Annotated in this window: 48 protein-coding genes (1 of these 48 only partly in view); 22 read left to right on the forward strand and 26 right to left on the reverse strand. The window is 60.7% G+C overall.

The features are described 5' to 3' along the window. The 6 genes from PY649_RS15115 to PY649_RS15140 form a co-directional block, all read left to right on the forward strand. On the forward strand, positions 1 to 660 hold the 3' portion of the coding sequence (locus PY649_RS15115) for a polyamine ABC transporter substrate-binding protein (protein ID WP_285869309.1). Its footprint begins 363 nt before the window's first position; only the last 660 of its 1023 coding nucleotides appear in the window; the start codon falls outside the window, past its left edge; it ends in the stop codon at positions 658 to 660. Between the two features lie 87 nt (positions 661 to 747). Further along, positions 748 to 1578, forward strand: coding sequence for an ABC transporter permease (locus tag PY649_RS15120; protein WP_285869310.1), 831 nt, complete (start codon positions 748 to 750; stop codon positions 1576 to 1578). After that, entirely contained in the window at positions 1575 to 2354 is a 780-nt protein-coding gene (locus PY649_RS15125; RefSeq protein ID WP_285869311.1) for an ABC transporter permease, read from the forward strand. Before PY649_RS15120 ends, PY649_RS15125 begins: the two co-directional genes overlap by 4 nt. Continuing rightward, complete coding sequence (locus PY649_RS15130) at positions 2347 to 3375, forward strand: ABC transporter ATP-binding protein (protein ID WP_285869312.1); 1029 nt, start codon at positions 2347 to 2349, stop codon at positions 3373 to 3375. Before PY649_RS15125 ends, PY649_RS15130 begins: the two co-directional genes overlap by 8 nt. Before the next feature lie 4 nt (positions 3376 to 3379). Then, positions 3380 to 4303 carry a nucleoside hydrolase gene (locus tag PY649_RS15135; protein ID WP_285869313.1) on the forward strand — a complete coding sequence of 308 codons (924 nt, stop codon included), beginning with the start codon at positions 3380 to 3382 and terminating at the stop codon, positions 4301 to 4303. Next, on the forward strand, positions 4300 to 6087 hold the full coding sequence (locus tag PY649_RS15140) for an adenine deaminase (protein WP_285869314.1): 1788 nt from the start codon (positions 4300 to 4302) through the stop codon (positions 6085 to 6087). The genes PY649_RS15135 and PY649_RS15140 overlap by 4 nt, the downstream gene beginning before the upstream one ends. A gap of 30 nt (positions 6088 to 6117) precedes the next feature. Here the strand turns inward: PY649_RS15140 and PY649_RS15145 are convergent, their stop codons facing one another. The 7 genes from PY649_RS15145 to PY649_RS15175 all read right to left on the reverse strand — a co-directional run bounded on the left by PY649_RS15145 (position 6118) and on the right by PY649_RS15175 (position 14281). Next, on the reverse strand, positions 6118 to 7119 hold the full coding sequence (locus PY649_RS15145) for an alpha/beta hydrolase (RefSeq protein ID WP_285869315.1): 1002 nt from the start codon (positions 7117 to 7119) through the stop codon (positions 6118 to 6120). 51 nt (positions 7120 to 7170) lie between these two features. Continuing rightward, the gene (locus PY649_RS15150; RefSeq protein ID WP_285869317.1) at positions 7171 to 7746 is read right to left on the reverse strand and encodes a TetR/AcrR family transcriptional regulator; all 576 of its coding nucleotides are present in this window, start codon (positions 7744 to 7746) and stop codon (positions 7171 to 7173) included. 456 nt (positions 7747 to 8202) lie between these two features. After that, positions 8203 to 9375, reverse strand: coding sequence for a M20 aminoacylase family protein (locus tag PY649_RS15155; RefSeq protein ID WP_285869318.1), 1173 nt, complete (start codon positions 9373 to 9375; stop codon positions 8203 to 8205). A gap of 104 nt (positions 9376 to 9479) precedes the next feature. Beyond that, positions 9480 to 10532, reverse strand: coding sequence for an ABC transporter ATP-binding protein (locus tag PY649_RS15160; protein ID WP_285869319.1), 1053 nt, complete (start codon positions 10530 to 10532; stop codon positions 9480 to 9482). Beyond that, a complete protein-coding gene (locus PY649_RS15165; protein ID WP_285869320.1) occupies positions 10529 to 12130 on the reverse strand; it encodes an ABC transporter permease in 1602 nt (533 codons plus the stop codon). The genes PY649_RS15160 and PY649_RS15165 overlap by 4 nt, the downstream gene beginning before the upstream one ends. Positions 12131 to 12257: 127 nt before the next feature. Beyond that, a complete protein-coding gene (locus PY649_RS15170; protein ID WP_285869321.1) occupies positions 12258 to 13274 on the reverse strand; it encodes an iron ABC transporter substrate-binding protein in 1017 nt (338 codons plus the stop codon). Positions 13275 to 13393: 119 nt separating this feature from the next. Next, a complete protein-coding gene (locus tag PY649_RS15175; RefSeq protein ID WP_285869322.1) occupies positions 13394 to 14281 on the reverse strand; it encodes a LysR family transcriptional regulator in 888 nt (295 codons plus the stop codon). A gap of 101 nt (positions 14282 to 14382) precedes the next feature. Between PY649_RS15175 and PY649_RS15180 the strand changes: the two genes are divergently transcribed. After that, complete coding sequence (locus PY649_RS15180; protein WP_285869323.1) at positions 14383 to 14790, forward strand: CidA/LrgA family protein; 408 nt, start codon at positions 14383 to 14385, stop codon at positions 14788 to 14790. After that, positions 14777 to 15481, forward strand: a complete 705-nt coding sequence (locus PY649_RS15185; protein WP_285869324.1) for an LrgB family protein — start codon at positions 14777 to 14779, stop codon at positions 15479 to 15481. Before PY649_RS15180 ends, PY649_RS15185 begins: the two co-directional genes overlap by 14 nt. 60 nt (positions 15482 to 15541) lie before the next feature. Here PY649_RS15185 and PY649_RS15190 read toward each other — a convergent pair whose 3' ends face one another. Further along, entirely contained in the window at positions 15542 to 16879 is a 1338-nt protein-coding gene (locus tag PY649_RS15190) for an MFS transporter (protein WP_285869325.1), read from the reverse strand. A 392-nt stretch (positions 16880 to 17271) separates the two neighbouring features. Between PY649_RS15190 and cyoA the strand changes: the two genes are divergently transcribed. From cyoA to PY649_RS15215, 5 genes are all read left to right on the forward strand, one after another. After that, positions 17272 to 18357, forward strand: coding sequence for a ubiquinol oxidase subunit II (gene cyoA, locus PY649_RS15195; RefSeq protein WP_285869326.1), 1086 nt, complete (start codon positions 17272 to 17274; stop codon positions 18355 to 18357). A 147-nt stretch (positions 18358 to 18504) separates the two neighbouring features. Next, positions 18505 to 20508: a cytochrome o ubiquinol oxidase subunit I gene (gene cyoB, locus PY649_RS15200; RefSeq protein WP_285869327.1), complete on the forward strand. Its 2004-nt coding sequence runs from the start codon at positions 18505 to 18507 to the stop codon at positions 20506 to 20508. A gap of 5 nt (positions 20509 to 20513) precedes the next feature. After that, positions 20514 to 21140 (forward strand): cytochrome o ubiquinol oxidase subunit III, encoded by a 627-nt coding sequence (gene cyoC, locus PY649_RS15205; RefSeq protein WP_285869328.1) that lies wholly within the window; start codon positions 20514 to 20516, stop codon positions 21138 to 21140. Continuing rightward, positions 21137 to 21538, forward strand: coding sequence for a cytochrome o ubiquinol oxidase subunit IV (gene cyoD / locus PY649_RS15210; RefSeq protein WP_285869330.1), 402 nt, complete (start codon positions 21137 to 21139; stop codon positions 21536 to 21538). The genes cyoC and cyoD overlap by 4 nt, the downstream gene beginning before the upstream one ends. A 191-nt stretch (positions 21539 to 21729) precedes the next feature. Beyond that, positions 21730 to 22494 carry an SURF1 family protein gene (locus PY649_RS15215; protein WP_432761360.1) on the forward strand — a complete coding sequence of 255 codons (765 nt, stop codon included), beginning with the start codon at positions 21730 to 21732 and terminating at the stop codon, positions 22492 to 22494. 4 nt (positions 22495 to 22498) lie between these two features. On the opposite strand, the gene PY649_RS15220 is transcribed toward PY649_RS15215, so the two are convergent. Beyond that, positions 22499 to 23065, reverse strand: coding sequence for a histidine phosphatase family protein (locus tag PY649_RS15220; RefSeq protein ID WP_285869331.1), 567 nt, complete (start codon positions 23063 to 23065; stop codon positions 22499 to 22501). A 237-nt stretch (positions 23066 to 23302) separates the two neighbouring features. Between PY649_RS15220 and PY649_RS15225 the strand changes: the two genes are divergently transcribed. The 3 genes from PY649_RS15225 to PY649_RS15235 are packed head-to-tail and all read left to right on the forward strand — an operon-like array spanning position 23303 to position 24935. Then, the gene (locus PY649_RS15225) at positions 23303 to 23512 is read left to right on the forward strand and encodes a CbtB domain-containing protein (RefSeq protein WP_285869333.1); all 210 of its coding nucleotides are present in this window, start codon (positions 23303 to 23305) and stop codon (positions 23510 to 23512) included. Positions 23513 to 23524: 12 nt separating this feature from the next. Then, positions 23525 to 24265, forward strand: a complete 741-nt coding sequence (locus PY649_RS15230; protein ID WP_285869335.1) for a CbtA family protein — start codon at positions 23525 to 23527, stop codon at positions 24263 to 24265. 34 nt (positions 24266 to 24299) lie between these two features. After that, complete coding sequence (locus tag PY649_RS15235) at positions 24300 to 24935, forward strand: hypothetical protein (protein ID WP_432761361.1); 636 nt, start codon at positions 24300 to 24302, stop codon at positions 24933 to 24935. A 39-nt stretch (positions 24936 to 24974) separates the two neighbouring features. On the opposite strand, the gene PY649_RS15240 is transcribed toward PY649_RS15235, so the two are convergent. Further along, positions 24975 to 25286, reverse strand: a complete 312-nt coding sequence (locus tag PY649_RS15240; protein WP_285869336.1) for a GCG_CRPN prefix-to-repeats domain-containing protein — start codon at positions 25284 to 25286, stop codon at positions 24975 to 24977. A gap of 276 nt (positions 25287 to 25562) precedes the next feature. Here PY649_RS15240 and PY649_RS15245 point away from each other — a divergent pair, with 276 nt between their 5' ends. After that, entirely contained in the window at positions 25563 to 27170 is a 1608-nt protein-coding gene (locus tag PY649_RS15245; protein ID WP_285869337.1) for an inorganic phosphate transporter, read from the forward strand. A gap of 93 nt (positions 27171 to 27263) precedes the next feature. Here PY649_RS15245 and PY649_RS15250 read toward each other — a convergent pair whose 3' ends face one another. The 4 genes from PY649_RS15250 to PY649_RS15265 all read right to left on the reverse strand — a co-directional run bounded on the left by PY649_RS15250 (position 27264) and on the right by PY649_RS15265 (position 30616). Beyond that, positions 27264 to 27713 carry a Ros/MucR family transcriptional regulator gene (locus tag PY649_RS15250; RefSeq protein WP_432761363.1) on the reverse strand — a complete coding sequence of 150 codons (450 nt, stop codon included), beginning with the start codon at positions 27711 to 27713 and terminating at the stop codon, positions 27264 to 27266. A gap of 146 nt (positions 27714 to 27859) precedes the next feature. Next, complete coding sequence (locus tag PY649_RS35165) at positions 27860 to 28480, reverse strand: helix-turn-helix domain-containing protein (protein WP_285869338.1); 621 nt, start codon at positions 28478 to 28480, stop codon at positions 27860 to 27862. Between the two features lie 118 nt (positions 28481 to 28598). Continuing rightward, a complete protein-coding gene (locus PY649_RS15260; protein WP_285869437.1) occupies positions 28599 to 29537 on the reverse strand; it encodes an EAL domain-containing protein in 939 nt (312 codons plus the stop codon). Between the two features lie 221 nt (positions 29538 to 29758). Further along, the gene (locus tag PY649_RS15265) at positions 29759 to 30616 is read right to left on the reverse strand and encodes a sugar phosphate isomerase/epimerase family protein (protein ID WP_285869339.1); all 858 of its coding nucleotides are present in this window, start codon (positions 30614 to 30616) and stop codon (positions 29759 to 29761) included. Positions 30617 to 31048: 432 nt separating this feature from the next. On the opposite strand from PY649_RS15265, the gene PY649_RS15270 reads away from it, so the two are divergent. From PY649_RS15270 to galE, 4 genes are all read left to right on the forward strand, one after another. Then, the gene (locus tag PY649_RS15270) at positions 31049 to 31261 is read left to right on the forward strand and encodes a DUF2934 domain-containing protein (protein WP_285869340.1); all 213 of its coding nucleotides are present in this window, start codon (positions 31049 to 31051) and stop codon (positions 31259 to 31261) included. Between the two features lie 400 nt (positions 31262 to 31661). Next, a complete protein-coding gene (locus PY649_RS15275) occupies positions 31662 to 39278 on the forward strand; it encodes a beta strand repeat-containing protein (protein ID WP_285869341.1) in 7617 nt (2538 codons plus the stop codon). A 441-nt stretch (positions 39279 to 39719) separates the two neighbouring features. After that, on the forward strand, positions 39720 to 40694 hold the full coding sequence (locus PY649_RS15280; protein WP_285869342.1) for a UDP-glucuronic acid decarboxylase family protein: 975 nt from the start codon (positions 39720 to 39722) through the stop codon (positions 40692 to 40694). Beyond that, complete coding sequence (gene galE, locus PY649_RS15285; protein ID WP_285869343.1) at positions 40691 to 41665, forward strand: UDP-glucose 4-epimerase GalE; 975 nt, start codon at positions 40691 to 40693, stop codon at positions 41663 to 41665. The genes PY649_RS15280 and galE overlap by 4 nt, the downstream gene beginning before the upstream one ends. A gap of 3 nt (positions 41666 to 41668) precedes the next feature. Here galE and PY649_RS15290 read toward each other — a convergent pair whose 3' ends face one another. Genes PY649_RS15290 through PY649_RS15315 form a run of 6 tightly spaced genes read right to left on the reverse strand, consistent with a single transcriptional unit; the run spans position 41669 to position 48962 of the window. Then, positions 41669 to 42898, reverse strand: coding sequence for a glycosyltransferase family 4 protein (locus PY649_RS15290; RefSeq protein ID WP_285869344.1), 1230 nt, complete (start codon positions 42896 to 42898; stop codon positions 41669 to 41671). After that, positions 42895 to 43635 carry a class I SAM-dependent methyltransferase gene (locus PY649_RS15295; RefSeq protein ID WP_285869345.1) on the reverse strand — a complete coding sequence of 247 codons (741 nt, stop codon included), beginning with the start codon at positions 43633 to 43635 and terminating at the stop codon, positions 42895 to 42897. Before PY649_RS15295 ends, PY649_RS15290 begins: the two co-directional genes overlap by 4 nt. Next, positions 43632 to 44942: a glycosyltransferase family 2 protein gene (locus tag PY649_RS15300; protein WP_285869346.1), complete on the reverse strand. Its 1311-nt coding sequence runs from the start codon at positions 44940 to 44942 to the stop codon at positions 43632 to 43634. Before PY649_RS15300 ends, PY649_RS15295 begins: the two co-directional genes overlap by 4 nt. Beyond that, positions 44939 to 46162: a glycosyltransferase family 2 protein gene (locus PY649_RS15305; protein ID WP_285869347.1), complete on the reverse strand. Its 1224-nt coding sequence runs from the start codon at positions 46160 to 46162 to the stop codon at positions 44939 to 44941. Before PY649_RS15305 ends, PY649_RS15300 begins: the two co-directional genes overlap by 4 nt. Continuing rightward, positions 46159 to 47964 carry an ABC transporter ATP-binding protein gene (locus PY649_RS15310; RefSeq protein WP_285869348.1) on the reverse strand — a complete coding sequence of 602 codons (1806 nt, stop codon included), beginning with the start codon at positions 47962 to 47964 and terminating at the stop codon, positions 46159 to 46161. Before PY649_RS15310 ends, PY649_RS15305 begins: the two co-directional genes overlap by 4 nt. Next, a complete protein-coding gene (locus PY649_RS15315; protein ID WP_285869349.1) occupies positions 47964 to 48962 on the reverse strand; it encodes a glycosyltransferase family 2 protein in 999 nt (332 codons plus the stop codon). Before PY649_RS15315 ends, PY649_RS15310 begins: the two co-directional genes overlap by 1 nt. Before the next feature lie 1005 nt (positions 48963 to 49967). On the opposite strand from PY649_RS15315, the gene PY649_RS15320 reads away from it, so the two are divergent. After that, complete coding sequence (locus tag PY649_RS15320; RefSeq protein WP_285869350.1) at positions 49968 to 50429, forward strand: NUDIX hydrolase; 462 nt, start codon at positions 49968 to 49970, stop codon at positions 50427 to 50429. Positions 50430 to 50857: 428 nt separating this feature from the next. Here PY649_RS15320 and hemA read toward each other — a convergent pair whose 3' ends face one another. From hemA to PY649_RS15350, 6 genes are all read right to left on the reverse strand, one after another. Beyond that, positions 50858 to 52087 carry a 5-aminolevulinate synthase gene (gene hemA, locus PY649_RS15325; protein WP_285869351.1) on the reverse strand — a complete coding sequence of 410 codons (1230 nt, stop codon included), beginning with the start codon at positions 52085 to 52087 and terminating at the stop codon, positions 50858 to 50860. Between the two features lie 389 nt (positions 52088 to 52476). Continuing rightward, entirely contained in the window at positions 52477 to 53451 is a 975-nt protein-coding gene (locus tag PY649_RS15330) for an HlyD family secretion protein (protein ID WP_285869352.1), read from the reverse strand. A gap of 219 nt (positions 53452 to 53670) precedes the next feature. Next, positions 53671 to 53874, reverse strand: coding sequence for a DUF1656 domain-containing protein (locus PY649_RS15335; protein ID WP_285869353.1), 204 nt, complete (start codon positions 53872 to 53874; stop codon positions 53671 to 53673). Further along, positions 53871 to 55763 carry an FUSC family protein gene (locus tag PY649_RS15340; protein WP_285869354.1) on the reverse strand — a complete coding sequence of 631 codons (1893 nt, stop codon included), beginning with the start codon at positions 55761 to 55763 and terminating at the stop codon, positions 53871 to 53873. Before PY649_RS15340 ends, PY649_RS15335 begins: the two co-directional genes overlap by 4 nt. Before the next feature lie 32 nt (positions 55764 to 55795). Beyond that, positions 55796 to 56083, reverse strand: coding sequence for a winged helix-turn-helix domain-containing protein (locus PY649_RS15345; RefSeq protein WP_285869355.1), 288 nt, complete (start codon positions 56081 to 56083; stop codon positions 55796 to 55798). 421 nt (positions 56084 to 56504) lie between these two features. Beyond that, the gene (locus PY649_RS15350; RefSeq protein ID WP_285869356.1) at positions 56505 to 57140 is read right to left on the reverse strand and encodes a response regulator transcription factor; all 636 of its coding nucleotides are present in this window, start codon (positions 57138 to 57140) and stop codon (positions 56505 to 56507) included. Positions 57141 to 57671 lie beyond the last annotated feature (531 nt).

Below are 57671 nucleotides of genomic sequence, written 5' to 3' on the forward strand. Positions count from 1 at the left end.
ATGAGCGTCGGCTACACGTTCTACGCCACCTCGATCGCCTATCGTCCAGACAAGATGAAGATCGATTCCTGGACCGATCTCCTGAAGCCGGAATATGTCGGCCACATCGCGTGGCCGAACGTCACCACCAATCAGGGCCCGCCGGCGCTCTATATGCTGGGCCTCGCGCTCGGCAAGAATACGCCCGACCTCGCCGCCCCGATCGCTGCTATCGGCGAGCACAAGGGCGATATCGTTACCTTCTACGAGAAATCCTCGCAGCTCGTGCAACTGATGCAGCAGGAAGAAATCTGGGCCGCCCCGATCGGCCGCTTCTCCTGGGCCGGCTTCACCAAGCTCGATGTGCCCGTCGCCTGGGCGGCACCGAAGGAAGGCCAGACCGGCGGCATGAACGTCATGGTCGTCACCAAGGGTTCGAAGAACCAGGATCTCGCCATGCAGTTCATGGACTTCTGGCTCTCAACCGAGGTCCAGACGGCGCTCGCCATGAAGCTGGTCGACAGCCCCGCCAACAAGGAAGTGAAGCTGCCCGACGATGTCGCCAACAACCTGACTTACGGAGAAGATACGGCAAAAAGCCTGAAGCTCATTCCGTCCGCCGTCGCCCTCGATCAGCGCGATGGCTGGGTCAAAGAATGGAACGACAAGGTCGGCCAATAACCCCGCCTCGAAACGATATCCCGGCCGTGACGTCGGCATATCGCCCGCCGTTTTTTATCCACTTCCCTTTCGTGAAGGTTAGTCTCGATGTTCCAGAATAGGGCCGAAGCTCTGGCGCTTGCCCTGCCCGCGGCGGTGTTCGTCACGGTGGTCTTCCTTGCGCCGGTGCTGATCCTGCTGTCGGAGGGCTTTCATATCGCCCCCGGCGGCTGGACGCTTTCGGCCTATACCGCCTTCTTCTCGGAGTCTCTGAACCAGACGGTCTTCCTGCGTACGCTGAGACTCGGTGTCGAAGTTACCGCCGTTTCCGCTGTCATCGGCTACGCTGCCGCCTTCAGCATCGTCAACCTGCCGCCGAAGGGCAAGGGGCGCATGGTCGGCCTGGTGATACTGCCGCTCATGATTTCGCCGGTGGCGCGCACCTATGCCTGGATCGTCATCCTCGGCCGTACCGGCATCGTCAATAAGGTGGTTCAAGGCCTTGGTTTGAGCAGCGAGCCGCTGCGCATGCTGTTCAGCGAAACCGCCGTCTTCATCGGGCTCCTTCAGCTCTTCCTGCCGTTGATGATCCTGTCCTTGATCAGCGCGCTCGAGAACATGCCGAAGGACGCCATTCCCGCGGCACGAGTCCTTGGCGCCAACTGGTTCCAGGTATTCTGGAAAGTGGTGCTGCCGCTGACGCGCGAAGGCCTGGTGATCGGCGGGACGCTGGTCTTCACCGGCTCGCTGACGGCCTATATCACACCGGCGATTCTCGGCGGTTCCAAGGTGTTGATGCTGGAAACGCTGCTTTATCAGCGAATCGCGGTTTCCAACGACTATGTTTCCGCAAGTGTGATCGCTTTCATCCTCATCGTCATGAGTTTCGGCGCCAATCTGGTGCTGAAGCGGCTTGCCACGGCGAGGACCCGGACATGATGCGCCGCCTGTTCTCTCCGCTCGTCCTCTTCCTGCTGCTGGTCTTCCTGATCGGCCCCTTCATCATCATCGTCGCAGCCTCATTGTCGGGCGGCGAGACGTTGGCCTTTCCGCCGCAGGGCCTTTCGCTGCGCTGGGTCGCGAAGGTCTTCACCGTCGACAGCTTTCGCGCAAGCTTCGCCATGTCGATGTTTCTAGCGATCGGCGGCACGTTGCTTGCGCTGATCCTCGGCATTCCGGCCGCCTACGCGCTGTCGCGCTATAAGCTGCCGGGTGGCGAGACGATCCGCACGATGGTTTCCATACCGATCATCGTGCCAGGCATCATCGTCGGTCTGGCGATCCTGCGCTACCTCGTCGTGCCCTTCTCCTTCGACATCACGCTGGCGCTGTTCTTTGCGCATACGGCGCTGGTGCTGCCTTATGCCGTGCGCGTGGTCTCGGCCAGCCTCAACAACCTGCGCTCCGATATGGAAGAGGCTGCCGTGCTGCTCGGTTCGTCGCGGCTCGGCGCTTTTTTCCGCGTGGTGCTGCCGAATATTCGCAGCGGCGTGCTCGCGGCCTTCATCCTGGGCTTCGTCACCAGTTTCAATCAGGTGCCGGTGTCGCTGTTTCTCGCCAAGCCGGGCGTGCAGACGCTGCCGATCGACATGCTCGGCTATATGGAAACGACCTACGATCCTTCCGTCGCCGCGCTGTCGGCGCTGCTTGCCTTCCTCTCCATCGGCATCGTCTTCCTTGCCGAGCGCTTCCTAGGATTTTCCCGCTATGTCTGATCCCTCCTACCTCAAGCTGGACAGGCTGACGCTCGGCTATGGCGACACGGTCGCGGTCAAGGACCTCAATCTGTCGATCGGCAAAGGCGAGCTCGTGGCCCTGCTCGGCCCCTCCGGCTGCGGCAAGACGACGACGATGCGGGCGATCGCCGGGCTGCTCGCGCCAGCCTCAGGCAAAATCAGCCTCGACGGCGCCGACATCACCCGCGTCTCTGCTAACAAGCGCGCTGTCGGCCTGGTCTTCCAATCCTACGCGCTGTTTCCGCATCTGACCGTCTATGAAAACGTCGCCTTCGGCCTGCGTCTCAAGGGTATGCGCGGCAACGATCTGGACGCCCGCGTCGGTGCCGGCCTGAAATCCGTGGGGCTCGCCAACTTTTCCGGTCGCAAGCCCGGCGAATTGTCCGGCGGCCAGCAGCAGCGCGTGGCGCTGGCGCGATCCATGGTGATGGAGCCGAAGGTATTGCTGCTCGACGAGCCGCTGTCGAACCTCGACGCGCGCCTGCGCCTGGAAATGCGAACTGAGCTGCAACGGGTTCAGAAGGAAACCGGCGTGACGATGATCTTCGTCACCCATGACCAGGTGGAGGCCTTAGCGCTCGCCGACCGCATCATCGTCATGCTCAACGGCGGCATCGAGCAGATCGGCACGCCGGAGGATATCTACAACCGGCCAATTTCGGCCTTCGTTGCCGATTTCGTCGGCTTCGAAAATGTCTTCGCGCTAGAGAACGGCAAGCTGAAGACGGCGAGCGGCGCCGTCACGCTTTCCGCCCCCTCGCCATCGTCTGCGGCGGGACTGGCCTGGCGGCCGCGCACGGTGACCCTAGGTTCTGGTCCTTTCCAGGGCACCGTGCGCGGCACGTCTTTCGCCGGCAACAGCCGCGAATATTTGCTCGACACGCCGCTCGGGCCAATCAAGGCCGAGGTGGATGCGGCGGCAGCCGTGCACGCCATGGGCAGCGAGCTTGCCTTCGACCTGCCAGTCGCGGCCGCGGCATCACTCGCGAAATACAGGTAAGGCCATGGGGATCTGGATCGATACCGACATGGGGTTCGACGATATCGGCGCCATTCTGGTGGTGGCGCATTCGGGCCTCGCGATCGACGGCGTTTCGCTGGTGAGCGGCAATGCGCCGCTGGCGCAGGTGCGCGCCAATGCGGCCAATGCCGCCGCCGCCTTCGACTGGGAATTTCCGATCCATACCGGCCGCGAATTGCCGGTGCTTTCCAAGCTGGAAACGGCGCAGCGCATTCTTGGACAAAGCGGCATACCGACCACGGGCAAGAGCCTGCCGCCGGCGGGTGAGCTGCCGGCAAGCGATGCCTTCACCGCCCTCTGCAATTGGCTGGAGGACGGCACGGAGCCGAAGCGCATCCTCGCGCTCGGGCCGCTTACCAATATCGCCGCGCTGGCGCTGGCCCGGCCCGATCTTGCCGCGCGCATCGACGAGCTCACCTGGATGGGCGGCGGCGTGACGTCAGGCAATCATACCGCGTCGGCCGAATTCAACGCTTATGCCGATCCGGAAGCGCTTGCGATCGTGCTCGCCCACGGCCTGCCGCTGCGGATGGTCGACCTCGACATCTGCCGAAAGGTGCTGGCGCGGCCTGACGATGTCGACCGCGTGCGCCAGGCTGGCGGCAAAAACGCCGAACTCCTCGGTGATCTCCTCGGCGGCTACGTCAACATCGCCATCAGCCGCGGCCGTCCTGCCATGGCAATCTACGATCCGACCGCCGCCGCCATTTTCATCGCCCCGGAGATCGCGAGACTCCAGCGTGGCCGGATCGATGTCGAACTGCACGGACAGCACACCCGCGGGCGCACCGTCGTCGAGACGCGCGCCTCCCATGCCGAATTCAACGCACATTTTGCCGCCGAGATCGACGCTGACCAAGCGCGCGTCATTATTTTCGAGGCGATGATCAACGAGGCACGCCGATGACCCAACATACCCTAAGCGAGCCCGCCGATCTCAATTTGCCCGATTTGCGCGCCCGCGCGGTCGCTGCCGCCCGGGGCGATGCGCCTTTCGACCTGCTGATTGTGGGTGGTCGTCTGGTCGACATGGTGACCGGCCAGATCCGCGCCGCTGATATCGGCGTCGTCGGCGCACTGATTGCGAGCGTCCATGCGCCGGGCGGCAGCGCGGATGCAGCTCAGACGATCGACGCCGGAGGCGCCTTTGTCTCCCCTGGCCTGATCGATACGCATATGCACATCGAGAGCTCGATGGTGACGCCGGCCGCCTATACCGAAGCCGTGTTGCCGCACGGTGTCACGACCGTTGTCTGGGATCCGCATGAATTCGGCAATGTGCACGGTCTGGACGGCATGCGCTGGGCGATCGAGGCGACGCGATCGCTGCCGCTTCGTGTCATCCCGCTTGCGCCCTCCTGCGTGCCCTCCGCGCCCGGCCTGGAGCTGGCGGGCGCCGATTTCGATGCTTCCGCGATGGCCGACATGCTGGCCTGGCGTGAGATCGGCGGCGTCGCCGAGGTCATGACGATGCGCGGCGTCATCGACGGCGATCCGCGGGCGAGCGCGATCGTCAATGCCGGGCTCCAATCCGGCAAGCTGGTATGCGGCCATGCCCGCGGGCTGGAAGGCGCCGATCTCAACGCTTTCATGGCGGCCGGGGTTTCTTCCGACCACGAACTCACCTCCGGCGCCGATCTTCTTGCCAAACTATCTGCAGGCATGACCATCGAGCTGCGCGGTTCGCACGACCATCTGCTCAAGCAATTCGTCGAGGTCATCAACAATCTCGGCTTTATGCCGCAGACGGTGACGCTTTGCACGGACGACGTCTTTCCCGACGAACTGCATTTCGACGGCGGCCTGGACGACGTTGTCCGGCGCCTGGTGCGCGACGGCCTCAAGGCCGAATGGGCGTTAAGGGCAGCGACGTTGAACGCCGCCATGCGGCTCGGTCGCCGCGATCTAGGCCTCATCGCCGCCGGCCGCCGCGCCGATATCGTGCTTTTTGAGGATCTCTACACTTTCAAAGCGAAGCAGGTGATCGCCAGCGGCAAGATCATTGCCGAGGCCGGCCAGATCATCGGCGCGGTTGACCAACTCGACACCACGCCGTTGCGGAATTCCGTCAAGCTTGCGCCTCTCAGCGAAGATGATTTCCGCGTGCCGGCTACCGGCAATCGCGTGAGCCTCGCAACGATCGACCAGCCGCGCTTTACACAATGGGGCGAGGTTGAAGCCGATGTGGCGGACGGATTTGTGGTGCCGTCGGCTGGGACCACCATGATCGCGGTCGCGCATCGCCACGGCAAGGCCGATGGACGACCGCGCGTCGGCTTTCTGACCGGCTGGGGAGAATGGCGCGGCGCCTTCTGCACGACGGTCTCGCATGACAGCCACAATCTCACGGTTTTCGGCGGCAACGTCAGAGACATGACGGTTGCAGCCAATGCCGTCATCGCCGCCGGCGGCGGCATGGCCGTTGCTTCGGACGGTCAAGTCGACATGCTGCTACCCCTGCCCGTCTCCGGGCTGGTTGCGACGACACCGCTCGAGGAAACCGCCCAGGCCTTCCGCTCGATCCGCAAGGCAATGGAAAAAATTGTCGACTGGCGGCCGCCTTACCTCGTCTTCAAGGCCTGCTTCGGTGCGACGCTCGCCTGCAACATCGGGCCGCATCAGACGGATCGCGGGATCGCCGATGTGGTGACCGGCAAGGTGCTGGAGACGCCAGTCATAGTTGCGGCTTAGCCGAAGGCGGGGATCATCGAGAACTGCCTTTTACACGCTTGGGCCTCGGCCCAGACACTGCCTCACGAAACGCGTGATTTCCTCGGCCAGCTCTCGATCCTCCGGCGCTCCCGTAAAACCGCCATGCGGCATGGCTTCGAAGACGTGAAGCTCGACGGGAATTTCTGCGCGGCGCAGGAAGCGATGCATGCGAACGGCATTAGACAGGAAGAGATCCCGCGTCCCACTTTGCAGAAAGGTCGGCGGGAAGCCCTTCGAAAAGTCGCCGAAGAGCGGTGACAGATAGGGATGGGCGAGATCCGCTCCCTGTGCATAGAGCAGGTTGTTCGGCATCAGCGATCCCGGCAGGACGACATCAACCAGCCGATTGACCTGGAAGCTATCCCCCGACTCCGTGAGATCCAGTTCCGGCGAGAGAAGAACCAGCGCGGCGGGCAGCGGCAAGCCTTCATCGCGGGCTCGCAATATCATGGCAGCCGCGAGATTGCCGCCGGCCGAACGTCCGCCGATGACGATGTTCTCTGGCTTATATTGATCCAGCACATGGCGATAGACCGTCATGCAATCATCGAGCGCCTCCGGATAGGGATGCTCCGGCGGCATCCGGTAGTCTATGCCGTAGCAACGAATGCCGTGCTGGTCGGCCTGGGTCTGTGCGCCGGCGCGGCAGGCGGCTCCGCCGCCCATGACCAGTGCGCCGCCATGCAGATCGATATAGGCATAGTCCTCCGGGAAAGCGCGGCTTGGTGTGGCGATGTGGACGCAGGCTTCCTCGATCTGCACCGTCTCTACGCTTGCATGCGCTTGCGCCGCCAGCCTTTCGGCGGCTGCCCGATAGTAGACGTCGGCGAAGGCCTTCAGCTTCATCCAGCCGTTGAAATCGCTGACGTCAGGCATGACATGCAGCGCATTCAAGGGGATGCCGTCTTCTCCGACTGCCCGACGTAGCGCCGCCTGCGCCTGCTGGCTTATGGAAGCCGGAAACGGCACCGTCCGTTCCGGCAGTTTCACCCCCTTGCATTTATCGTCCATGATGTCTCCCGGCTCGTTGTCGGCGAATGGATACTGACGTCTTGATCGTTATCAGGGAGCGGCAACCGGCCAGTTTCGCAGCGTCACATCGAGCGCATCCAGGCTTCGCGACCATGAGGCTTCGGGATCGGGTGAGCTGTGCGAGAAGCTGCCCGCCAGCTCCAGCGTCACGAACCCCATGAAGAAGCCGCCCAACAGGCGCACGGCATGAACTTGCTCGACATCCGGAAGATCATAGCTGCTCAGGACAACCCGCATCATCTGCGCGATCATCGGGCCGGTGCTTCCGCTCGCCTCGTCCGAAGGCAGAGGATGCCTCGCGGCAGCAAAACGACCGGGATGCTCACGTGCATAGTCACGATAGACATTGGCAAGCGCAACCAGCGCCTCCTTGCCGGCTCGGCCGGCCAGCGCTTCGGCGGAACGGGCCGCAATCTCGCTCAGCGCCAGCCGCGCGATCCTGCGTTTCAGGTCATCGAAGCTCGCTATGTGTGAATAGAGGCTCGCCTGCTTGACGTTGAAGTGCTTTGCCAGCGCGGCCCCGGTAATATGTGCAAACCCGATCTCGTCAGCCAGCTCCGCCCCGGCCTGAACAAGCCGTTCCGCAGTCAATCCAGCACGCGCCATTTATCGTTCCTAATGCCATTAGCTTTAAACCTAATTACATTAGTTTTCTAGCTGAGATCAATCCCAAAGTCGCCACCTGGCACAGCTCGCTCACAATTTCGGGCGGCATCCGACGGATCGCGGAAATGCGACGTCGTGACAGGGCACGTGTTGATGACACCAGTGCTTGGAGAGGTTTGAGAGGTTGATGTGATCTGCAAAGTAGGCCCCTCACCCTAGCCCTCTCCCCGCAGGCGGGGAGAGGGAACGACCTTTGTGCCCTCTCCGGCGCTTTGGTGAGGATGGCGATGGTGCGTCTTATCCCCTTCTCCCCCCGGGGAGAAGGTGCCCGACAGGGCGGATGAGGGGGTCGAGGCGATAGCCACGAGGGTTCTGAGCAAACGCGGAAGCAAACCTGACGGCGCAACGCCCCCAACCCGCGCTCCACTCGGCCGTCTCCCCGCCGCGCCAAGGTGTTCACTCCATTCCCAATTCCTGCTCCACCAGCGTCGTCCAGAATGCAACGCCGGATGCGATAGCGTCGTCGTTGAAATCATAGGCCGTGTTGTGATGCAACGCGCCCTCGACGGCGGCGCCGTTGCCCAGCCAGACGTAGCATCCGGGGGCGTTCTGGCCGAAGAAAGCGAAATCGTCGCCGGCGGTAGAGGGCGGGAAGCGGGTGAGAACTTTTTCACCGAAAGCGCTGACGGCCGCCTTCAGCGCCCGCGCGGTTGCGTCCGCATCGTTGACCACGGGCGGAATACGGCGTTCGAACCGGTAATCGGCCGCGATGCCGTACATGGCCGCCGTGCCTTGTGCCAGGCGGCCGATTTCCCGTTCGAGCTGATCACGGACGTCGGGCGTATAGGCGCGTGCCGTGCCGCCGATGTCGACCGTGTCGGGAATGACGTTCAGAGCCTTGGGGTCGCCGGCCTGCAGTGAACAGGCACTGACGACGGCCGGCTGCAGCGGATCGACGACGCGGCCGACGATGGTCTGCAGCGAGGAGAGGAATGTCGCCGCCGCCGTGATCGGATCCTTGCCGAGATGCGGCTTGGCGCCGTGCGTGCCGACGCCACGGAAGGTGACGCGCCAGCTATCCGAAGAAGCAAGCTGTGGACCTTCGACAACCGCCATCTCATCGACGGCAAGACCCGGCATATTGTGCAGGCCGTAAACGGCGTCGCAGGGGAAGAGATCGAAGAGACCCTCCTCCACCATGCGCCGTGCGCCGCCACGACCTTCCTCGGCCGGCTGGAAAATGAAATGCACCGTTCCGGAAAAGCAGCGCGCGGCGGCCAGATACCGGGCGGCACCGAGAAGCATCGTGGTGTGGCCGTCATGGCCACAGGCATGCATCCTGCCGGGAATGGTGGATTTATAGGGCCGGTTGCCCTTCTCCGGCATGGCGAGGGCATCCATGTCGGCGCGAAGGCCGATACGGCGGGTGCCGTTGCCGACCTGCAGCGTACCGACGACGCCGGTTTTGCCGAGGCCGCGATGCACTGTGATGCCCGCCTCCTCGAGCAATGTCGCGACGATGCCGCTGGTGCGCTCCTCCTCGAACCCAAGTTCGGGATGAGCGTGCAGGTTATGGCGGAGGGACGTCAGGAACGGCAGATCCTGGGCAAACTGCTCGGGGAGAGACATCGGGATTCCTTCGGCATCGGAGATGATCGCTAGAGCGGGATGCCGAAAAGTGTGCGCGGTTTTCGGGCGACATCCCGCTCTAACTTTTTGATTTAGAGACGGATTCAGATTTCAGGTCGATTCGACCTGCCGAGCACGCTGACGTGGACGGTGCTGCCGATTTCCGGCAGGCCGACGCTGGAACTTTTAATGGAGAGTGGTGCTGCGCCTGCGGCTTTGGCAAGGGTAAGCGTCACCGTGCAGACCGCGCCGCCGAATTCGACGTCGATGACGTTGCCCGCGCAAATGGCTTCGGAAGCTGCGCCATTGATCATGCTGAACCGCAGCTGCTCGGGGCGCAGCATGATTTCTGCCCGCCCCCGGCGGCCATTTGCGTCCGTCGGGATGCGGCCCAGCACACAATCGGCAAAACCATCGCCCAGCTCGGCCGGCAGCAGGATGGCATCACCGAGGAAGGTGGCCGTCTCGCGGTCGCTAGGATTGAGATAGAGCGTTTGCGGCGTTCCGGCCTGCACCAATTTGCCGCCGCGCAATACCGCCACTTGATCGGCGAAGGAAAGCGCTTCCGCCTGGTCGTGCGTCACCAGAATCGTGGTGATGCCGGCATTGCGCAACACGCGGGCGACGGCTTTGCGCATGTTTTCGCGCAGGCCCGTATCAAGCGCAGAAAAGGGCTCGTCGAGCAGCATCAGCCCGGGCTTGCGGCCGAGCGCGCGGGCAAGCGCCACGCGCTGTTGCTGGCCGCCGGAGAGCTGGTGCGGGCGGCGGTCGAGCATGCCACGGTCGAGCTCCACCATATCGATGAGCGCATTGATCTCTTTGGCGCGATCCGCCTGCCCACGCTCCATGCCGAAGCCGATATTGTCCGCCACGCTCAAATGCGGAAACAAGGCGCCGTCCTGCGAAACGATGCCAATGCCGCGACGATGGGCGGGCACAACGGCCGGCCCGTCGGCCAGCATCTCGCCTTCCAGCATCACCTGGCCGGCATCCGGCATCTCGAAGCCGGCAATGATGCGCAGCAATGTCGTTTTGCCGGAGCCGGAGGGGCCGACGACGGCGGTGCGGCTGCCGGCAGCGACCGTTAGGTCGATGTTGTCGAGCGCATGCACCGGGCCATAGCGCTTGCTGATGTTCTTGATCGCCAGAAAAGTCATTGTCCGGCCGTCCGCTTGGATTGCACGTAGAGGAGAAGGGTGAGCGGCAGCGACAGCACCACCATCATGAAGGCATAGGGCGCGGCGGAGACATAATCGATCTCGCTGGTCAGCGACCAGAACTTCGTCGCCAGCGTCACCGTGCCATTCGGCGACAGCATCAGCGTCGCCGTCAGTTCATTGGTGATGCCGAGAGCGGCAAGAGCAACGCTCGCCGCAAAACCGGGAGCGGCAAGGCGCATGGTGATCTGCCGCACGGCCTGGCCGGGCGTGCGGCCAAGGGCCATGGCGGCGCGCTCGAGCTCGACAGGGGCCTGGGCAATACTGGAGCGCAAGCCCACCATGGCGCGCGGCAGGAACAGCAGGACATAGGCGAGCAGCAATGTCGCAAAGGTCTGATATAGAGGCAGGATCAGCCGCACTGTAATCGACACCAGCGCCAGCGCGACCACGGCGCCCGGCAGCGAGCCAACATAATAATGGCAGGCTTCGAGGATGCGCTGCAGCCGGCCCGGCGCACGCACCGAAAGCCACGCCATGGGGGCGGCGGCTATAGTGGTCAGTAGACCGCCCACAATTGCCAGGCCGAGGGTCTGCAGCAAAGCGGAGCCGACCGCATCCATCCGCCAAATGCCGATGCCACCGAGATAAAGCCAGCGCGCCAGCGTCACGAACGGCACGCCGAGCGTAAGCACCGCCGTTGCCAGCGGAAGCGCAATGGCTGGGATGACGAACCAGCCGAGCAGCCGGCGGTCCGCCGGGCGGGCCGCACCGGAGCCGACACGGGCATAACGCTCGTTGCCGCGCACCAGCACCTCGATCCCGAGCAGCAGCAGGCAGCAGAAAACCAGAACACCGCCGAGCATGTTGGCGGCCGGGCTGTTATAGGCGGATTGGAATTGATCGACGATCGCGGTCGAGAACGTGTCGAAGCGGATCATCACGTAGAGACCGTACTCCGCCAGCAGATGCAGGCCGATCAGCAGCGAGCCGCCGCAGATGGCGAGGCGAAGCTGCGGCAGGATGGCCCGGAAGAAGACACGCCAGGGGCCGAGGCCGAGCGAGGCGGCGGCATCCTCGATCGCCGGGTCGAGACGGCGCAGCGCTGCAGCCACGGGCAGATAGAGAAAAGGATAGTAGGCAAGAATCGAAACAAGCACGCCGCTCCAGAGCCCGCGCATTCCGGGCAGCAGGCTGACCCAGGCATAGCTGTGCACGAAAGCGGGCACCGCAAGCGGCGCGACCGCCAGCCAGGACCAGAGGCGAGCACCAGGGACATTCGTGCGCTCGGTCAGCCAGGCGAGCGTGACGGCAAGCAGGATGCAGAGCGGAATGGTGCAGACTTCAAGCAGGACGGTGTTGGTCAGCAATTCGCCGACGCGACTACGAAAGACGAGCGCGACGACGTCGTGCCAGCCGGTCTCGACGGTGACCCAGACAATGAAGCCGAGCGGCACCAGGCTCAGAAGAGCGACGGCGGATGCGAGGGCGACGACGGAAGCATGCGGAACACGGCCGCGAGGCCCAGCCGTCAGCGGGGGCAATCGCGTGGCAGCGGCCTGACCGGCCGGCGCGCCATATGTGTTCTTCTGCAGCAAATCTTAGCTGCCTTTCACGCCCTGAATTAGGAAGGCAATCGCCGCTGGAAGGCGGTTGCCGGGATTGAAATGGCCGAACGGCTATACGCATGCCCCCTAGCAGGGCATGCGGACCGGTTGCAAGGACTTAGATCAAACCGGCTTCCGTCATCAGATCGGTGACCTTCTTGCTGTTCAGCTTGGAAGGCTCGACCTTCGGCGCCTGGAGGTCGGCGAGCGGCACCAGCTTCGGGTTCGACTGAGCGCCGTTGCCGACCGCATATTCATAGGAATCGCCGTCGCGCAGAACGGCCTGGCCGCCCTTGCCGGTGATCCACTTCAAGAAGGCCTGGGCTTCCTTCTGATGCTGGCTGGAAGCGAGAACGCCGCCACCGGAAATGCTCACGAAAGCGCCCGGATCCTGGTTCTTGAAATAATGCAGAGCGACGTTCTTGCTGTTTTCAGCCGTCTTCGCCTGATCGCCGAACCAATAGTAGTGGTAGATGACTGCGCCCTCGACTTCGCCGGCATTGACAGCCTTCATGGCAACGCTGTTGCCCTTGTACGGCGTAGCGTTTTCCTTCAGCGCCTTCAGCCAGGACTTGGTGACGTCCTCGCCCTTCAGCTCGAGAAGCGCGCTGACGATCGCCTGGAAGTCGGCGCCGGCCGGCGATGCACCCCAGCGACCCTTCCATTTGGGATCGGCAAGGTCGAGCAACGACTTCGGCAGGTCGCTCTCCTTCAGCTTGGTCTTGTCATAGGCGAAAACCGTGGAGCGGGCGGCAACCCCGACCCAATTGCCATCGGCTGCCTTGAAGGTTTCCGGCACCTGCGCCAGCGTATCAGCATCTACGGGAGCGAAAAGCTTGTTGGTGTCGACCAGCGCCATGCCCGGAGAATTTTCGGTCAGGAACACGTCGGCGGGGGATGCAGCACCCTCTTCGACGATCTGATTGGCGAACTGCATGTCGCTGCCGTTGCGGATCGTCACCTTAATGCCGGTTTCCTTTGTAAAACCATCAGCCCAAGCCTGCGTCAGGGTCTCGTGCTGCGCATTGTAGACGACGATACCTTCGGAACCGGCGGCATTTGCCGCGAACGGAGCAACCGCGAGGCCTGCGGCAAGCGCCAAGGCGCTGGTGAGATGGGTAAAGGAAAAAGTCATAGGCGTCCTCTCGCTTGATAACCCCGTCTTCGACGGTGGTCCGATAGCCTATATTTTTCTTGACTATCATTTTCAAGTTTCTGCATGCCTCTTTTTATCACAAAAGTTTGAAATGAGAGTCAAGATTTAGATGATGGCTCGCTGCCGGCCAGATCCAGCCAGGCGCGGGCGGCATGCGAGAGATAGCCGCCCCGCCGCCAGATCCAGGCCATGTGCCACTCCATCGAGGGCTCGACGACCAGGGCATTGCTTACGCCGGCGCGGCTGCGCTGCTCTGCGATCATTCGAGGCAGGAAGCCCGCCCCGAGACCGGCCGCAACCAGTTCGATGATGAAATTGATCTGACTTGAGCGCGCAACGATTTCAGGCTCAAAACCGGCGGTGCGGCAGGCGCCCAGGATGACGCTGTTCAGCGCAAAGCCACTTTCGAACAGGATGAACGGATTGTCCTTGAGCTCTGCGAGCTGCACCGTCTTGCGACCCTCGAGAAGGTGCCCTGAGGGCAGGAGCACATGAATCGGCTCCCGGCGCACGCTCTGCCATTCGAAGGCTTCCGGCACTGGCAGCAGTGAAACCCCGAGATCGACCTCTCCCGACAGCACCATCTCCTCCAGCCGCTTCGCCCCCTGCTCCACCAGCTTGATCTCGATACCGGGATAGCGGCTGCGAAAGACCGCAAAGAGCGGCGCAAACAGCACATCATTGCCGATCGGTGGCAAGCCGAGCCTCAGGGTGCCGCGCGAGAGCCCTCGCAGCTCGGCGAGTTCGGCGATTAGGTCATCGCGGCCGGCCAAGATCGTGAGAGCACGGCGATAGACCACCTCGCCGGCATCGGTCAGCGTCGTTCGATGGCCGATACGGTTGAGCAGAGGCAGGCCAAGCTCGTCCTCCAACTGGCGGACGGCCTTGCTGACGGCGGATTGGGTCGTGAACACCACCTTGGCCGCTTCCGAAAAGCCGCCCTGGCGCACGACTTCGACAAAAGCACGCAATGTCCGAAGTTCCATATCTATTCCATATCAGACTAGACTTTATGAAATCAATTCATTTTGTTCATAAGTGTTGGGGATTTATATCTGCGCCGTCAATCTCCCCAGGACCTCCCTCGATGCGCATCGGCCTGCAAAACCGCCCAAGACTGAGCCGCCTCGCCCAGATCATCCTGTTGCTCGCCTTCTGGCAGGCGGGTGAGGGTATCGTGCGCTTCACCCACCTGCCTGTCCCAGGCCCGATCGTTGGCATGCTTTTGGTGCTCTGCCTGCTTGCCAGCGGCAAGGTTGGTATCGGCAGCGTGCGGCGCGGCGCTGAATGGTTTCTCGCCGAAATGCTGCTGTTCTTCGTTCCGGCGGTCCTTGCCGTCCTCGATCACCGCGAGTTCATCGGCCTCACAGGGCTGAAGATCATCGCCGTGATCCTGGTCGGCACGATCATCGTCATGAGCGTCACGGCGCTGGCGATCGATATCGGGTACCGTCTGATGATGCGCCGGGAAGGCTCTCGCCATGCTCACCGCTGAAGCCATTGCGCTCACCCTTTTTTGGCCGGTCGCGACGATCGTCCTCTATTATCTCTCGAAAGCGCTCTATCGCCGCTGGCCGGTGGTTTGGCTGTCGCCCCTGTTTGCCGCGCCGGCAGTCCTGATCGCGATCGCCGTCGTCCTGCATGCGAGCTATCAGGACTACATGCGCGACACACATTGGCTGCTGGCGCTGCTCGGCCCGGCAACCGTTGCCTTTGCCGTGCCCATCTACGAACAGCGCGCGCTCATCAGGCGCTATTGGCCGATCCTGCTTGCCGGCGTCTCAGTCGGCAGTGCGACGGCCATGGTATCGGCTTGGGGGCTCGCCAGCCTCTTCGGCCTGGATGAAAGCCTGCGCCTCAGCCTGATGCCGCGTTCGATCAGCACGCCTTTCGCCATGGTCGTCTCCGGCGACATCGGCGGCGTGCCCAACCTGACGGCGGTGTTCGTGGTCATCACCGGTCTTTTCGGCGCGGCCGCCGGGCAGATATTGCTGCGCCTCCTGCCGCTACAGTCCGGCATGGCGCGCGGTGCGCTGTTCGGCATGGGCGCGCATGGCGTCGGCGTCGCCAAAGCGCACGAGATCGGTCGTGAGGAGGGTTCGATTGCCGGGCTGGTCATGGTGTTGGTCGGCCTGACCAATGTGCTTGCGGCGCCTCTGATCGCATGGGCGATGCACGCAGCCTGACCTCAAGGAAAAGCCGCGACGCTTTTGCGCCGCGGCTTTTTTGATGCTCCAAGGGTTCGATCAGTTGTCGCGTGTCTCCAGCGTTTTGCTGAAGAAGATCGCAACGAGCGTACAGACGACGCCGGAGAGCAGGTAGAGGCTGGTATAGACCAGGCCGAACTGGCTGGAGAGGGCGAGCGCGACGAAGGGCGCAAAGCCGGCGCCGATCAACCAGGAGAGGTCCGAGGTCAGTGCCGAGCCGCTGTAGCGATAGTTCCGGCTGAAGCGCGAGGCGCTGGCGCCGGCGGCCTGGCCGAAGGAGAGGCCAAGCAGCGTAAAGCCGAGAACCACGTAGATATGGCGGCCGGTAACGCCGCCATCGAGCAGCCAGGGCGCGACGAAGGCGAAGATCGCGATCAATACGGCGCCGACGGCAAGCTGATTGCGGCGGCCGATACGGTCCGCGAGCAGGCCGGAACAGACGATCGCGACGATACCGCAGATCGCGCCGAGGAATTCTACCAGCAAGAACGAGCCGGGGGTCTGCGCGCTATAAAGCGTTACCCAGCCGAGCGGGAAGACCGTGACCAGATGGAAGGTCGCGAAGCTTGCGAGCGGCACGAAAGCGCCAATCAGCACATCGCGGCCATGCACGCGCAGCAGCTCGGACATTCTGACCGGCTCCAGCTCATGGCGCTCCAGCAGCGCGCCGAATTCCGGCGTGGCAACCAGGCGAAGCCGGGCGAAGAGGGCCACGACATTGACCATGAAGGCGCAGAAGAACGGATAGCGCCAGCCAAACTCCAGGAAATCGACCGTCGAGAGGTTTGCCACGAAATACGCGAAAAGAGCGCTCGCCAGCATGAAGCCGATCGGCGCGCCGAGCTGCGGGATCATCGCATACCAGCCACGACGATTGGTCGGCGCGTTAAGCGCCAGAAGGGAGGCAAGACCGTCCCAGGCCCCGCCGAGCGCAAGGCCCTGACAGATGCGAAGGATGGAAAGCAGGATGATCGCATAGACGCCGACGTCGTTAAACCCAGGCAGGAAGCTCATTGCCGCCGTGGACCCACCGAGCAGAATCATCGCTACCGTCAGCTTGACACCGCGGCCATAGTTGCGGTCGATCGCCATGAAGATGAACGAGCCCACAGGGCGAGCGATGAAGGCGAGCGAAAAAACAAGGAAGGAAAGCAGCGTGCCCGGCAGCGGATCCACGAAGGGGAAGATCAACTTCGGGAAAACCAGGACCGATGCGATGGCGTAGACGAAGAAATCGAAAAACTCGGACGTGCGACCGATGATCACGCCGATGGCAATACTACCTGGGTCGACAGCGGCGCGAGCATGCATTTCGCGGGCGTCGCGTTCTAAACCTGCAGATGTTGGGTTTAATGATTCATGCGTGACGCTGGCCATATGCGGGAGCCTCCTTCTCCGGACGCAAACTCCTCCACGAATTCGCGTACAAACAAGATGTTTATCAAACTTGCGGACTTATCAAGTCTCGCGCGTGGATTAATTCGCAAATTGGCGGTCTGGCGGGGTCAAATTCCGCCTTTGTGGCGACGATGCCGGGTTGACGTGCTGCCGACGGTAGCCATATCCACCGATCTCGGTATATTAGCCACAACAAAAGCAACCGGCCGTTGGAAAACCTTCTGGATTTCTCAGGATTTTCCCGATAGGCGAAGTTGTGTGCGATACCGCATTGCACCCAAACTTGCTGCGGTGCGACGAAACACCTCATACCGTTCACGACCGCCGTCCTTTAGTCGCGGTACGGTCAATAACAAAAAGAGCTTTGAGACGTGCCAAGACTATCGAAGATTTTCAGCCGCTTATCTGTCCTCCCACTGATGTTGTCGCTCGCAGGCTGCAACATGGTGGTGATGGCTCCCTCCGGCGATGTCGCCGTGCAGCAGCGCGACCTTATCGTCGTCTCGACGGTTCTGATGCTGATCATCATCATACCGGTGATCTTCCTGACGCTGTTCTTCGCGTGGAAATATCGCCAATCGAATGCCGCTGCGCCCTATGATCCCGAATGGCATCATTCGACCCGTCTGGAACTGGTGATCTGGTCGGCGCCGCTGGCGATTATTATCGCGCTCGGCGCGGTGACCTGGATCAGCACCCACAAGCTGGACCCCTTCCGGCCTCTCGACCGCGTCCGCGAAGGCAAGCCGGTGACCACCGCCACGAGAGCGCTCAACGTCGAAGTCGTGGCGCTCGATTGGAAATGGCTGTTCTTCTATCCCGATCTTGGCATCGCCACGGTCAACGAACTTGCCGCGCCGGTGGATGCGCCGATCAACTTCAGGATCACGGCCTCCTCGGTGATGAACTCCTTCTTCGTTCCGGCGCTTGCGGGCCAGATCTATGCCATGCCCGGCATGGAGACAAAGCTGCACGCCGTCATCAACAAGCCCGGCGAATATCAGGGCCTGTCGGCCAATTACAGCGGCGCGGGCTTCTCCCATATGCGCTTCAAGTTTCATGGCCTGAGCCAAGCCGATTTCGACCAGTGGGTTCAGCAGGTGAAGTCGACGGGCGGACCGCTTGGCCGTCAGGAATATCTGGCGCTTGCCAAGCCAAGCCAACAGGAGCCCGTGCGCCACTTCAACGCGGTCGATAGCGGACTCTTCGACGCCATTCTCAATATGTGCGCCGATCCAAGCAAGATGTGCATCAGCCAAATGATGGATATCGACGCCAAGGGTGGTGCTGGCAAGGATAGCCAGGAAAATCGCGAACGCCTGGTCTATGACAACCGCAACGCCGAAGCCGACGACGTCACGCCGGCGCCGCACGACATGCAGTCCATGCCCGGCATGGACATGGGCCACGGCTCATCAGGCGGTTCAGCCGCCCCGGCTCCCCAGCCGAGCAACTGAACCCCGCGCACTGCTGCGCCGCGCGTCCTTCGGGGCGCGCGAAGGTCGCAGCGGAAGTTTGAAATGGCGCCTACGCCCTTCCTTAAATCCCTGCCGATTTAAGGGGCTATGCGCGGTAACAAGACATTATAAGGACAGAGGCAATCCATGTTTTCCAACCCGGACCTCTATAAATTCATCTTCGGTCGGCTGACGCTCGATCAGATTCCCTATCACGAGCCTATCCTCGTCGTGACCTTCCTCGGCGTCGCCGTCGGCGGTATCGCCCTTCTCGGCCTGCTGACCTATTTCCGCCTCTGGGGCTTTCTCTGGAAGGAATGGTTCACCAGCATCGATCACAAGAAGATCGGCATCATGTATATCGTGCTGGCTTTGATCATGCTTCTGCGCGGCTTCTCCGACGCGCTGCTGATGCGCATGCAGCAGGCGATCGCCTTCAACGGTTCGGATGGCTACCTGCCGCCGCATCACTACGACCAGATCTTCACCGCCCACGGCGTCATCATGATCTTCTTCGTGGCGATGCCGTTCGTCACGGGTCTGATGAACCTTGTCGTGCCGCTGCAGATCGGCGCTCGCGACGTCTCCTTCCCCTTCCTCAACAATTTCTCGTTCTGGATGACCACGGCCGGCGCCATCGTCATCATGATCTCGCTCTTCATCGGCGAATTCGCGAAGACCGGCTGGCTGGCCTATCCGCCGCTTTCCGGCATTGCCTACAGTCCCGATGTCGGCGTCGATTATTACATCTGGGGCCTGCAGGTTGCTGGTATCGGAACGACGCTCTCGGGCATCAACCTGATCGCCACCATCGTCAAGATGCGCGCGCCGGGCATGACCTTCATGAAAATGCCGGTCTTCACCTGGACGTCGCTCTGCACCAACATCCTGATTGTCGCGAGCTTCCCGATCCTGACCGCCACGCTGGCGCTGCTCACCCTCGATCGCTACGTCGGCACGAACTTCTTCACGAACGACCTCGGCGGCAATCCGATGATGTACATCAACCTCATCTGGATCTGGGGTCACCCGGAAGTCTACATTCTGGTGCTGCCGGCCTTTGGCGTCTTCTCGGAAGTCGTTGCGACCTTCTGCGGCAAGCGCCTCTTCGGCTACGCCTCGATGGTCTACGCCACCTGCGTGATCATGATCCTCTCCTACCTCGTCTGGCTGCACCACTTCTTCACGATGGGCTCTGGCGCCAGCGTCAACTCCTTCTTCGGCATCACCACGATGATCATCTCGATCCCGACGGGCGCGAAGATGTTCAACTGGCTCTTCACCATGTATCGCGGCCGCATCCGCTACGAGGTGCCGATGCTCTGGACGGTGGGCTTCATGGTGACCTTCGTCATCGGCGGCATGACCGGCGTCATGCTCGCGGTTCCGCCGGCCGACTTCGTGCTGCACAACTCGCTGTTCCTAATCGCCCACTTCCATAACGTGATCATCGGCGGCGTGCTCTTCGGCATGTTTGCGGGCGTCAATTACTGGTTCCCGAAGGCCTTCGGCTTCAAGCTCGATCCCTTCTGGGGCAAGATGAGCTTCTGGTTCTGGCAGATCGGTTTCTGGTTCGCCTTCATGCCGCTCTATATCCTCGGCCTGATGGGCGTCACCCGCCGCGTCAGCCAGTTCGACGATCCGTCGCTGCAGATCTACTTCGTGATCGCAGCCTTCGGCGCCGTGCTGATCGCTATCGGCATCGCCAGCTTCCTAATCCAGCTTGCCGTCAGCTTCATGAAGCGCGAAGAGCTTCGCGATCACACAGGTGACCCGTGGAACGGCCGTACGCTGGAATGGTCCACCTCGTCGCCGCCGCCGGCCTACAACTTTGCCTTCACGCCGATCGTCTACGACCACGACGCCTGGTGGGACATGAAGAACCGCGGCTACACGCGCCCGACCGAGGGCTTCATCCCGATCCACATGCCGAAGAATACCGGCACGGGCATCATCCTCGGCATTCTCTCCATCGGCTTCGCATTCGGCATGATCTGGTACATGTGGTGGCTCGCCGCCATTACCTTCGTCGCGATGATCGCCATTACGATCGGCCATACCTTCAACTATAAGCGCGACTTCTACATCCCCGCCGATGAGGTTGTGAAGACCGAAGGCGAGCGTACGAAGCTGCTCGCAGGACAGGTATAAGACCCATGACGACCCACACCGTACCTCCCAAGCATGGTGAACCGACCGCATTCTATCTGACGGAGGAGCACCATCCCGAAGGCAGCACGATGCTCGGCTTCTGGATCTATATCATGAGCGACTGCCTGATCTTCGCAGTCCTCTTTGCTACCTATGCCGTACTCGGCCGCAACTATGCGGCCGGTCCGTCGCCGGCCGATCTGTTCGAGCTGCCGGTCGTCGCCCTCAACACGACGATGCTGCTGCTTTCCTCCATCACCTATGGCTTTGCCATGCTGACGATGGATAAGAACAACAAGTCGGGAACGATGTTGTGGCTGGCAATCACCGGCCTCTTCGGCGCCGCCTTCATCTATTTCGAACTCAACGAGTTCTACCACCTGATCCTGGAAGGCGCCGGTCCGCAGCGCAGCGCCTTCCTGTCGGCCTTCTTCACGCTGGTCGGCACGCACGGCCTGCACGTCACCGTCGGTATCGTCTGGCTGATCACGCTGATGGTTCAGACAAGCCGCCTCGGGCTGATCCCCGAAAACAAGCGTCGTCTGATGTGCCTGTCGATGTTCTGGCACTTCCTCGACGTCGTTTGGATCGGCGTGTTTTCCTTCGTCTATCTCATGGGAGTTCTCGGATGAGCTCGAACGCCAATCCTTCGCATCATTCCGCCGACGCCCACGGCCATGGCCACCATGGCGGCCACGAGGCTGCACACGGCACCTTCAAGAGCTACATGACGGGGTTTATCCTCTCCGTCATCCTGACCGCCATTCCCTTCTGGCTGGTCATGGGCAAGGTCCTCGATCCGGGCACCACCGTGGCGATTGTCATGATCCTCGGCGCGATCCAGATCATCGTGCACATGATCTACTTCCTGCACCTGAACACCCGCTCGGAAGGCGGCTGGAACATGATGGCGCTAATCTTCACCATCGTACTGGTGATCATCGCCCTCTCCGGTTCGCTCTGGGTCATGCATCACCTGAATTCAAACATGATGCCCATGTCGCCCGAGATGATGCGCAACATGCCGTAACGACGAAGCGGCGGGTGTCCGATGGATGCCCGCCGTCCCTGCCGGCGTGAGATTTTCGCCGGGCTGCTGTGCAGCGCGTCCAATTGGATGCACGAAGTCACAGCAGCATTTTCTAGATCACCTGATCTTGTCCGAAAGTCGCCTCGCATTTTCCGGATCATGTGACAGCGCCTCCGATGGAGCTTTGCGCCTTGACCGATGCCCACACCGATACTCCTTCCGAAAAATCTCGCTCCACACTCACGCTCGCCGTCTGGGTGATCCTGCTTCTGCTTTTGACCGCAGCGCTCATCGCCCTCGGCACCTGGCAGGTGAAGCGGCTGTCCTGGAAGCTGGATCTGATCGCCCGTGTCGATGCCCGTGTGCACGCGCCGCCCTCGCCGGCCCCTGGGCCGGCGGAATGGCCTTCGATCGACGCCGCCGGCTACGAGTACAAGCATGTGCGGGCGACCGGCACCTTCCTCAACGACAAGGAGACGCAGGTCTACGCGTCGACCGAGCTCGGCCCCGGTTATTGGGTGCTGACGCCGCTGAGAGCGGGTGACGGGACGATTGTCGTCATCAACCGCGGTTTCGTGCCAACCGATAAGCGCAATCCGAGCACCCGCCCCGCCGGTCAATTAGCGAGCGAGACCACCGTCACCGGTCTGCTGCGGATCAACGAACCGAAGGGCACGCTGCTACGCTCCAACGTACCCGCGCAAGAGCGCTGGTATTCCCGCGACGTTACGGCGATCGCCGAGGCGCGGGGCCTCCAAAACGTAGCGCCCTATTTCATCGATGCGGACGACGCAAAAAATCCGGGCGACCTGCCCGTCGGCGGCCTGACGCAGATCGTCTTTCCGAACAATCATCTCGTCTATGCCATCACCTGGTACGGGCTTGCCGTAATGACGTTCGGCCTCGCCGCCTACCTTGTCTGTTTCGAAAGACGGCGGGCGAAGGCAAGCTGCTAGAACGCTATCTCGCAGCATTCGGAAAACGAAGCCGCCAGCGGCGGCCATCGCTGGTCATCTCCACGACGCCGAGCGGCTCGATGTCGATCGTCCAGAAAGCCGAAGGCGGCGCTTGCAGCACGTGGAGAAGGGCGGCGCGAATGACAGTCGCGTGCGTCACGACGGCCGCATGGCCGCCATCGCCGATGTGGCTCGTCATCCAATCGTCGACACGCGCAAAGACGGTGGACAAGGGTTCGCCACCGTGTGGCGCGACATCTAAATCCATCATCCAGAGCGAGAGCGCTTCCGGATCGGTCTCATGGAGCTCGGTGATCGGCCTGCCTCGCCAGCGCCCATAGTCACATTCGCGCAAAGACGGCTCTATCGAGGCGTCGAGTGCCATAGCCGCCGCCGTCTGGCGGGCACGCAGGGCCGGGCTCGTCCACGCCCGGTCGACCGTTCCGATCTGTGCGGCAAGCATAGCGGCCTGCTCGGTCCCCTTTGCCTCCAGCGGTTCGTCGGCCGGAAAGCGGCCGGTCCGGTTGGCTTCGGTCGAACCATGGCAGATCCAGCTCAAACGCGTTTTCATGGTGCTAAGTATCCTCGGGTCGGATCTGCTGCCGCCACGTTCGATCGCGGCAACACCTTGATTGACAATCGTCTTTACAGCCAGATATAAAGTTAGTCTTACGGGTGTGGAAGCCGGTGAAATCCCGGCGCGGTCGCGCCACTGTAATCGAAGGGCGGATACCGCCCCTAGAGAGCCAGACCCTTCCCGTAAAAAACCCTTCCGTAAATGGAACGCGCTCTTCTTAAAGGGAATAAAATGTCTGACACCACTTTTGCACCGACCGCCATCCCGACGCCGATCCCGCTTGGCGAAATCCTGCCTTGGGCGATCCTCGCCGGCCTGCTGATGATGCTGGCGATCTATTTCATTGGCGCCGAAGAAGGCGCGACGGCGCTGTTTTCCGGCTCCTATGTGCACGAATTTGTGCATGACGGGCGCCATCTGCTCGGATTCCCCTGCCACTAAGGGGTCAAGCCCATGGTTGGACGTCTTTTGCTCCGCGGCATGCTGGTCGGAGCCCTTGCTGGTATTCTCATTTTTGCCTTCGCCCATACGTTCGGCGAGCCTCTCGTCGATCAGGCGATCGCGTTTGAAGAGCAGGCTGCCCAGGCGGCAGGCGAAACGCCGGAACCGGAAATCGTCAGCCGCGCGACACAGGCGGGCCTCGGCCTCTTCACCGGCATCATGGTCTACGCAACGGCGGTCGGCGGGCTCTTCGCCCTGGTCTTCGCCTATGTCTATGGCCGCGTCAGCCCCTTTGGCGCCCGCGGCACGGCCGCGCTGCTGGCTATTGCCGCCTTTGTCGCCATCTCCTTGGTTCCCGACATCAAATACCCGGCCAACCCGCCGGCAGTCGGCAATCCGGATACGATCGGCGCCAGAACCGAGCTGTTCTTCGTGATGATCTTGGCCTCCGTCGTCGCCATGGTTGCCGCGGTGTCCCTCGCCCGTCAGCTGGCGGCGCGCTACGGATCGTGGAACGGCGTGATCTTCGCCGGCATCGCCTACATCTTGTTCATCGGCCTGGTTCAATACCTGCTGCCGGCGATCAACGAAGTGCCGGAACAGTTTTCCGCCGTCGTACTCTGGCGGTTCCGGATCACTTCGCTTGGCATGCATGCTATTTTGTGGACAACGCTCGGCCTCGCCTTCGGCGCATGGGCCGAACGCGATCTGCCGCAGGTTCGCCACGGTCGCGCTGCCGTGCGCCGGGCCTGAAATGGCAAGCCTGACACGTCTCCCGCATGGCCTCATGCGGGGGATAGTTCTGCTGAAATCAGCCATTCTGCTTTTGGTCTTTTATCTGATCTGCGCGCTCGGTTTGCCCATGGAGGCGGAGGCGCATAGCGGCGGTTCGTCCGGAAGTCATGCGGGCATTCCGATACCAAGCTTGAGCCACGGTGAAATGGCCGTGATCGCCCCTTACTACGGGCGCATCATCGCGCTTGCCTTATCGGCGTCAGATACCAACGAGTCCTTCCGTCGCGTTTTGAACTTCGCGCAGATCCAACGAGCCTACTGCCTTTGGGGCATCATGCCTGGAAGTGTTGGGGATGAGGACAGCCCCTTTAACGAATGCTCGCACGCGTACCTCGCCGCTGCCAAGCTGGCGCTGTTGCAGATGCGGACGATGAAGGACGAAATGGTGCCGGCTGGCGACCTCGTCTCCGAGATCGACGGCGCGCTGGTGCGCAACAATCTGTCGCTCATTCTCTGCCAATTCAGCAATGAAGGCTTCAATACGGCCGACCTGATCCGGCCACGGCTCGCCGGCATCATTCTGCATGCCAAAAGCCTCGTCGCGACGGTGCTGGCACTGATGACGGCGGGAGCCGCACTGTGGTGGACCGCGCGGCTCCTGCGGACGAAACTCGATACCGTCAATTAGATGACCACCCGCCCTCACCGGACGGCAGCAAGTCTGATGTTACCAGTCCCGTGGCCGGCCTCGCCAACCACCGTCCCAATCGTCACGATAATAGCGCCGATGGCCATGCCAACCCCAGCCGGGGGGCGGTGGTGCTCTGTAGTAGCCCCAGCCGTAACCGCGCGGCGGGCCCCAGCGGTTCGGCCGGCATTCGCCCCGAGGCGTCAAATGCCAGCCACGGCCGCAGGCATAATCGACATTGACGACCGGCGCTTTGGCCACAGTCCCAACGGCGGCGATGGGCATTGCTTCTGCCGAAGATACGACCAAGCTGCCGAGCACGGCAGCGATGGCAATCACGGACAATCTCATGGTGATGGTCCTCTATACATGTCCCTACAAGCGGATTTAAACCTTCGCCGGCTGAACGCCGGGTGAACCGAAAAAGGCGATTTCGCGGCAAAATCAAGATGTTGAACGCCAGGTTGCGGTGACCATTCCGTGTGCTGCCGTTTAACGGGAGCCCGCTTCTTCGATGCGCCAAGCGTCGATGCAACCAGAGACCGCATAAGTGTCTCTTTATGCGTCATGAGGGCTTCATCATGCGCGCTTAAATGGGAAACGTTATTCGCTATAGGAGAGTTTGAGATGGTTGACGTCGTTTCAAGCAATGCGGAAGGCGGCAACGCCAATCATCCTATTCACGGTGCAGCCGGCTCCACCAAATGGTTCCTGCCGATTTTCGGCATCGTGGTACTCGGCGGGCTCGCGTATGTCGGCTATGCCCTCAACAACGATCTTGCCAACGCCGTCGCGGTTCCGTGGATCCTGCTCGGGTTGGCGCTGCTGATCGCGCTCGGCTTCGAATTCGTCAACGGCTTTCACGATACGGCCAATGCGGTCGCTACCGTCATCTACACCCGCTCGCTGCCGGCTGAATTTGCCGTCATGTGGTCCGGCTGCTTCAATTTCCTCGGCGTGCTGACCTCCTCGGGCGCCGTCGCATTCGGCATTCTGGCGCTGTTGCCCGTGGAGTTGATCCTGCAGGTCGGCTCCGGCTCCGGCCTCGCTATGGTCTTCGCCCTGCTGACCGCCGCCATCGTCTGGAATCTCGGCACGTGGTATCTCGGCCTGCCGGCCTCGAGCTCGCATACGCTCGTCGGGTCCATCATCGGCGTCGGCCTTGCCAATCAGTTCCTCGCGCCCGCCGGTTCCGCGACCAGCGGTGTCGACTGGTCGCAGGCAACCAGCGTCGGCATGTCGCTGCTGCTATCACCGATCATCGGTTTCGCGGCGTCGGCCCTGCTGCTGTTGGTCGCCAAAGTTCTGATCCGCAAGAAGGAGCTTTATGAAGCACCGAAGGGCAATGCGCCGCCGCCGCTGTGGATCCGCGCTCTGCTGATCTTCACCTGCACCGGCGTCAGCTTTGCCCACGGTTCGAACGACGGCCAGAAGGGCATGGGTCTGATCATGCTCATCCTCATCGGTCTCGTACCGACCGCCTTTGCGCTGAACCGTACGCCGGACGTCAACTATCTCGAGGCCTACAAGACGGCTTCGGCGCAGGTCGAGACCGTGCTCGGCAAGTATGTAAAGCCCGGCGTTGCCGCACCGGCCGATCCGAAGGCCGCCGTCAGCGATGCCGTGAAGAGCAAGACCTGGACGGACACAACGACGCCGGCGCTGCAGGCCTATATCCATTCCACCAGCGCTGAAATCGCCGCCTATCCGAGCGTCGAAAAGCTGCCGAACGGCCTGGTCGGCAACGTCCGCAACGACATCTATCTGATCGGTGAATCACTGAAGCTGATCGACAAGCAGAAGCTGCTGCCGATGAACGGCGACGACCTGAAGGCCGTCACCAACTATCACGGGGCTGTGGATCACGCGACCAAGTTCATCCCGCTCTGGGTCAAGGTTGCCGTGGCACTGGCACTCGGACTGGGCACCATGGTCGGCTGGAAGCGCATCGTGGTCACTGTCGGCGAAAAGATCGGCAAGACGCATCTGACCTATGGCCAGGGCGCCGCTGCAGAAGTCGTCGCCATGTTGACGATCAGTGCGGCCGACAATCTCGGCCTGCCGGTTTCTACGACGCACGTCCTGTCCTCCGGTGTCGCCGGCACCATGGCCGCCAACGGCTCGGGACTGCAATGGTCGACCGTTCGCAACATGCTGATGGCCTGGGTCCTGACGCTACCCGCCTCGATCGCGCTTGCCTTCGTGCTCTTCGTCTTTCTCCGTCAGGTCTTCTGATCGGTGGCACGCCTTTTGACGGCAAATAATGCATAAAGGATGGTGGCGCCCTCGGGGCTCCGCTTTCCTGTTCGTGTTTCCTCCTGAAAGGCTCTAGCGAAGGCTTTCCTTCTTATTGCCGTTGGCGCCGAGGCCGGAGAGCTTGGCAAGCTCCGAACGGCGGTTCGCATAATTCTGCGCAACCATCGGATAGTTGGGAGCAAGGCCCCATTTCTCCCGATATTCCTCGGGCGTCAGGCCGTAGTGAACGCGCAGGTGGCGCTTAAGCGTCTTGAAGCGTTTGCCGTCCTCAAGGCAAATAATGTAGTCGTTCGTCACCGATTTTTTCTGATCCACGGCCGGAACCGGCTTGGCTCGGTCCACCGAGAGCGCGGCGCCATCCAAGGCCTGCAGCGCCTCGTGCACATCCGATATCAGCTTCGGTAGACTACCGACAAGAATGGGGTTGTGGCTGACATAAGCTGAAACAATCCTCACACAGCCATCGAATAGAATATGCGCTTGAGGCGTGGACTGGTCTCTTCTCTTGCTGAAAGCGTCCATGATCGTTTCCCGAATCTCATTTGGGTCGGCATGTGCCGCCTCGCGTGATTGCGGCATGTGCAAACCCATTCGTGAATCTTGCATTGGTTCAAACTCCACAGGTTTTGAGTGCGGCTTTCTCGGCATCCTTTTATGAAGACGCCTGCTCATTGTCGGTCTTCCTTCATAGGCTCGACGCGATCAGTCGCATCCGCAAGGTCCTTTGCAGACCCTGCAAAATCCTTTGCAGATTCTGCAAAGTAGGTGGCCAGTTTGGCGCATAGGGTGATGAGGGGAATGCCGAGCATGAAGGCGGCATAGGTTGGATTACCGTCGCAATGACGGAGGGTCTGAAGGATGAGCTTGCGTTCGACATCCTCCATGGTCTGGCCGACGAGAACACCGACCGCTGTGTCCACCGTGTGCGGAGTGAGCTTGTCGTTGCCTGCGGAGACGTGCGCGACGATTTCATCGATCAGCCGCTCTTCGCTCGCCGTCGCCAGCACAATGCCGGCAGCACGATCGAGTTCGCAAAAGACATAGAGGCCATTTTCGGGGTCGATCGTCACCCGTCCGGAGATATCTCCCGACATGTTGTAAATGACGATACGCGGCTCGTCGGCTTTCACGAGAGCGATCGGCAATCCCTTGTTGACGCCCGAGGCGCCGGAGAACAGGGCCTGTAACTCCTCGAACAGCATTCTGAGCCGTGCTTGCGCCTGCAGGTCCGGCGTGGTCGAGACGGCGGAGAGATTGTAATTCCGGACGAACGAAGGGTGTTTGATCATGCCGCCACCTCCGCGATCGAGACGGGAACAAGAGCAAACGAGTTGCGCGCCGTGCCGATCAGTTTCGAGCCGTAAATTCGTTTTGCCGAACAATGTCGCGGGACATAAAGCGGACTAATCATCCAACCTCCCGCAGGCCGAATTCGCCCTTTTTCTGTGTAAACTGCGGAAGTACCGCCGGCTTGGACAAGAAGAAGCCCTGCCCATGCGTTGCGCCGCTCGAGCGCGCCGCATCCAGTTGCGTCTCGGTCTCGATTCCCTCGACGACAACCTGAGGCGCAATGCAGGATGCAAAACCGACCATGTGATACAGGCTGTCGCGGCCATCGCGGCCCGGCCTGATATCGCGGACGAAAGCCGCGTCGATCTTTACGATATCCGCCGAGACCTGCAGCAACTGCGCGGGAGTCGCAAAGTCGGTGCCGAAATCATCGATGGCGACGCGGCAACCGAGTCCGCGAATCATCTTCAACCGATCGACCGCGGAGCCGATAAGCGGATAGGTCTCGGTAATTTCAACAATGAGCCGCGCGGCAAGCTCGGGCTGGCGGGTGAGCCGACCAAAAATATCGGCGAATCGATCCGACGCGGATAAATTGGCCACGGAGAGATTACAGCCAAGTATAAGTGTCGCATCCGCCGCCAAAGCAGACAGAACCATGTCCAAGACACGATAATCGAGATCGAACCGGCCGTTCAGCCGCCCCAACTGCGGCACGAAACTACCCGCAGTGTGAACGACACCCTCGGCATCCGTGAGACGTGCCAGACCCTCGGCATAGAGAACTTCTGTGGCGTTTTCGACATTGTGGATCCGTTGCGCAACAAAGCTCAGGCCGCCTTTGGCGATTGCCTTTGAAATCAGAGCATTATGCCCTCTTCCAGTTCGATTTGCTCTATCGGCCATCAAGCCTCCATCGGCAGCGAACAGGAAAACCGAAAAAGATCCGACGTCTGAAAACGACGCAAGCGGGCTGGAAATGTGGCTTCTGGTGCCCAAAACCCGCCTTTTCCATCTCCCGGCCCCTAACTCAAAGTAACTAGAGTTTCCCTTCACCAAGCAGAATGTGTCGCCTCAAAGCGACAAATCACCCAGAATCAATATATTCCTAATATGTAAACTAGTATCTCTTAACATTCAATTGAAGCGCGTTTTTCTAGTTACTAATTCAATTAACATCGAAGCAGGGCACGGCGATCTTCCTTCGCAAACCACATGGTCGCTATATTGAGGGATGTGTCAGGCGCGCAGGTTCTTCCGAAACTCTAACGGCCTCATCATTCGGGATAAACTTTCGCACCGGACTGCGGCCACCAGCCCGTCCGCCCTGCCTCCTGCAGCGCGAGATCGAGCGGCGGCAGCTCCGCATGCCACAGCCGCTCCCATTCGAGGCTCATGACGCCGGCATAGCGATCGGCAGCCAGTGCCGCGATCAGCGCCGGCATCGGAAATTCGCCGGCGGCGGGGAGTGTGTACGAATATGGCAGCTTCGCGCTCGGCTTCGAGACACTGTCCTTCACATGAAGGTGCCGAGCGTTGCGGCGTACTTGCTTCCAGGTCTCCGCGGGATCTTGCCCGCCCTTGCGCCATGTATGATGGGTGTCCCAGAGGAGAGAACAGTCCGGCGCCGCTTCTAGAAAACGGTCCAGCGCGTCCGGATGCACCAGAAAGTCGTGCGTCTCCACCATGATATCAGATAGAAAACCTTCGCGGCGAGCCGTCTCGCGCCACCATTCCAGCGTCGACAGCGCCTCGGAAAGTTCGCCGGCATCGCCGGTGCTGCCGCCGTCGAAGATGCGCAGCGATCTTACCCCTGCCGCCTCCGCCCAGGGGAGATAGCGCAGAAACTCCTCTTTTGCTTGCCGCGTGGCGCCGACAAGGCGCATCGACGTATTGAGTGCGCATACGGTCACGGGGGAATGCTCAAGGGCTCGGACAAGACCTGCCGGTGTACTGTACCGTTCGGTGAAATAGGCCGGCAGATCGATCATGCCGCCAAGCGCGCGAATTTCGATCGCATCAATGCCGTGATGCGCTGCCAGCGCCAGGACCTCGTCCAGCTCCAGCTCCGCGCATCCCAATGTCGAAAATGCCAGAGTTATTTGTGTCGATTTGAGAGCTCCCACAGTCACCATCGCCTCCTCCGCTTTCTGAATATGAATAGATGGCGTTCGCCGACGCGATGTCCCTCGAAGACTCAAATCAGGCGCCCATTAGTAACTAAATAGATAATTATGGGGTATCGGTTGAGCGTCAAGAGCTTGGCGAGCAACATTCTTTTTCGCCAGAGCGGAGCCGAGACCGCCGGCGATGCGTCAGGGGAGATCGCAGGACCCATCACGGTTGTCATGCTACCCGCAAGGAAGCTCTGCCACCCTTTCAGATGCGCCGATAGACGCCGTCTGTGATTCTTATTGGTGGCCGGGAACAATCCCTGCGAATGATGGTTTTCAGTCGGGGACTGAGGGCGCGAGACTTGCTGCAAAAGCGCTGGCATCCACCCCAGCGCGATGTTCATCCATAGTAAGATTTCCGAAAAGTCATCCATTGATGAGAGGGAGACTATAATGCCGACCGAGCAAGGACATGAGTGGATTAAAAAACGCGCATATTCTCTTTGGGAAGAAGCAGGCCGCCCCCACGGCCGCGATCAGGACCATTGGAACCAGGCTGCCGCCGAGCGGGAATATCTCGAGCGAACTCAGGCGTCTGTGGACGGCAAGGAAGTCCTGGTCAAATACAAGAAAAAGACCGCCCCCGGCAAAAAAGCCAAAGCTTAGGCACTCTCCAAATCAAACGGCGCGACCTCGTTCGGTCGGCGCCTTCAGCGCTACCATCCAAACGCGATGATCGTCGATCACCGGACGATCAGATGCGCTCGGGGTCGCGATATTGACGAACCGTTCCGGCGCCCGCGAGTCTGGTCAAACAAGGACTTGCGCATTCTGAAGTCACCGCACTGCGCGGCGGTGATTTCCGTCCTTGCGCAGAGCAGTCAAGGACCACTCGACCCAACCGGATCGGCGCAGACGTATCAACTACAGGTTCAGGCAAGCCCGTTTGCGTACTCAGCGTTTGCAAGAGGGTGGACTTGAATGGTCGATGCTCCGTCAGAGCTTGGCCAGTCAAGCCATCTGCTGGCTGTTGGGACGTTGGACTTAACGTTTAGGATTTGCGGACATGACCTCGATTGTTTCTTCGCTGAATGCCAATCAGATCAGATATCTTTCGACGGCGACGGTCGCGGCCTGGTCAACCGACGACGTGGCTTCGCTTACCACAGCTCAGATCAAAGCGCTTTCTTCGGCTCAGATCGCAGCTTTGGATACGGAAGATGTCAAAGTCCTCAACACCGGGCAATTGAGCGCCATTTCACAAGGCGCCATTGTTGGTTTGACGCTGGATCAGTTGAGCATTCTCGATAAGTACGCCATCGAAGGCCTGAGTTCAGGCCAGGTTTCCGCGCTCACCACGACACAGCTTCATGCTCTGACGACAGATCAGGCGGAAGCGCTGACCTCATCTCAGGTCAGCGCTCTCAAAGTGACACAACTTGCAGCCCTGAGCGCCGAGGACATAGCGACGTTCTCGACTGCCGATATCGCGGCGATCTCTAGCAAATCTGTGTCGGGCCTGAGCACGGCGGCGATTGCGGCGCTTTCCACCGATCAGATCGCCGCAATGACGACGGCCCAGCTCAGCGCTCTCAAATCAACGCAACTCCAGGCCTTGAGCACCGATCAGATCGGGAGCCTGTCGACCGCTCAGATTGCCGCCCTGAGCACCGGAGCGATTGCAGGCCTGACCACCGATCAGATCGCGGCCCTGAGCCCCGATCAAGTCGAGGCCTTGTCGCCGGCCCAGGTGAGATCGCTGAGTTCGACGCAACTTGCGGCTATGAGTGCGGAAGACATCGCAACCTTCTCCACCGCTGATATCGCCGCAATTACAAACAAAGCCATGCCCGGCTTGAGCACGGATATTGTCGCATCGCTTTCCACGGACCAGATCGCTGCCCTCAGCACCAGCACGATTGCAAGCCTGACGACCGACCAGATCGCGGCCTTGAGCCCTGAGCAGGTCGAAGCCCTGTCGCCGACACAGGTCAAGGTGTTGAGTTCGACGCAACTCGGGGCCTTGAGCGCGGAGGACATCGCGACCTTCTCGACCGCCGATATCGCGGCAATTGCGAACAGGGCCACGCCGGGGTTGAGCACGGATATTATCGCAACGCTTTCCACCGATCAGATCGCGGCCCTGAGCACCAGCGCGGTTGCAAGCCTGACCACCGATCAGATCGCGGCCCTGAGCCCTGATCAGGCCGAGGCCCTGTCGCCGACGCAGGTCAAGGTATTGAGTTCGGCGCAGGTCGCCGCCTTGAGCGCGGAGGACATAGCAACATTCTCCACCGCCGATATCGCGGCAATCGCGAACAGGGCCATCCCAGGCCTGAGCGCGGACATCATCGCGGGGCTTTCCGTCGATCAGATCACCGCATTGACGACGGTTCAGATCAGCGTTCTCAAAACGACGCAAATCGCCGCCTTGAGCACGGGCCAGGTGGAGGCGCTGTCGCCAGCACAGGTCATGGCGCTGAGTTCGACGCAGCTCGCGGCCATGAGCCCGGAAGACATCGCGACCTTCTCCACCGCCGATATTGCGGTGATCGCGGGCAAAGCCATCCCAGGCTTGAGCGCGGACGCTATCGCAGGGCTCTCCGTCGACCAGATCGCAGCACTGACGACGATTCAGATCGTTGCGCTCAAGACGACGCAGATCGCGGCCTTGAACACCGATCAGGCCGAAGCCCTGTCGCCGGCACAGGTCATGGCGCTGAACTCCGCACAACTCGCGGCCCTGAGCACGGCGGACCTGGCGACCTTCTCCGCCGCCGATATGGCAGCAATTACAGGCAAAGCCATGCCGGGCCTGAGCACGGAAATCATCGCCGGGCTCTCCCCCGACCAGGTCGCAGCATTGACGACGGCCCAGCTCGGTGCCCTCAAGGCATCGCAGCTCCAGGTCTTGAGCACCGATCAGATCGAGGCCCTGTCGACCGCACAGATTGCTGCTCTGGGCACTGGCGCGATTCCAGGTCTGACGACCGATCAGATCGCGGTCTTGAGCACCGATCAGGTCAGAGCGCTATCGTCGGCACAGGTAAAGTTGCTGAGCTCGACGCAACTCGCGGCGCTCAGCCCGGAAGACATCGCGACGTTCTCGGCAGCGGATATCGCGGCGATCACCAGCAAAGCCATGCCGGGCCTGAGCACGGACGCGATGGCGGCGCTTTCCACCAATCAGATTGCCGCACTGACGACGGTTCAGATCGCTGCCCTTAAAGCATCCCAACTCCAGGCCCTGAGCACCGATCAAGTCAAGGCTCTGTCGTCGGCGCAAGTTAGGTCATTGAGTTCGACGCAACTGGCGGCCCTGAGTGCGGAGGACATAGCGACCTTTTCGACCGACGATATCGCAGCGATCACCAACAGAGCCATGCCGGGCTTGGGGACAGATGCGATCGCGGCGCTGACCACAGGTCAGATCGCTGCCCTGAGCACCAGCGTGATTGCGAGCCTGACGACCGATCAGATCGCGGCCTTGAGCACCGCTCAGGTCGAAGCCCTGTCCTCGGCACAGGTGAAGTCGCTGAGTTCGGCGCAACTTGCGGCCCTGAGCGCGGAGGATATAGCCACCTTCTCCATCGCCGATATGACGGCGATCACGGGCGCAGCCGTGCCGGGGCTGAGCACGGACATCATTGCAGGGCTCTCCGCCGATCAGATCGCGGCATTGACGACGGTCCAGATCGCCGCACTCAAAACGACGCAGATCGCGGCCTTGAGCACAGATCAGGTCGAAGTTTTGTCCCCAGCGCAGGTGGCGTCGCTGAGTTCTGCACAACTCGCTGCCCTGAGCCCGGAAGACATAGCGACCTTCTCGGCCGCGGATGTCGCGGCGATTAGCAGCAAAGCCGTGCCCGGCTTGAGTACCGACGCGATGGCGGCGCTTTCCACCAATCAGATTGCCGCACTGACGACGGTTCAGATCGCAGCCCTCAAAACGATGCAGCTCGTCGCCTTGAGCGTGGATCAGGTCGAAGCCCTGTCCTCAGCACAGGTGACATCGCTGAGTTCGACGCAACTTGCGGCCCTGAGCCCAGAGGATATAGCGACCTTCTCGACTGCGGATATTGCGGCGATCAGCAGCAAAGCCATGCCAGGCTTGAGCACGGACTCTGTCGCGGCACTTTCCACCGATCAGACTGCCGCGTTGACGACGGTTCAACTCAATGCGCTTAAGGCAACGCAACTCCAGGCCCTGAACGCCGATCAGATCAAAGCCCTGTCGACCGCCCAAATTGCTGCCCTGAGCACCAGCGCGATTGCCGGGTTGACGCCCGATCAAATCGACGCCCTGAGTGCCGATCAGGTCGAAGCTCTGTCGCCGACACAGGTCAAGGTGCTGAATTCGGCGCAACTTGCGGCCCTAAGCCCGGAGGACATAGCGACATTTTCGACCGCCGATATCGCAGCCATCTCGAACGGAGCCATGCCGGGCCTGAGCGACAAGGCGATCGCGGCGCTGACCACGGGGCAGATTGCTGCTCTGAGCACCAGCGCTGTCGCCGGCTTGACGGCCGATCAATTGGAAGCCTTGAGCCCTGATCAGGTCGAGGCTCTGTCGTCGACGCAGGTCAAGGTGCTGAATTCGGCACAACTCGCGGCATTGAGCGCGGAGGACATAGCGACGTTTTCGACCGCCGATATCGCGGCGATCTCGAACAAAGCCATGCCGGGTTTGAACACGGATATTGTCGCAGCCCTCGACAAAGATCAGATCGCCGCCCTGAGCACCGCTGCCGTTGCAAGCCTGACGACCGATCAGATCGAAGCCTTGAACGGCAATCAGGTCGGCCTCCTGTCCGCCGCGCAGGTCAAGGCATTGAGTTCGGCGCAAGTCGCTGCCTTGGGCGACGATGTTACAGCCTTGTCTACCGATCAAATTGCCATGCTGAGCGCATCGGGCGTTACGGGCCTGACGGCCGATCAGATCGCCGACCTGAGCACTGGTCAGGTCGATGCCTTGACCACCGCCCAGATCGGCGCACTCAGCTCGAGGCAGGTTGCTGCCCTAAGCACGGGTGACGTAGCGTCGCTATCTGCAGCCCAGATTGCAGCATTGAGCACCTCCGGCGTCGCGGGACTTTCGACCCGCCAGATCGCCGCTCTGAGCACCGGTCAGATTTCTTCTCTATCGAGCAAGCAGATGGCAGCGCTGAGCTCGACGCAAGTTGCCGCCCTGAGCACAGACGACATAGCGGCTCTTTCAACAAGCCAAATTGCCTCTCTGAGCACCTCTGGCATCGCGGGATTGAGCTCCGCGCAGCTGGCAACCCTCAGCACCAGTCAGGCTGAAGCCTTGACCAGTGCTCAGGTCGGCAATCTCGAATCCACACAGATCAAGGTGCTGGGCCCGGACGACATAGCAACCTTCACGACCAAGGATATTGCCGCGATCAGTTCGAGTGCGATCCCGGGATTGTCGACAGACACCATAGCCTCCCTGACGACAGCCCAGATCGCCGCGCTGAGTACGCAAGCCATCAGTGCGCTGAGCACCGCGCAGATCGCCGCCTTGAGCACCGCTCAGGTGGAGGCCTTGACCAATAGCCAAGTCGGCGCGCTCAGCTCGAAACAGATTGGCGCGCTCAGCACGGACGACATCGCAACATTCTCGACCAAGGACATTGCGGCGATCAGTTCGAATGCCATCTCCGGCTTGTCGACGGACACGGTCGCCTCCCTGTCAGCGGCTCAGATCGCCGCTCTGAGTACGGCAGACATTAGTGCGCTGAGCACGAAGCAGATCGCAGCCCTCAGCACCGATCAGGTCGAGGCCTTGACCAGTGCGCAGGTCGGCACTCTCAGCTCCACACAGCTATCAGTGCTGGAGCCGGACGACTTAGCAACCTTCACGACCAAGGACATTGCTGCGATCAGCTCAAGTGCGATCCAGGGCTTGTCGACGGACACGGTAGCCTCCCTGACGACAGCTCAGATCGCCGCGCTGAGCACGGCAGGCATTGCTGGACTAGGCACCAAGCAGATTGCAGCCCTCAGCGCCGATCAGATGGATGCCCTGACCAATGCCCAGGTCGGCGCACTGACGTCGAAACAGATTGCCGCCATGAGCACGGTCGACATCGCCTCGCTTTCGGCAAGCCAGATAGCTTCTCTGGGTACGGCGGGCATATCGGGCCTGACCACCGATCAGATCGCAGCCCTCGACATCGACCAAGTCGAGGCCCTGACCAGCGCCCAGGTCGGCGCCCTCAACTCGAAACAGATTGCAGCTCTCAGTGCGGACGATCTGGATACCTTCACCCCTGCAGAAATGGCCGCGATCAGCTCCAGTGCGGTGCAGGGCTTGTCGACAACAACGATCAGCTCGCTGACGCCTGCCCAGATCGCAGCCCTCGGCACCGCGGCAATATCAGGCCTGACGACCGATCAGATCGCCGTCCTGAGCAGTGACCAAGTCGATGCCTTGACCAATGCCCAGGTCGGCGCCCTCAGCTCGAAGCAGATTGCGGCTCTGAGCACCGCCGACATGGCCTCGCTTTCGCCGGACCAGATAGCCTCTCTCGGCACGGCGGGCATATCGGGCATGACCACCGATCAGATCGCAGCACTCAACATCGATCAGGTCGAGGCATTAACCAGTGCTCAAGTCGGCGCGCTCAGCTCGAAACAGATTGCAGCCCTCAGTGTGGACGATCTGGATACCTTCACCCCCGCCGAGATGGCCGCAATCAGTTCGAGCGCAATCCAGGGTCTGTCGACGACGACAATCGGCTCGCTGACCGCGGCCCAGATCGCTGCCCTGGGCACGGCGGCCATATCGGGCCTGACGACCGATCAGATCGCTGCCCTCAGCACCTCTCAGTTGGATGCCCTGACCAACGCTCAAATTAGTGCGCTGAGCTCGAAACAGATCACAGCCCTCAGCACGATTGACATCGCATCGCTGTCGCCAGAGCAGGTAGCGGCGCTCGGCACCGCAGGCATATCCGGTCTGAGCACCGATCAGATCGCTGCTCTCAACATCGATCAGGTCGAGGCCCTGACCAGTGCCCAGGTCGGCGCCTTCAGCTCAAAGCAAATCGCCGCTCTAGGCACCGACGATCTGGATAGCTTTACCCCCAGCGAGATAGCCGCGATCAGCTCGAATGCGATCCAGGGCCTGTCGACGGCGACAATCGCTTCGCTGTCGGCCGCCCAGATCGCAGCCCTCGGCACAGCGGGCATATCGGGGCTGACCACCGATCAAATCGCTGCCCTCAGCACCGATCAGGTGGATGCCCTGACCAATGCCCAGATCGGCGCCCTCACATCGAAACAAATTGCCGCCATGAGCACGGGCGAGATCGCCTCGCTTTCGCCGGCGCAGGTGGCGGCACTTGGCACGGCAGGCATAGCGGGCCTGACCACCGATCAGATCGCGGCGCTGAGCATCGATCAGGTCGAAGCCTTGACCAGTGCCCAGGTTGGCACCCTCAGTTCGAAACAGCTTGCAGCGCTGGGCACGGACGATCTGGACACCTTCACCCCCAGCGAGATAGCCGCAATCAGCTCGAATGCGATCCAGGGCTTGTCGACGGCGACGATCGCTTCGCTGTCGGCCGACCAGATCTCAGCCTTGGGCACTGCGGCAATCCCGGGACTGACGACCGCTCAGATCGCTGCCCTCAGCACCGATCAAGTCGATGCCCTGACCGATGCCCAGATCGGCGCCCTTACCTCGAGAGAGGTCGCGGCGCTGAGCACCGACGACATTGCCTCGCTTTCGCGGGAGCAGATAGCCTCCCTGGATCCGAAGGCCATTGCGGGCCTCGGCAGTGCGCAAGCCCACGCTTTGAGCATTGAGCAGGTCGAAGCACTCTCCGCCAGCCAGATAGCCTCATTGAGTTCGGATGCGCTCAAGGGCCTGACCCCGGATATGCTGGAAACACTCTCGCCGGATGAACTCGCGGTGATTGGCTCAGGCGCGATTAAGGGATTGTCCACGGACTTCATCGCGGCGCTTTCACCCGATGAGATTGCAGCCTTGGGTACGGCTGGCGTCGCCGGATTGAGCAGCGATCAGGTCAGGGCTCTTAGCCAGGAGCAGATCGAAGCGCTCTCCACCAGTCAGATCGCGGCATTGAGTTCTGCCGGGCTTGCCGGGTTGACGACCGAGGATCTAGATACATTCTCGACCGAGGAACTCGCCGCAATCAGCCCGACGGCGATTAGGGGACTATCCACCACCGTTGTCGCATCCCTGTCCTCCGACGACATCGCCGCTTTGACGACAAGCCAAGTGGCTTCGCTGAGCTACGGCCAGGTGGCGGCAATGAGCGCTTCGCAAATCGGAGCGCTGTCAACATCGCAGGTCGGCGCCCTCAGCGTGATGCAGGCTGCCGCGCTCAGCGCAGACGACCTCGGCGCATTCTCCGCCGAGCAGATCATCAGCCTGAATTCGAGCGCGATCTCGGGATTGAGCACGAGTACCCTCGCCGGCTTGAGCGCGTCCCAGGCCGAAGCCTTCACTCCAGGCCAGCTTGCCGCCATGACGTCGGCACAGGTTGACGCATTGACAAAGGCCGAGCAGGCAGGCAGCTCCGTGGCAGATAGCGCTTCCTCGAGCTCAACCGACACCTCGGGCACTTCCACGCAAGACAGTGGGAGCGGATCGAGCGCTTCGGGGTCGACTGATGTCGCTGCCGACATTTTGTCCTACCTTTCAGTCTGACATCCTTTGGTGATCGGATCGCAATTCCGATAGGAGGTCTCGCGGAGACCTCCTATCCCCGGGGACCATGCCAGACGCGGAGCTTGGTCAGCACCTTCTATGCATGCGACCTGCGGAAATCCGTCGACATCACTTTGAGAGGACGCCGCAAAAGCGAAGGCCGCATGATTAAGAATCCACCTTCCTCCTCAGACTAAAGTCCGTGCTTGATCGGACCTATGTCCCAAAACGACAATCTTTGGTCCTAACGCCATAGATTATGCCTTCCGCTACGCCACGTCTTTCTCCGCGATGGAAGCGGCGGGGTATCCGACCGCTGTTGCAAGGCACGTGGAGAAGTCGATGAACATGAACGACGTCCTCAATAACGGCATCGTCGCCCTGGAGCTTGCTACGGTTTTGGCCGACAGCGTCACCGAATTGGCTCCGAGGTAACCGGCCATGCAGCAAACGAAGCGAATTCTTGTTACAGGTGGTGCAGGTTTTCTCGGATCATTCCTTTGCGAACGACTTTTGCAGGAAAAACACGAGGTTATTTGCGTCGATAATTTTTTCACGGGACGCAGAAGTAACGTCGCGCATTTGCTTGACGACCGGTCTTTCGAAATCGTCCGCCACGATATTACGTTTCCTCTCTATGTAGAGGTCGACGAGATCTACAATCTCGCCTGTCCGGCAAGCCCGGTTCACTACCAGTACGATCCGGTACAGACGACCAAGACCAGCGTTCACGGCGCGATCAACATGCTGGGGCTCGCCAAGCGGGTCGGGGCAAAGATCCTCCAAGCCTCCACCTCCGAAGTCTATGGCGATCCCGAGGTCCATCCCCAACAGGAGGGTTATTGGGGCCGGGTGAATCCGATAGGACCGCGCTCCTGTTACGACGAGGGCAAGCGCTGCGCCGAAACCCTGTTCTTCGACTATTGGCGCCAGCACCGGCTCCGGATCAAGGTGGCGCGCATCTTCAACACCTATGGTCCGAGGATGCGCCCCGACGACGGTCGCGTCATCTCCAACTTCATCGTGCAGGCGCTTGAGAACAAGCCGATCACTGTTTATGGCAACGGCGAGCAGACACGCTCGTTCTGCTATGTCGACGACCTCATCGACGGCCTGGTTCGGCTGATGGGGACAGACGACGAGGTCACGGGCCCTATCAATCTAGGCAATCCGGTCGAGTTCACGATGCTGGAGCTTGCCAAGCTCGTCATAGAATTGACCGGCAGCCGATCGAAGATCGAATATCTGCCCTTGCCTACTGACGATCCCAGGCAGCGACAGCCGGACATCGGGGTCGCCAAGAGTGAGCTTGGCTGGAAGCCGAAAGTCCAGTTGCGGGGCGGGCTTGCGAGAACGATCGCCTATTTCGACGACTTGCTTTCGTCGGATCGCTCGCGGCGGGTCGCTGCAGAATGACGACCGTCCTTGTCACAGGCGGAGCCGGCTATATCGGATCGCATTGCTGCAAGGCGTTCGCCGAGGCCGGCTGGTCTGTCGTCACCTATGACAATCTCTCCCGCGGCTGGCGCGACGCCGTCAAATGGGGCCCGCTAGTCGAAGGTGATATTGCCGACGCCGAGGTGGTCGCGACAGCGCTGCGCCAGTACCAACCGGATGTGGTGGCGCATTTCGCCGCATACGCCTATGTCGGCGAATCCGTGGAATATCCCGAGCTCTATTACCGGAACAACACATTCGGGACGTTGGTGCTCATCGAGGAAATGCTGAGAGCCGGGATCAATAGGCTGATCTTTTCAAGTACCTGCGCGTCCTACGGCATCCCGGTGCGCACCCCGATCGACGAGGAGCATCCGCAGTGGCCGATCAATCCCTACGGATGGTCGAAGTTCATGATCGAGCGGATAGTGGAGGATTTCTCGCGTGCTCGTGGCCTCAATGCGGTGATGCTGCGATATTTCAATGCAGCCGGCTGCGACCCCGACGGCGAGATCGGCGAATGGCACGAACCCGAGACGCATGTCGTTCCGCTCGCCATCGAGGCGGCGATCAAACCGGGCCGGGTCTTTACCGTCAACGGCACCGATTTCGACACGCGGGACGGTACAGCGGTCCGCGACTACATTCACGTTAGCGATCTGGCGCGTGCCCATGTTCTTGGGGGTGAAAAGCTGCTGCGGGACCAGGGAGTGCATGTCTATAACCTCGGTACCGGCAATGGAACGACGGTGAAGGAATTGGTCGACGCCGTCTGCCGCGTTTCCGGACAGAGCCTTCCCGTTGCCTATGGGCCCCGTAGAGCCGGTGACCCGCCGGCTCTCGTCGCTGCGGCCAGTAAGGCCGAGCGGGAGCTTGGATGGGTGCCCAGGCATTCCGACATCGACACGATCATAGACACGGCGCTGGCCTGGTATCGCAGCCGGATGTAACCTTTACCTGCGTGCCGTTGTCAGAAAATCATCGAGAGCAGTGCCGACCGCTTCGATCGAGAACTTTTCCGTCACCCTTTTTCTGGCAGCCGCGCCGAGCTGAGCGCGAAGGGCTCTGTCGTCCTTCAATTTCCCCAAGGCCTGCGCAATTTCCTCCGGCCGCTCCTGCCCCACCATCAGGCCGCCCGAGGCTTCTCCATCGGCCAGAATGTCCGGCAAACCCTGCGCGTCCGTGGCGATGACGGGAAGACCGCAGGCCATCGCTTCCAATGGCGCGACCGGCATGCCCTCGATGCGGGAGGTCGTGACGTAAGCATCCGCGGCCGAAAGCCAGCGCCGGATCAGGGGCCGGTCGGTCGTGTAGCTCGAAAGCCATCGCAAATTCGAAAACCCGCTTTCTTGCACGAGCTTTGCGAAGGCGTCACTGTCCTGACCCGAGCCGATGATCACCAATTGGCTCGCCGAATCTCCGGCGAAGCTCCCCCAAGCCTTCAAGAGAACATCGAGCCCCTTGCGGCGGATATCGATGCGACCATGATTGAGGACGATGAAGCAATCCTGCGGCAGGCCAAGGCTTGCTCGCGCCTCCATGCGGTCCATGGCCCGCCATTCCCCAGTGTCCAGCGGGTTCGGGATGTTCGCGATGTCGAGCGCAATGCGCGGATAGGCCTTGGAGAGACGGTCGCGCTCGGCGGAGGAAGCGACAATGAGGCCGCGACAGGCGCGCAGGGACAGCTGCCGCGCGACAGCCTCGATCCAGGACAGCGTGCGATCTCCGCCCTGGAAAGTGGCATAGAGGGGAATGTTCATGCTGCGCGCCAGCCATGCAAGCGCATCGAAGCGAATATATTCATATTCCTGGGCAAGCAGCACATCGCATCTGGAGCGGGTGATGATCTCGCGGAAGGCCGCGAGCGGCGTCGCGGCCCACCGCCGAAGGCTGTAGGCGGCGGAAGAATGGCCTTGCCGGGACCGCCTTGCCGGCGCGATCCAGATCGGCGTGCCTGTGCCCGAATGCTTGTGGCGCTCAATTCCGGTGACCCGTTCGGATGCGCAGACGATGACCGGCTTGTGGCCCACGGAACTCAGCGCGGCGGCATAGCCGAACAGCCAGCCTCCCGTCATCCGCTCGACGAAATCCTGAAGCTCGAGCCCAATCGGCTCGAGAAACTCCTCGATCACATCGCCCCACGGAAAGAGGGCGATCACCCGCGGCGTCTGGTGGCTAGTCATTTGCGCCAGGCGAATGCCGTCTCGGTACCGCGCGTGGAGGGCCGGTGCATCAGATAACCGACCATCGTTAAAGGAGCAGCCAGCGCATACAGAACCTTGCGGCGGCGGCGTCCGAGGCGGGAAAACGAGACGTCATGGAAAAACGCCGTGACTGGGTTGATGAATGTGGCACGCCGTTCCGGCGACCTGTCGAAAAGAGCTGCAAGTTCCGGATCCTTGTAGCCCCGCCTGACGTGCCCCCATTCCTGCATCAACTCGCTCTCATGCGGGCAGCAGCGTTTCATGACGCTGAAATAGGGATAGTGCCATTTGGCTTCAGGGGTGGAAATGAGGACCTGTCCGCCCGGCCGTACCACTCGCAACGCCTCCTGCGCGGCCAGGCGATCGTCCTCGATATGCTCCAGCACGTCGAACAGGGTGACGATATCAAAACTGTCGTCGGCAAAAGGCAGCGAGCAGGCATTGCCGCAAATGAAGGTCGAGTTCGTCCACGAGGGCTGATGCTCGGCCAGTTCCGGGTCGATGTCGAGCGTGACGATCTCCGCCTCCGGATAAAGGATGCTCGCGAGACCGCTGCGACCGCCGCCAATTTCCAACACCTGTCCGGAGCCGCCGGTTTCCTTCGGCGCAACGCGGTGGATGGCACGCATCTTCTCTCGATAAAACAGGCCATCGGTCAGGCCATTCGGATAAGGATTCCCGGACAGGAACCGGCCAAGCGGTGCCTTCTTGATCATTTCGCTATTCCCTTAACGTCGGCGGCGGCTGCGCGCATCGCTATCCGCCGCTTTCTCCAACCGAGGCGCAGAAGAAACTGCAACCCGGCCAACCATCCCTGAATTTCCGCGGCCAAAATTGCGAGCCTGCCCGGCGGACCCTCGAAAAGCGCCTTGACGAAGGTCTTCAGGAAGTAGACCGGCAGCTGCTTGCCGATGCGCACGATGTTTCCGCGATGGCCGAAATTGTCGTACTGCGCCACCAGCGCCGCCACGTGGCCCTTCATGTAGGCTCGTATCTGCCGCTTCAGCCCCGGCCAGTCACTTCGATGGTGGTGGAAGACGACGGCTCGCGGTTCGTAAAGGCACGCTCCGCCGGTCGCCAGAAGCCGGTACCAGAGTTCGGAATCTTCTGAGCATCCGGCAGCCCCGGCGCCGAGGCGCTCGTCGAACATGCCGACCCGCTCGAATACGGATCGTTGAAAGGCCATGTTGGCTCCGGCGCCGATCTTCCACACATGCGCGCCGCTCGGCCGTGTCTCTTCGAAGAACCGCCTGTCGAATGTGAGCGGCACGAAGGTGGTCCCGAAACCGCCCATGGTGAACTGGAAGCAGCGTTGCGCTGCCGTGTCGAGGCGCGCCGGCAGCACAAGGCCCGTGAGCGCCTCGACATCCCGGTCCGCAAAGGCACGCGCGATTTCGGCGGTCCAGCCGGGATGGACTTCGACATCATCGTCGGTGAAGGCGACGATATTTAGCCGGCTTGCTCGGATTCCGGCGTTTCTGGCGCGGCTCAAGCCAGCCCGCGGCTCATGGACATATTGAACGTCAGGGAATTGCCCGCAGACATCCTTGGCGTTCCCATCGCTGGAATTGTCGACGACGATGACTTCCCCTGGAGCGCTGCGCTGTGCCGCCACGCTGCGAAGGCAGTCGGCCAGCGCTGGACCGCGATCGCGGGTGCAGATCACCACGGAGATATCATGCGCAGAAGCGGAAGACGTGATTGCGAACTCGTTGAGGCTTTCGATCAGATCTTCCGCTTTCAGCGCGGCCTCAAGCGACAGCGCGCGTTTGGGCCATCCTTCGTAAGTGGCTCGCAGCGGTGCACCAAGACTGATGCTGCGCGCTTCCAGTTGTGCGGCTGCATATTCGGCAGTGAGTTGGCGCAACTGGGGGATTCCGTAAGGCAGCTCGTCTTGCAGGGATGCACGTGTTCCAAGCGGCAGGTCCTTCCACCAGAAGATGGATAATGCAGGCCCGCTCTCGGCGCCAGTATTGGCAGCGGCGAGATCGATATGCCGCACCTCAAAGCGCTCTTTCATCATCGGTTGCGCTCCCGGATCGCCTGGATGCGAGTGCGCGAGCGGTCATATTCGCCGGCAAGGCCATAGATTCCACCCCATAGCTCCGCAATGCCGAAACGCAGCTCGTGGCCGCGAAACCGCCTTGCGGCACGAGCAAGCGCCTTCAACTGGTCAAAGAACCACCACCGGACCATGGCGCGATGGCGTGCGCGCATTTCATCGTCGGTGCGGTAGCTTTTGACGAGAAAGGCCATCATACCCAGGCCCCACGTCCAGTATTGTCGCCTGAGCTGCGGAATGGTTTCGCGATGCTCGTGATAGACTGCGTATTCCGGCTCATAGATCATTGGGCGGCCCGAACGCAGCACGCGGTAAAAAATGTCGAGATCGCCGCCTCCAGGCAGCGGCGCTCCGGTATCAAGCGCTTCATCGAAGCCGCCAAGCTTGATCAGCAGCGCGCGGTCGAAGGCCATATTGCAGCCAGCGCCAAGCTCACCGGATCCCACGGGATGGAGTGGATTGTCAAAACGAGCTTTGTGAAACTCCCGTCGCACAAAGCCGCGGCCAAACCCTCCTCGTCGTTCGAAAAGAATCTGCGCCTCGGTGTCGAGGCGATAGGGCAGCACCAGGCCTGTGAAACCGCCGACGTCGGGGTTTTCAAGACAGGCCTTGGCAAGACCCGCAAGCCAATTGCGGTCCACCACCACGTCGTCGTCCAGATAAGCGATGATATCGCCCCTGGCCGCATGGAGGGCGGCGTTGCGGGCAAAATCCAGCCCGGCCTTCGATTCGAAGACGTAGCGAATATCCCTGAAACCCTCGACGGCGTCGCGCGTGGCGTTATCCACCGACGCATTGTCGACCACGAGGATTTCGACAGACTGGAAGGCAGAATCGGCGCGAACCCGATCGAGTGAGCTGAGCAGTCGGGAGAGACGCTGCGCGCGATCCTTGGTGCAGATCGCAATGCTGAGGCTCGGCAACGCCGCCCCGTCCGTCGGCTGGCGTCTCCTTAACTCCTCCTCCAGCTTGGCAACGAGGATGCGCCCGGCAAAGCGCTCGCAGGCAAGGGCTTCCAGCCTTTCGACCGTCATCACCGATCCGGCTGAAAGCTCAACCATTTCGAATGCGATCAATCGGCCTTGCCACCGGGCAACGAGGCCGATCCCGTTCTGCCCGGCTGAGAGCTCGATCGGCGCCAGGGGTTCCGACAGCTCGATGTCAGCAAGCTTGTAGTTCATCGACTAATTTCCACTCTGGCGGCGCGGCCATGCTGAAACCCATGGAGCCTGGAAAAGTGACCTTGCCGCTTGAAAAGTTCGTCCGGCGAGCCGGCCTCGATGACCCGCCCCTTCGCCATCACGACAATCTGGTCGGCAGCTTCGACGGTCGAAAGCCGGTGAGCGATCACGACAACGGTGCGGTTATGCGAATACTCATCGAGCGCGAGCTGAAACGCCTGTTCGGTCTCGACGTCGAGCGCATTTGTTGCCTCGTCCAGCAGCAGAATATCGGGATTGCGAAGTATGGTGCGGGCGAGCGCGATGCGCTGCCTTTGCCCGCCCGAAAGACGCATCCCCTGGTCGCCGATTCGTGTCTCGTAGCCATCCGGAAGCAGTCGGATGAAATCGTCGGCCTTGGCGATCTCTGCGGCTCGACGTATCTCCGCATGGCCGGCCTCGAGGTCGCCATAGGCGATGTTGGCCGCGATCGTGTCGTTGAAGAGATGGACTTCCTGCGACATGAGCGACAAGCGCCTTCGCCAGCTGCGGAGATCGAATTCGGAAAGGGGGGCGCCGTCTGCGAGGACCTCGCCGGACGTCGGATCCATAAAACGAAAAAGCAGCGCCATGATCGTTGATTTGCCTGCACCCGACTCCCCCACGATCGCCGTGGTCTTGCCGGCGGGAATGCTGAAGGAGACGTCCTGCAGGGCCAGCCGCTCGCCGGAATCATAGCGGAAGGAGACGTTCCGGAACTCAACCGCCTTCCTGAGCGGAGCCGCCGGCAGAATCCCTTGAGCCAGGAAAGGCTTCTCCGTCCTGCGCAGATAATCGTCGACGTCGTCGATACTGCCGGCGAGCCCATCCAGAGCGATCTTCGACTGCATCAGTTCCCGGGTTGGCCCCTGAAGGCGGTAGAGCAGCGACAAAAAGGCGGCCAATGCAGCAATGCCTATATCTGCCGACTGCGCGAGCAGAACGAGCGCGCCGATCAGGACAGTGATCGAGATCTCCGAAACCGGCCCTGGGGTCGCCCACAGCATGTCGAGTTTCAGGAGACGACGCCGCACGGTATCCGACGTCTGCAGGAAGCGATTGCGTTCATAGTCTTCCTGGGCGAAAGCCCGGATCAATTGTAGTGCATTGATGCTCTCCCACATCCTGAGGCCGAACTGCTTGTTTTCTTCGACGACGGCCTTGCCGGTCTCGTCGGCGCGGCGCGTGGCCAGGCGAATGGCCAGGGCGCCAAAAAGCAGAAACATCATCGAGAAAAACGTTAGCCTGACGGAAATCAGGAGCATCAGCAGGACGAAGACCACGAATGTGCAGAAGCAGATCATCAATCGGTAGGCCAGACTCAGCCCCTGGCTGACCTTCCAGGTGTTGTTGGCGATCGTCGTGATGATGTCGGAACGCTTGTTTTCGACCCTGTAGTCGATGCACGAACTTATCGTCTGGTCGAAGACCCTCGCTCGCAATCGATGCGCGACCAGGCCGTCTATATACCGCGTCACCCAGGTATTGATGAGATGAACCGCGTTCTTGAGGAGGATGCTGAGGCACAGAACTCCCACCAGGAACGCCGTCAAATAGTGTTCCGGGATGGATGCCAAAAGTCGGCCGAAAATCGGCTGCCATCTGCCCGGTTGCGGCGCCAAAGCGCCGAGGCTCTGAATGAGGGGAATGAAGAGGAAGAGCCCGGCACCCTCGAGGACCGCCGCAGCCAGCCCGAGTCCGACGATGGTCGGTCCAGCCCACGTAGGTGCTCCCGCCAGGTGGAAAAGCTGTCGCAATCGCGTGAAAAGAGGCACGACCAACATCACCCGGCCATCTCCATATAGAGCGGCCGGAAATTGGCGTTCTTGTTTCGCAACCGCTTCACGCGAGCCTTGATCCAGTCAGGAACCAGCCTGGCTCGGCAATACACATCCAGCATGTTCGGCAAGCTCGAAATCGCCAGGCGTGTGTCCAATGCCAAAAATTTACTCAACAGATCGCAGCCGTCGAAGAACCGCCCCCCGACAAAACCTCTCACGGCGAGCCAGCGGATCATCTCGACCAGATGAGCGTCGAGGTCGCTACCATAGTGGGGATATTTTTGGCGAAATTCGCCAAGAACGATTTCACACGAACGAAGCATCTGCATGACATCGCTCGACATGTTGGTGTTTGTCATACGGTAGCCGACAAGGTGTTCCGGTACAACGCGAAATTCGTAATTCTCCGCAATTCTGAGACAGATCAGAAGGTCTTCGCAGCCTTGGGCCTTGCGCTCCCTCAAAGAGGGGTCGAACTGCCCGGCTTTTTCGAATGCGGAACGACGCATGAGCATCGAGCTGCCATTCCCGACGAAATTGTTCCTGCACATGCGCTGGAGCACATTTCCTTCGGCGGTCGGCCGATTGTGCAGCGAGAAGACACGACTATCCTCATCGATAAGGGCGAACCAGCAATAGGCCAATCCCGCCGACGCGCCGCCCTTCTCAAGGGCTTCCCACTGAAGCGCGATCTTCGACGGCGCCCATAGATCGTCAGCATCGACAAACGCCAGAAACGCTGCATCGGTCGCAGCCGCGCCGTTGTTGCGTGCTAGGGCGACGCCGCCGTTGGACTGCCGAATGATCCTTATCCGTCGATCTTGCTTTGCATAATCGGTCACGATCGATGCCGAATTATCCGACGAACCGTCATCGACAACGATGATGTCCAGCGCCTGATGGGTCTGCTGGCAGATACTGGCCAAGGTCGCACCGATCGTGCGTTCGGCGTTGAACATCGGCACCACGACGCCAATGGTGGCACTTCGATCACTCCCCACGGTCAATGCCACCCATTAATGACGACGTGGGCCAATCCGGTGACGCCGCCACCGAGGAAAACCGCAGCAGGCGTCAGGGCGACGATGCCGTTTTTCAGGACGCCGTTCTTGTTCATCGACCCTCTCCAAATACCTTGCAACAGCGGTCGGATACCCTCCGCTTTCATCGCCGGGAGAGTCTGGAGCGGCGGGAGGCTTAATCTATGGCGTTAGGACCAAAGATTTTCGCTTTAGGACATAAGTCCTGCCATGAACCGGACTTTAGTCTGAGGAAAAATGAAGATGCTTAGCCGTGTGGCCACCATCTTTGGTAGAGCCTCCCGAACGATTGGAACGATTTCTATACTTCATGCGCGTCGGGATGGCAGACTGCGTTCTAAGACGGCAATGCTGCACCCCCTTTTGATGCCAATCTTTGCTGGACTTTTCGCAAAACGAGCTTTGGAATTCTGTATTTCCTGCGTCCTGAACCCAGGTATCGAACGCGGTCCTCTGCCTTAGGTCCTAGTCGGCAGACAAGGTGTAAGCTGCTCGGCCGAGCGCCAAAAACGTAAAAGCCCGCCGGGGCGGGCTGTTTGCCTGGAACCTCTGTGGAGCTCTGACGTCTCGCCTTTCGGTAATGGTCGGCAGGACGAGGAGCTACCATCGCCAGCGAAGATGAAGTCTTCGCGCCAGCGATAAGTATCTAGGAGAAGGCTTGGTTGCGGGGGCCTGACTGCATGGAGACTTGTAAATTCTCCGCATTAACTGGCTGAGAGGAAATGATTCCTGCATTGCGCCTGAAGCAGCCTTGCCCCATCATTTGTTGGTTTCTACGCAGAACTGAGCCGGTTTTGGAGTGAACCCCACGGGCTGGACCATCGCGCGGCTCGTCGAGCCAGAGTTCGGTCGCCAACGACAAAATTCGAAATCCTCCCAACTCTCGCATTCCAGACATGACAGTTTTGTGACATAACGCTCGGGATCAGCAACCGCCTTGGAAGAAATCTGAGTTGTACGAGCGCCATGTTGCTTGAACATCGCCAATTAGAACCAGAGCCCGACGTTGAGCGCCCGATTGTGGCGCAGGCGGCCGCCATCTGCCTGACCGCCTCAGCGCCTGACGCTCCGCACGTCGTCCTCGTACGCAGCCGGCGCACGGGACGGTGGGGGCTGCCGAAAGGCGGAATTGAGCCCGGCGAAGTCAGCTCCTGGGCAGCTCAACGCGAAGCCTTCGAAGAGGCGGGCGTGACGGGTATCGTGTGTTCAAGGCCTATCGGTCACTTCGCCTACGAAAAGGAAGGCAGCTGCACTCGCTATGAGGTTGCCGTTCACGTGCTGCTGAACGACCTGCTCGCCAATCATTATCCCGAACAGCAGATGCGAGAGCGGGGCTATTTCCCTCTTGCGGAGGCGATCGACCTGATCACCCACCCGCAAGTCCGTCGAATTCTAGCTATGCTGATGGACGAGTACCGTGGTCGTTAGGCGGCGAGAACCTAAAGACGCTCTCCCGCCGGGATAAGTTCCAATATTTGCAAAACTGGTGGCTCAAGCAATTCAGGTGGTCAGCATTGCGCTGACCATCTGCGCGGCGCGCTGCCGCTGAGTGAATTGCGCTGCATAATGTCCTCATTTTCGAACAAGAGTGCCCAAAACCATCTAACCGCCTTGAGGGGACTTGAACCAACGACGCCCATGACGCCAGCCTCCTCGAAAGCCTCTCTCGATGCCCACCGCCAACCTTTGCCGTGACTACGGCCACGCGCCGAACGCGGTCAGGCGTGCGCTGGCTGGCGAGACCTGCGATAGATCAACTCGAGGCGGGCTTCGTACGTTAGCCCCGGCGCTTCGATCCAGCGAGCGTGATCTCGAAGCGACCGAATGAGCGCCACAAACGGGGAAGCCACGTGCGATCACTCGGCCGCAAGCACATGCCGTTGTAACGGCAATTCCAGGCGCGTCCAGACATCGACGAGCGCGTCTACAAGCGCGTCGATCAATGCATTGTCGTGGTAGGGTGTAGGGGTGATCCGCAGCCGCTCGGTGCCGCGCGGTACGGTTGGAAAGTTGATCGGCTGTACATAGATCCCGTGATCGCTGAGCAGGAGATCGCTTGCAATCTTGCATTTTTCCGGATCTGCCACCAATAGCGGCACGATATGTGTGTCGTTCAACATCAGCGGCAAGCCTGCCGCGTGAAGCAACGACTTCAGGCGTGCCGCGCGTTCCTGATGTCTGTCGCGCTCCCATTGCGACGTCTTCAGGTGCCGGATCGCCGCTGTCGCGGCGGCGCAGACTGCTGGCGGCAGCGCTGTGGTGAAAATGAATCCTGGCGCATAGGAGCGCACCGCATCGATGATCTTGGCATCCGCCGAGATATAGCCGCCAAGGCAGCCGAATGCCTTCGCCAACGTCCCCTCGATCACATCGATACGGTGCGAGGTGCCTTCACGCGCAGCGATACCGGCACCGCCCGGCCCGTACATGCCGGTCGAATGGACCTCGTCTATATAGGTCATTGCGCCGTAGCGTTCTGCGAGATCGCAGATGCGGTTCACCGGAGCGAGGTCACCGTCCATCGAATAAAGCGCTTCGAACACAATCAGCTTTGGTCGCTCAAACGGCTCCGCCGCCAGCAAATCTTCAAGGTGTCGCACGTCATTGTGACGCCAGATCTTTTTTTCGACGCCTGAGCGCCGGACGCCCTCGATCATCGAATTGTGGTTCAATGCGTCCGACAGGATGAGGCAGTCTGGAAGCAGTCTTGCGATCGTCGCGATGCCCGTTTCGTTGGAGACATAGCCGGAGGTGAAGACCAGCGCCGCGTCCTTGCCATGAAGGGAGGCCAGCTCGTTCTCAAGTTCGACGATCGGATGGTTGGTGCCGGAAATGTTTCGGGTGCCGCCTGCCCCGGCACCCATACGGATCGCAGTCTCAACCATCGCATCGATCACCTTTGGATGCTGCCCCATGCCGAGATAGTCATTCGAACACCAGATGACCACCGGTCGCGGACCGTCCGGAGCGTGCCAGATTGCCTGCGGAAAGCGCCCGGCAACACGTTCGAGATCTGCAAACTCGCGATAGCGCCGTTCGGAATGTAGCCGACCAAGGGCCTCAGAAAAGAAATGATCATATATCATGGGACGGATCTCCTTTCGTTGTTGTTCTCGAGGACGGAATTGTTAGAGGCCCAAGACGCCAGCTGGCGGCGCCCGATCTCTCCCTGGGACGGCCGGTCCCGGAGGGAAGGGACCGGCCGCGGGCGACCCACGGCGGGGGACGGAGCGCCGGGCGCCAAATGCTTCCAACGCGGACTGCTTGGATGCGATTATTGGTAGCGGACATGCGCAGCCGATGGGAGTAAAGCAGTCAAAATTGCGCCAAATCCCGGCAAAATGCCGCTTCCGTTCGATGGTGATATCCGTCAACAGAGATCGCCAAACGGCACCCTATGGTATGTCCAGAGGGTGCCTGGCTTTCACAGCCGCATGTCAGATCACGTCCGATGCCGTAAGGCCTTGCCCCCCTTTCAGGAATTGCCCTGGCCAGTAAGACATTCGGGCCGTTGCGAAGATTGCCCGAACCAGCTGACCAGGCTGGCCTCCAGATCCGAGCGCAATCGCTTCAGCCGCGTTTCACCTTCAGCGGCAGAACCGTTGCGGATCGTAATCGTTGCGGTCAGGCCTGACACGAGCGGCACGCCTGGCGGCACTTTGTCGATTGCGATGCGCACCGGTACGCGCTGTGCCAAACGCACCCACGTATAGACCGGATCGACGTTGGGGAGTCCCTGTGTGGCTGCAGTGGCGTTGGACACGCTGACACCACGCGTCACGGTCGCTATATGTCCAATGATCGGCGCGGAATAGCCCAGCAGATGGGCTTCGGCTCGATCGCCGATGCACAGCCGCGAGAGCTTGGTTTCCTCGAAATAGCCATCGATCCAATAGCTGTCGGCGTCTATGATCGAGACGTTCGTGGCGCCGGCGCGGGCGTAATCGCCCTGCCGGAGCAGGAGGTTGGTCACGACACCATTCACCGGGCTGCGCACGACAGTGCGCTGCAGATTGATTTCGGCCTGCGAAACCTGCTCCTGCGCGGCGTCGACTGCAGCACTGGCCTGCAGTGCCGCTCCTTCATAGACCTGCTTCTCCTCGATGCTGGTCGCCATATCCTGAGACAAGCGACGGCGCCGCTCGGACTGCAGGCCCTTCACGTCCCGATCTGCTGTCCTTTGCTGCAGGGCGGCCTTGCTCGCGCGAAACGCCACCTCGAAATCGAAGGGGTCGATGACATACAAAATGTCACCCTTGCGAACGAACTGATTGTCTGCAACGAGAACCTGCCTGATCTGTCCGGAGACTTGCGGAGCGATGCTCGCCACCTGCACGCGAATGCGACCGTCGCGAGTCCAGGGCGCGAAATTATAGACATCCCATGTCGTCAACGCCGCCAGCACCGCGACGATGAACATGCCCGCGGTGGCGATGCTGCGTAACATCATCTGGAACCTGGCTCCTAATCGGCCTCGTAGTGGCGCGACCCCCTTGACCCTTTGCCGGGCCACATGCCCTTCCGGAGGCAATTCGGCTATTCTTAGAGCAATCTCATCGGATTGACCGACTGCGGGCGGCGTTTCCCTAGGCGGAACCATCGGCGCTGGAGTCGTCGCACCGCGCTGAACAAGGTCATTGCCAATTATCGTTTCCATCGGTGTTCTCCACTAGAAAAGGTGCATCAAGAGACAAAGGATCGTCGTGTAGAGGCTGAGCTCGGCAATCTGGGGATTGCTGAAGAGCTTCGTGAATCCGACGAGAAGAAGAATCGGACGAAGGAGAAAGGCGATTGCGAGTGCCGCAGCCAGGTAGGCCGCGAAGGGCGCAACCAGGACGCCTTCAATGACCAGTTCGTGAAAGGTGTGTGTCATCGCATGATCTCCGGGATTGGTTGGACCTCTCGGTCGCCGTCGATGAGGTTGCTCGCGGTTAGAAGGATGGTTGCGATGTCACTCGCAGCGGGGTTCTCAGACGACACTTCGCGACGGATCGCTGCTGCCAGGGCGCGCAGCGCCTTGGCATCCTGTGCGATGAGCGCAGCACGTGCCTGATCCGCAAGAAGAGCCATTGGACCATCGGCGAGTTGAAGGAGTTTCGCATCGCAAAGACGCATCACAGCCGATTGATCGAAGCAGGAGAGCATGCCGGCGAGAGAACCGCTGTCCTGAGTTCCACCCGCCGAGATGAACTGCTCGAGCCGTGCCATTTCGCGAAACGCCGCTTCTTCGGGTGCCCGCCCATTTTCGGATCGCAGCCGGCGCAGATCGTCTCGGGCTGACGAAACCAATCGTTTTCTCCGTTTCGCATCAGAGACAGGAGGGATGAGAATTTGCGCTACGAGCAGGATCGCAGCCGCTGCAAAAATGAACACGCCGGTGATCAGAAATGTCAGCGGGTTATAGGACTGCGGATTGCTGGGCGCGAGAAAGATCGTAATGAAGGACAGATTGACGCGACCAAGTGACGACCAGAGAAGGTTCTGCGACGTCATGCAGAGCGTTGCTCCGATGAGGAAGGGAGCCATCGCAATTGCCAGCAGCGGAAAGGCGTCAACCCCATCGAGTATGAAGAATTCGAGAATGCCCGTCAAAAACATGGCGGTGGGCACACCGACCAGCGCCATGGCGGTAAACGCGCGTGGACTTGGCGTCGTCGCCCCAAGTGCTGCGATCAACAGGACGAAGGACAACGAGACGCTTGTCGCAGGCCAGCCAGTCCAAATGAACAGCGCCGAAGCGATTGCAATCCACAGAGCAGCGCGCACACCGCTTTCTATGGCAGTTCGATAGGAGCGGAACATTGGCGCGCGCCACACGTGGGAGGGCCACTTGGCCGATCTCAACGCCAGAAAATCAGCACGGAACCCTCCGTCGCGCCGCAGAAATTCTTTCGCCGCCCACGCCGCAGTGTGAGTCTCGCGGCGCCCCTGGATCTCTTCAGGGCGTGATTGTGGCGCGACAGCGGTCTCGATATCCACGGCGGCGCCGCTCATGGAGATCTTCAGGATCCGCGCCGCCTGGAGTTCACCAGCCAATGCAACGACGGCGCTTTGCCCGGCGGCGTTCCTGGCAGGGCCGCCGTTTGCATCGAAGCCAATACTTGCCATTGAGGGACCGAGAACCATGATATCGCGCACCAGATCGAGAAAGGTCGACGTATTGCACGGTTCAGGCGATGAGACTGACATGGCATAGGCCCGAACGCGGCGGTGCAGAGCTGCGAGTTGGGCAACAAAGCGTGGATACTGGCCCGGTGCGAACATGAGATCGTTAATGACCGCCGTCGCAAGGATACCGATTGCGATCGAAGAGCCGCGCGATATCGCGACTTCGAACACCTGCTGGGGATTGTCGAGCTGCTGTGTTGCGATCAGCCCGACCGTATAACCCGACAGCACCGCCGCATAGGCGCGATTGCCATCCAGAAGCTTTGCAACAAAGATGCTGCTTCCCATCCACAATGCGAATGCGGCGAGGACCAGGTCCCTCGTCTGCGAGAACAAGCCGGTGATAACGATGGATGCGACCACTCCGACAACCGTGGCCAGCAAGCGATAGCCTGCCTTTTCCAAAGCCTGGCCTCGTGTCGGTTCCGCAAGAATGGAAACCGTGAGCGCCGCCGTCGACGGCGCCTCGAGCTGAAGCCAGAAGCTTACGAAGAGCGCAAGGGTGGTGGCCAGCCAGATGCGGATGGCGAACGACCAGGCGCTAACCGGAAACGTCAAGATTTCGAATGGTTTGCGGGAAGGTGTCATAGCCATGATCCTGTTCCTTCAGAAATCAGCAGCCGCCATCAATTGCTGGATCTCGCCACCTCGACTGAGGCGACGAAGCGATAGCCACGTCCGGGGATGTTGATGATGAATCGATTGCCGTCCCTGCCGTCACGAAGCGTGCGGCGCAGCGCCGACATATGAACCGTGAGGTTGGCGGGCTCGACGAAAATATTGGGCCAGACGCGGGCCATCAAATCTTGCTTGCTGACCAGCTCGCCAGGACGTTCGAGCAAAGCAATCAGGATTTCCAGAGCCCGGCTTCCCAGCGGCACGGGCTTGCCGCGTTCCAGCAGAAGAAACTGCATCGGAAACAGGCAAAACGGTCCAAATGAAACGTCGGTTGACGCTGCGCCATCGACCGACCCTGCTGATTTGTCGATGAGCGGCTTGTCTCTATCCGGACTCTGAACAGCCTGTCCTGTGCCAAGTCCCGCCCGAGAATGAAGTTGCTCCAAGGGTTCGAAAATTGCAGTCGATTCCAGTGCTTGCATGATAACCTCACGTGCTTGGCAGGGCTTATCCCAGCAAAATCTTCGTGAGGCATAATTTGATGATTTGGGGTACCAAGCGCTATTCGACGTGCGTGGCGTCTGTTTACCGATTTGGTTGCGTTACCTGAACCTTGATTTACAGATCGTGACGCCGGCGGCTTCCACCGAGCAGTTCGCGGCGATCAGCGTTGTGACTGCGCCAGACTAACTCGACCGAAACGTGGAAGCGTGCAACTCAGGAGCGTTGCGGAGCGTCGGGTACCAGCTTGAGCTTATCAGCCATTCGGCCGAGTTCCGGAAGCGATCCGGCTTTCATTTTCTGCATCGCCCTGCTGCGATGAACCTTCACGGTCGCTTCGGCGATCCCGATATCGTAGGCAATCTGTTTGCTCAGGCGTCCGCGTGCAACTTCGATCACGATCTCACGCTCCCGGGGACTTAATGACAGGAAACGCTCCCTTAGGTCGGCCAAGTCCTTTTCACTTTCACGACGGGCACGATCGCGAGATAAGCCGAACTGAATAGCATCAAGCAGATCCTGATCGCGAAACGGCTTGGTCAAGAACTCGATGGCACCCCGCTTCATTGCCTGGACGGACATCGGGATGTCGCCGTGCCCCGTGATGAAGATGATGGGGATTTCCCTGTTTGCCGTGGCGAGCTCGCGCTGGAGATCGAGGCCGCTTTGGCCGGGCAACCGGATGTCAAGCACCAGACAGGTGGGGCAATCCGGTTGTTCGGCCGCAAGGAACTCGGAGATGGACGCAAATAGCTGAACGTTCATGCCGACCGATCGTAACAGTCGGCCGACCGAAGCGCGGAGGTCCGGATCGTCGTCTATGACCAGCACGGTGGAGGTTGGGTCAGACATCGCTGCTGCTCGGGAGAGATTGCGAAAATAAGCCTTCGTCTGGTTCGAAGTTTGGGAGAACGAGCATTTTTAGCGCTAATCGCTGAATTTGAACAGCTCATTCTATTCCGGATGACGGGCACGATGTACGCCAAAGTTAATGCGCAATCCCATAACTCCGGGGCTCGTTCGATACACTGTCCGAGACGGCGGTCGACTTCGGATGGAACTCGATCTACGGCTAGACCGACAGCCACTGGGCGACGCGCCCATCAGTTCACGTACGCCACTCGGCTTCAGCGGTCACGCGAGATACTCCTTTTTTGGAAGCGTCAAGATGGAAAGCATTATCAGCCTCCGCCGGGAGCCATCGGCAAGGGCCTTAAGCTGACCCACAATCACTCGCTCGGTGATGGGCGCGGCGCGGAGCATCGCCTGCGTTGTCTTTAAGTATTGTTTGCCTCACTGTAAGACCTGAAACGTTATGAAGGCCTCGCAGGGTTCTCTGGCAGAGCCGGTGGAAGGCGATTTGGAGCCAGGGCAGCCAATTGC

This window comes from Rhizobium mayense, assembly GCF_030272705.1.
GTDB lineage: Bacteria > Pseudomonadota > Alphaproteobacteria > Rhizobiales > Rhizobiaceae > Rhizobium > Rhizobium mayense.

Bases quoted from the DNA above. Each gene is read 5' to 3' on its own strand.
- PY649_RS15120 (WP_285869310.1), top strand. From the start codon at position 748: ATGTTCCAGAATAGGGCCGAAGCTCTGGCGCTTGCCCTGCCCGCGGCG.
- PY649_RS15125 (WP_285869311.1), top strand. From the start codon at position 1,575: ATGATGCGCCGCCTGTTCTCTCCGCTCGTCCTCTTCCTGCTGCTGGTC.
- PY649_RS15130 (WP_285869312.1), top strand. From the start codon at position 2,347: ATGTCTGATCCCTCCTACCTCAAGCTGGACAGGCTGACGCTCGGCTAT.
- PY649_RS15135 (WP_285869313.1), top strand. From the start codon at position 3,380: ATGGGGATCTGGATCGATACCGACATGGGGTTCGACGATATCGGCGCC.
- PY649_RS15140 (WP_285869314.1), top strand. From the start codon at position 4,300: ATGACCCAACATACCCTAAGCGAGCCCGCCGATCTCAATTTGCCCGAT.
- PY649_RS15145 (WP_285869315.1), bottom strand. From the start codon at position 7,119: ATGGACGATAAATGCAAGGGGGTGAAACTGCCGGAACGGACGGTGCCG.
- PY649_RS15150 (WP_285869317.1), bottom strand. From the start codon at position 7,746: ATGGCGCGTGCTGGATTGACTGCGGAACGGCTTGTTCAGGCCGGGGCG.
- PY649_RS15155 (WP_285869318.1), bottom strand. From the start codon at position 9,375: ATGTCTCTCCCCGAGCAGTTTGCCCAGGATCTGCCGTTCCTGACGTCC.
- PY649_RS15160 (WP_285869319.1), bottom strand. From the start codon at position 10,532: ATGACTTTTCTGGCGATCAAGAACATCAGCAAGCGCTATGGCCCGGTG.
- PY649_RS15170 (WP_285869321.1), bottom strand. From the start codon at position 13,274: ATGACTTTTTCCTTTACCCATCTCACCAGCGCCTTGGCGCTTGCCGCA.
- PY649_RS15175 (WP_285869322.1), bottom strand. From the start codon at position 14,281: ATGGAACTTCGGACATTGCGTGCTTTTGTCGAAGTCGTGCGCCAGGGC.
- PY649_RS15180 (WP_285869323.1), top strand. From the start codon at position 14,383: ATGCGCATCGGCCTGCAAAACCGCCCAAGACTGAGCCGCCTCGCCCAG.
- PY649_RS15185 (WP_285869324.1), top strand. From the start codon at position 14,777: ATGCTCACCGCTGAAGCCATTGCGCTCACCCTTTTTTGGCCGGTCGCG.
- PY649_RS15190 (WP_285869325.1), bottom strand. From the start codon at position 16,879: ATGGCCAGCGTCACGCATGAATCATTAAACCCAACATCTGCAGGTTTA.
- cyoB (WP_285869327.1), top strand. From the start codon at position 18,505: ATGTTTTCCAACCCGGACCTCTATAAATTCATCTTCGGTCGGCTGACG.
- cyoC (WP_285869328.1), top strand. From the start codon at position 20,514: ATGACGACCCACACCGTACCTCCCAAGCATGGTGAACCGACCGCATTC.
- cyoD (WP_285869330.1), top strand. From the start codon at position 21,137: ATGAGCTCGAACGCCAATCCTTCGCATCATTCCGCCGACGCCCACGGC.
- PY649_RS15220 (WP_285869331.1), bottom strand. From the start codon at position 23,065: ATGAAAACGCGTTTGAGCTGGATCTGCCATGGTTCGACCGAAGCCAAC.
- PY649_RS15225 (WP_285869333.1), top strand. From the start codon at position 23,303: ATGTCTGACACCACTTTTGCACCGACCGCCATCCCGACGCCGATCCCG.
- PY649_RS15230 (WP_285869335.1), top strand. From the start codon at position 23,525: ATGGTTGGACGTCTTTTGCTCCGCGGCATGCTGGTCGGAGCCCTTGCT.
- PY649_RS15235 (WP_432761361.1), top strand. From the start codon at position 24,300: ATGCGGGGGATAGTTCTGCTGAAATCAGCCATTCTGCTTTTGGTCTTT.
- PY649_RS15240 (WP_285869336.1), bottom strand. From the start codon at position 25,286: ATGAGATTGTCCGTGATTGCCATCGCTGCCGTGCTCGGCAGCTTGGTC.
- PY649_RS15245 (WP_285869337.1), top strand. From the start codon at position 25,563: ATGGTTGACGTCGTTTCAAGCAATGCGGAAGGCGGCAACGCCAATCAT.
- PY649_RS15250 (WP_432761363.1), bottom strand. From the start codon at position 27,713: ATGGACGCTTTCAGCAAGAGAAGAGACCAGTCCACGCCTCAAGCGCAT.
- PY649_RS35165 (WP_285869338.1), bottom strand. From the start codon at position 28,480: ATGATCAAACACCCTTCGTTCGTCCGGAATTACAATCTCTCCGCCGTC.
- PY649_RS15265 (WP_285869339.1), bottom strand. From the start codon at position 30,616: ATGGTGACTGTGGGAGCTCTCAAATCGACACAAATAACTCTGGCATTT.
- PY649_RS15270 (WP_285869340.1), top strand. From the start codon at position 31,049: ATGCCGACCGAGCAAGGACATGAGTGGATTAAAAAACGCGCATATTCT.
- PY649_RS15275 (WP_285869341.1), top strand. From the start codon at position 31,662: ATGACCTCGATTGTTTCTTCGCTGAATGCCAATCAGATCAGATATCTT.
- PY649_RS15280 (WP_285869342.1), top strand. From the start codon at position 39,720: ATGCAGCAAACGAAGCGAATTCTTGTTACAGGTGGTGCAGGTTTTCTC.
- galE (WP_285869343.1), top strand. From the start codon at position 40,691: ATGACGACCGTCCTTGTCACAGGCGGAGCCGGCTATATCGGATCGCAT.
- PY649_RS15290 (WP_285869344.1), bottom strand. From the start codon at position 42,898: ATGACTAGCCACCAGACGCCGCGGGTGATCGCCCTCTTTCCGTGGGGC.
- PY649_RS15295 (WP_285869345.1), bottom strand. From the start codon at position 43,635: ATGATCAAGAAGGCACCGCTTGGCCGGTTCCTGTCCGGGAATCCTTAT.
- PY649_RS15300 (WP_285869346.1), bottom strand. From the start codon at position 44,942: ATGATGAAAGAGCGCTTTGAGGTGCGGCATATCGATCTCGCCGCTGCC.
- PY649_RS15305 (WP_285869347.1), bottom strand. From the start codon at position 46,162: ATGAACTACAAGCTTGCTGACATCGAGCTGTCGGAACCCCTGGCGCCG.
- PY649_RS15310 (WP_285869348.1), bottom strand. From the start codon at position 47,964: ATGTTGGTCGTGCCTCTTTTCACGCGATTGCGACAGCTTTTCCACCTG.
- PY649_RS15320 (WP_285869350.1), top strand. From the start codon at position 49,968: ATGTTGCTTGAACATCGCCAATTAGAACCAGAGCCCGACGTTGAGCGC.
- hemA (WP_285869351.1), bottom strand. From the start codon at position 52,087: ATGATATATGATCATTTCTTTTCTGAGGCCCTTGGTCGGCTACATTCC.
- PY649_RS15330 (WP_285869352.1), bottom strand. From the start codon at position 53,451: ATGATGTTACGCAGCATCGCCACCGCGGGCATGTTCATCGTCGCGGTG.
- PY649_RS15335 (WP_285869353.1), bottom strand. From the start codon at position 53,874: ATGACACACACCTTTCACGAACTGGTCATTGAAGGCGTCCTGGTTGCG.
- PY649_RS15340 (WP_285869354.1), bottom strand. From the start codon at position 55,763: ATGGCTATGACACCTTCCCGCAAACCATTCGAAATCTTGACGTTTCCG.
- PY649_RS15345 (WP_285869355.1), bottom strand. From the start codon at position 56,083: ATGCAGTTTCTTCTGCTGGAACGCGGCAAGCCCGTGCCGCTGGGAAGC.
- PY649_RS15350 (WP_285869356.1), bottom strand. From the start codon at position 57,140: ATGTCTGACCCAACCTCCACCGTGCTGGTCATAGACGACGATCCGGAC.